This window comes from Yinghuangia soli (assembly GCF_021502675.1).
In the GTDB taxonomy this organism is placed as follows: domain Bacteria; phylum Actinomycetota; class Actinomycetes; order Streptomycetales; family Streptomycetaceae; genus Yinghuangia; species Yinghuangia soli.
This window is the reverse complement of record NZ_JAKFHA010000045.1, coordinates 1-57,671: the sequence shown is the minus strand read 5'-3', so window position 1 is coordinate 57,671 and position 57,671 is coordinate 1. Positions and strand designations below refer to the sequence as shown.

The 57,671-nt window shown below is 71.7% G+C and carries 47 protein-coding genes, 1 other RNA gene and 1 riboswitch; of the genes, 34 read left to right on the top strand and 14 right to left on the bottom strand.

What is annotated here, in order from left to right; genetic code table 11:
* Window positions 1–138 precede the first annotated feature (138 nt).
* Window positions 139–1,770 carry an ABC transporter substrate-binding protein gene (locus LZ495_RS39215; RefSeq protein ID WP_235057991.1) on the bottom strand — a complete coding sequence of 544 codons (1,632 nt, stop codon included), beginning with the start codon at window positions 1,768–1,770 and terminating at the stop codon, window positions 139–141.
* Window positions 1,771–2,088: 318 nt separating this feature from the next.
* Between LZ495_RS39215 and LZ495_RS39210 the strand changes: the two genes are divergently transcribed.
* The 6 genes from LZ495_RS39210 to LZ495_RS39185 all read left to right on the top strand — a co-directional run bounded on the left by LZ495_RS39210 (window position 2,089) and on the right by LZ495_RS39185 (window position 7,921).
* Window positions 2,089–3,789 carry a CocE/NonD family hydrolase gene (locus LZ495_RS39210; protein ID WP_235057990.1) on the top strand — a complete coding sequence of 567 codons (1,701 nt, stop codon included), beginning with the start codon at window positions 2,089–2,091 and terminating at the stop codon, window positions 3,787–3,789.
* The gene (locus tag LZ495_RS39205; protein WP_235057989.1) at window positions 3,786–4,736 is read left to right on the top strand and encodes an ABC transporter permease; all 951 of its coding nucleotides are present in this window, start codon (window positions 3,786–3,788) and stop codon (window positions 4,734–4,736) included. The genes LZ495_RS39210 and LZ495_RS39205 overlap by 4 nt, the downstream gene beginning before the upstream one ends.
* A complete protein-coding gene (locus LZ495_RS39200; RefSeq protein WP_235057988.1) occupies window positions 4,733–5,602 on the top strand; it encodes an ABC transporter permease in 870 nt (289 codons plus the stop codon). Before LZ495_RS39205 ends, LZ495_RS39200 begins: the two co-directional genes overlap by 4 nt.
* Window positions 5,599–6,591 (top strand): ABC transporter ATP-binding protein, encoded by a 993-nt coding sequence (locus tag LZ495_RS39195; RefSeq protein ID WP_235057987.1) that lies wholly within the window; start codon window positions 5,599–5,601, stop codon window positions 6,589–6,591. The genes LZ495_RS39200 and LZ495_RS39195 overlap by 4 nt, the downstream gene beginning before the upstream one ends.
* Entirely contained in the window at window positions 6,584–7,372 is a 789-nt protein-coding gene (locus LZ495_RS39190; RefSeq protein WP_308268782.1) for an ABC transporter ATP-binding protein, read from the top strand. The genes LZ495_RS39195 and LZ495_RS39190 overlap by 8 nt, the downstream gene beginning before the upstream one ends.
* An 87-nt stretch (window positions 7,373–7,459) precedes the next feature.
* Complete coding sequence (locus LZ495_RS39185) at window positions 7,460–7,921, top strand: DUF3237 domain-containing protein (RefSeq protein ID WP_235057986.1); 462 nt, start codon at window positions 7,460–7,462, stop codon at window positions 7,919–7,921.
* A gap of 156 nt (window positions 7,922–8,077) precedes the next feature.
* On the opposite strand, the gene LZ495_RS39180 is transcribed toward LZ495_RS39185, so the two are convergent.
* A complete protein-coding gene (locus LZ495_RS39180) occupies window positions 8,078–9,574 on the bottom strand; it encodes an amidase (protein WP_235057985.1) in 1,497 nt (498 codons plus the stop codon).
* Window positions 9,575–9,847: 273 nt separating this feature from the next.
* On the opposite strand from LZ495_RS39180, the gene LZ495_RS39175 reads away from it, so the two are divergent.
* Genes LZ495_RS39175 through LZ495_RS39160 form a run of 4 tightly spaced genes read left to right on the top strand, consistent with a single transcriptional unit; the run spans window position 9,848 to window position 15,459 of the window.
* Window positions 9,848–10,267, top strand: coding sequence for an SseB family protein (locus tag LZ495_RS39175; RefSeq protein WP_235057984.1), 420 nt, complete (start codon window positions 9,848–9,850; stop codon window positions 10,265–10,267).
* A complete protein-coding gene (locus LZ495_RS39170) occupies window positions 10,260–10,676 on the top strand; it encodes a hypothetical protein (RefSeq protein WP_235057983.1) in 417 nt (138 codons plus the stop codon). Before LZ495_RS39175 ends, LZ495_RS39170 begins: the two co-directional genes overlap by 8 nt.
* Window positions 10,673–15,220, top strand: coding sequence for a DUF6531 domain-containing protein (locus LZ495_RS39165; protein ID WP_235057982.1), 4,548 nt, complete (start codon window positions 10,673–10,675; stop codon window positions 15,218–15,220). The genes LZ495_RS39170 and LZ495_RS39165 overlap by 4 nt, the downstream gene beginning before the upstream one ends.
* The gene (locus LZ495_RS39160; protein ID WP_235057981.1) at window positions 15,220–15,459 is read left to right on the top strand and encodes a DUF8617 domain-containing protein; all 240 of its coding nucleotides are present in this window, start codon (window positions 15,220–15,222) and stop codon (window positions 15,457–15,459) included. The genes LZ495_RS39165 and LZ495_RS39160 overlap by 1 nt, the downstream gene beginning before the upstream one ends.
* Before the next feature lie 166 nt (window positions 15,460–15,625).
* Here the strand turns inward: LZ495_RS39160 and rnpB are convergent.
* Window positions 15,626–16,025, bottom strand: an RNA gene (gene rnpB / locus LZ495_RS39155) — RNase P RNA component class A.
* 24 nt (window positions 16,026–16,049) lie between these two features.
* Window positions 16,050–17,492, bottom strand: coding sequence for an RNB domain-containing ribonuclease (locus LZ495_RS39150; RefSeq protein WP_235057980.1), 1,443 nt, complete (start codon window positions 17,490–17,492; stop codon window positions 16,050–16,052).
* Window positions 17,493–17,609: 117 nt separating this feature from the next.
* Here LZ495_RS39150 and yaaA point away from each other — a divergent pair, with 117 nt between their 5' ends.
* The gene (gene yaaA / locus LZ495_RS39145; protein WP_235057979.1) at window positions 17,610–18,407 is read left to right on the top strand and encodes a peroxide stress protein YaaA; all 798 of its coding nucleotides are present in this window, start codon (window positions 17,610–17,612) and stop codon (window positions 18,405–18,407) included.
* 118 nt (window positions 18,408–18,525) lie between these two features.
* Here yaaA and LZ495_RS39140 read toward each other — a convergent pair whose 3' ends face one another.
* From LZ495_RS39140 to LZ495_RS39130, 3 genes are all read right to left on the bottom strand, one after another.
* Entirely contained in the window at window positions 18,526–19,698 is a 1,173-nt protein-coding gene (locus tag LZ495_RS39140; RefSeq protein WP_235057978.1) for a bifunctional RNase H/acid phosphatase, read from the bottom strand.
* A complete protein-coding gene (locus LZ495_RS39135) occupies window positions 19,695–20,438 on the bottom strand; it encodes a zinc ribbon domain-containing protein (protein WP_235058001.1) in 744 nt (247 codons plus the stop codon). The genes LZ495_RS39140 and LZ495_RS39135 overlap by 4 nt, the downstream gene beginning before the upstream one ends.
* 114 nt (window positions 20,439–20,552) lie before the next feature.
* Window positions 20,553–21,383, bottom strand: a complete 831-nt coding sequence (locus LZ495_RS39130; RefSeq protein WP_235057977.1) for a Nif3-like dinuclear metal center hexameric protein — start codon at window positions 21,381–21,383, stop codon at window positions 20,553–20,555.
* A 369-nt stretch (window positions 21,384–21,752) separates the two neighbouring features.
* Here LZ495_RS39130 and LZ495_RS39125 point away from each other — a divergent pair, with 369 nt between their 5' ends.
* Entirely contained in the window at window positions 21,753–22,916 is a 1,164-nt protein-coding gene (locus tag LZ495_RS39125) for a PASTA domain-containing protein (RefSeq protein ID WP_235057976.1), read from the top strand.
* Window positions 22,917–22,965: 49 nt separating this feature from the next.
* Here the strand turns inward: LZ495_RS39125 and LZ495_RS39120 are convergent, their stop codons facing one another.
* Window positions 22,966–23,352: a hypothetical protein gene (locus LZ495_RS39120; protein WP_235057975.1), complete on the bottom strand. Its 387-nt coding sequence runs from the start codon at window positions 23,350–23,352 to the stop codon at window positions 22,966–22,968.
* A gap of 161 nt (window positions 23,353–23,513) precedes the next feature.
* Between LZ495_RS39120 and LZ495_RS39115 the strand changes: the two genes are divergently transcribed.
* Entirely contained in the window at window positions 23,514–24,278 is a 765-nt protein-coding gene (locus tag LZ495_RS39115) for an SDR family NAD(P)-dependent oxidoreductase (protein ID WP_235057974.1), read from the top strand.
* 96 nt (window positions 24,279–24,374) lie between these two features.
* On the opposite strand, the gene LZ495_RS39110 is transcribed toward LZ495_RS39115, so the two are convergent.
* Window positions 24,375–24,989 (bottom strand): hypothetical protein, encoded by a 615-nt coding sequence (locus LZ495_RS39110; protein ID WP_235057973.1) that lies wholly within the window; start codon window positions 24,987–24,989, stop codon window positions 24,375–24,377.
* A gap of 378 nt (window positions 24,990–25,367) precedes the next feature.
* Here LZ495_RS39110 and lanL point away from each other — a divergent pair, with 378 nt between their 5' ends.
* The 5 genes from lanL to LZ495_RS39085 all read left to right on the top strand — a co-directional run bounded on the left by lanL (window position 25,368) and on the right by LZ495_RS39085 (window position 35,688).
* A complete protein-coding gene (gene lanL, locus LZ495_RS39105) occupies window positions 25,368–28,640 on the top strand; it encodes a class IV lanthionine synthetase LanL (RefSeq protein WP_235057972.1) in 3,273 nt (1,090 codons plus the stop codon).
* Window positions 28,637–30,775, top strand: a complete 2,139-nt coding sequence (locus LZ495_RS39100) for an alpha/beta hydrolase family protein (RefSeq protein ID WP_235057971.1) — start codon at window positions 28,637–28,639, stop codon at window positions 30,773–30,775. Before lanL ends, LZ495_RS39100 begins: the two co-directional genes overlap by 4 nt.
* Window positions 30,776–30,868: 93 nt before the next feature.
* Window positions 30,869–31,039 carry a VenA family class IV lanthipeptide gene (locus tag LZ495_RS39095; RefSeq protein ID WP_235057970.1) on the top strand — a complete coding sequence of 57 codons (171 nt, stop codon included), beginning with the start codon at window positions 30,869–30,871 and terminating at the stop codon, window positions 31,037–31,039.
* A gap of 168 nt (window positions 31,040–31,207) precedes the next feature.
* Entirely contained in the window at window positions 31,208–33,850 is a 2,643-nt protein-coding gene (locus LZ495_RS39090) for an ABC transporter ATP-binding protein (RefSeq protein WP_235057969.1), read from the top strand.
* Window positions 33,851–33,870: 20 nt separating this feature from the next.
* Entirely contained in the window at window positions 33,871–35,688 is a 1,818-nt protein-coding gene (locus LZ495_RS39085; protein ID WP_235057968.1) for an ATP-binding cassette domain-containing protein, read from the top strand.
* A 27-nt stretch (window positions 35,689–35,715) separates the two neighbouring features.
* Here the strand turns inward: LZ495_RS39085 and LZ495_RS39080 are convergent, their stop codons facing one another.
* Complete coding sequence (locus tag LZ495_RS39080; protein WP_235057967.1) at window positions 35,716–35,994, bottom strand: hypothetical protein; 279 nt, start codon at window positions 35,992–35,994, stop codon at window positions 35,716–35,718.
* A gap of 311 nt (window positions 35,995–36,305) precedes the next feature.
* On the opposite strand from LZ495_RS39080, the gene LZ495_RS39075 reads away from it, so the two are divergent.
* The 5 genes from LZ495_RS39075 to LZ495_RS39055 all read left to right on the top strand — a co-directional run bounded on the left by LZ495_RS39075 (window position 36,306) and on the right by LZ495_RS39055 (window position 39,968).
* Window positions 36,306–37,718 (top strand): PQQ-binding-like beta-propeller repeat protein, encoded by a 1,413-nt coding sequence (locus tag LZ495_RS39075; RefSeq protein ID WP_235057966.1) that lies wholly within the window; start codon window positions 36,306–36,308, stop codon window positions 37,716–37,718.
* A 9-nt stretch (window positions 37,719–37,727) separates the two neighbouring features.
* A complete protein-coding gene (locus LZ495_RS39070) occupies window positions 37,728–37,964 on the top strand; it encodes a hypothetical protein (RefSeq protein ID WP_235057965.1) in 237 nt (78 codons plus the stop codon).
* Window positions 37,909–38,595: a hypothetical protein gene (locus LZ495_RS39065; protein WP_235057964.1), complete on the top strand. Its 687-nt coding sequence runs from the start codon at window positions 37,909–37,911 to the stop codon at window positions 38,593–38,595. Before LZ495_RS39070 ends, LZ495_RS39065 begins: the two co-directional genes overlap by 56 nt.
* A 38-nt stretch (window positions 38,596–38,633) precedes the next feature.
* A riboswitch (SAM riboswitch) is annotated at window positions 38,634–38,730 on the top strand.
* Window positions 38,712–39,383 (top strand): GNAT family N-acetyltransferase, encoded by a 672-nt coding sequence (locus LZ495_RS39060; RefSeq protein ID WP_308268776.1) that lies wholly within the window; start codon window positions 38,712–38,714, stop codon window positions 39,381–39,383. (Overlaps the previous riboswitch by 19 nt.)
* A gap of 144 nt (window positions 39,384–39,527) precedes the next feature.
* Entirely contained in the window at window positions 39,528–39,968 is a 441-nt protein-coding gene (locus LZ495_RS39055) for a hypothetical protein (protein ID WP_235057963.1), read from the top strand.
* A 48-nt stretch (window positions 39,969–40,016) separates the two neighbouring features.
* Here the strand turns inward: LZ495_RS39055 and LZ495_RS39050 are convergent, their stop codons facing one another.
* Window positions 40,017–40,949 (bottom strand): YceI family protein, encoded by a 933-nt coding sequence (locus LZ495_RS39050; protein WP_235057962.1) that lies wholly within the window; start codon window positions 40,947–40,949, stop codon window positions 40,017–40,019.
* Between the two features lie 140 nt (window positions 40,950–41,089).
* On the opposite strand from LZ495_RS39050, the gene LZ495_RS39045 reads away from it, so the two are divergent.
* Window positions 41,090–43,924: an ATP-binding protein gene (locus LZ495_RS39045; RefSeq protein ID WP_235057961.1), complete on the top strand. Its 2,835-nt coding sequence runs from the start codon at window positions 41,090–41,092 to the stop codon at window positions 43,922–43,924.
* Window positions 43,925–44,051: 127 nt separating this feature from the next.
* Here the strand turns inward: LZ495_RS39045 and LZ495_RS39040 are convergent, their stop codons facing one another.
* Window positions 44,052–44,564, bottom strand: coding sequence for a hypothetical protein (locus LZ495_RS39040; protein WP_235057960.1), 513 nt, complete (start codon window positions 44,562–44,564; stop codon window positions 44,052–44,054).
* A 100-nt stretch (window positions 44,565–44,664) separates the two neighbouring features.
* Complete coding sequence (locus tag LZ495_RS39035; protein ID WP_235057959.1) at window positions 44,665–45,198, bottom strand: hypothetical protein; 534 nt, start codon at window positions 45,196–45,198, stop codon at window positions 44,665–44,667.
* Between the two features lie 168 nt (window positions 45,199–45,366).
* Between LZ495_RS39035 and LZ495_RS39030 the strand changes: the two genes are divergently transcribed.
* From LZ495_RS39030 to LZ495_RS39005, 6 genes are all read left to right on the top strand, one after another.
* On the top strand, window positions 45,367–45,726 hold the full coding sequence (locus tag LZ495_RS39030; protein ID WP_235057958.1) for a trypco2 family protein: 360 nt from the start codon (window positions 45,367–45,369) through the stop codon (window positions 45,724–45,726).
* Window positions 45,727–45,753: 27 nt separating this feature from the next.
* Window positions 45,754–48,948 (top strand): tetratricopeptide repeat protein, encoded by a 3,195-nt coding sequence (locus tag LZ495_RS39025; protein WP_235057957.1) that lies wholly within the window; start codon window positions 45,754–45,756, stop codon window positions 48,946–48,948.
* On the top strand, window positions 48,939–49,814 hold the full coding sequence (locus LZ495_RS39020; protein ID WP_235057956.1) for a hypothetical protein: 876 nt from the start codon (window positions 48,939–48,941) through the stop codon (window positions 49,812–49,814). The genes LZ495_RS39025 and LZ495_RS39020 overlap by 10 nt, the downstream gene beginning before the upstream one ends.
* A gap of 851 nt (window positions 49,815–50,665) precedes the next feature.
* Window positions 50,666–51,106: a hypothetical protein gene (locus tag LZ495_RS39015; protein ID WP_235057955.1), complete on the top strand. Its 441-nt coding sequence runs from the start codon at window positions 50,666–50,668 to the stop codon at window positions 51,104–51,106.
* 261 nt (window positions 51,107–51,367) lie between these two features.
* On the top strand, window positions 51,368–51,673 hold the full coding sequence (locus tag LZ495_RS39010; protein WP_235057954.1) for a transposase: 306 nt from the start codon (window positions 51,368–51,370) through the stop codon (window positions 51,671–51,673).
* Between the two features lie 693 nt (window positions 51,674–52,366).
* Entirely contained in the window at window positions 52,367–53,221 is an 855-nt protein-coding gene (locus LZ495_RS39005; protein ID WP_235057953.1) for a hypothetical protein, read from the top strand.
* Between the two features lie 13 nt (window positions 53,222–53,234).
* Here the strand turns inward: LZ495_RS39005 and LZ495_RS39000 are convergent, their stop codons facing one another.
* Window positions 53,235–53,648: an ATP-binding protein gene (locus LZ495_RS39000; protein ID WP_235057952.1), complete on the bottom strand. Its 414-nt coding sequence runs from the start codon at window positions 53,646–53,648 to the stop codon at window positions 53,235–53,237.
* 139 nt (window positions 53,649–53,787) lie between these two features.
* Here LZ495_RS39000 and LZ495_RS38995 point away from each other — a divergent pair, with 139 nt between their 5' ends.
* From LZ495_RS38995 to LZ495_RS38980, 4 genes are all read left to right on the top strand, one after another.
* On the top strand, window positions 53,788–54,741 hold the full coding sequence (locus tag LZ495_RS38995) for a helix-turn-helix domain-containing protein (RefSeq protein WP_308268771.1): 954 nt from the start codon (window positions 53,788–53,790) through the stop codon (window positions 54,739–54,741).
* A complete protein-coding gene (locus LZ495_RS38990; RefSeq protein WP_235057950.1) occupies window positions 54,738–54,923 on the top strand; it encodes a DUF397 domain-containing protein in 186 nt (61 codons plus the stop codon). The genes LZ495_RS38995 and LZ495_RS38990 overlap by 4 nt, the downstream gene beginning before the upstream one ends.
* A 106-nt stretch (window positions 54,924–55,029) precedes the next feature.
* Window positions 55,030–56,031, top strand: a complete 1,002-nt coding sequence (locus LZ495_RS45145) for a protein-glutamine glutaminase family protein (protein ID WP_235057949.1) — start codon at window positions 55,030–55,032, stop codon at window positions 56,029–56,031.
* A gap of 151 nt (window positions 56,032–56,182) precedes the next feature.
* Complete coding sequence (locus tag LZ495_RS38980; RefSeq protein WP_235057948.1) at window positions 56,183–57,427, top strand: PASTA domain-containing protein; 1,245 nt, start codon at window positions 56,183–56,185, stop codon at window positions 57,425–57,427.
* Window positions 57,428–57,671 lie beyond the last annotated feature (244 nt).

Below are 57,671 nucleotides of genomic sequence, written 5' to 3'. Positions count from 1 at the left end.
CCTATATGGGAATGCGGCGGCCCGGTGAACCCCCGTGGGACAACATTGTTATATCACGCGGGCGAGCCGCTCCCGCGGGTGCCGAGCGCGGCGGGATCGGCCCGTACCAACGGGACCGGCCCCGCCGCGCGGCAGTCGTCAGCCTCCGCTGCCCGTCGCGCCCAGGTAGGCCGCCCAGGGCATGCCCATGTACGCGAACGACGCCGGGGCGCCGCTGATCCGCTTGTTCAGGTACATGCGCTCGTACGGCGCGACGAGGTACACGACGGGGAGCGTCGGCGTGAACGACGCCATCGCGTCGGCGTACGCCTGCGCGGCCGCCACCGGGTCCGCGGCGGTCCGGGCCTTCGCCAGCAGCTGCGTCGCGGTGGGGTTGTCGTAGCCCATCCAGTTGAACAGCGCCCCGGGGTTGACCATGTCGGCCACGTACGCGGCCGCGTCGGGCGCGCCCACGTAGCCGAAGGTGACCACCAGGTCGAGGCTCTGCCGGATGGCGGGGTCGTAGAACAGCGAGGACATCTCGGTCGGTTGGAGCTGCCGGATCTCCAGGTCCACGCCGATCTGCTTCGCCGCACCCTGGAAGAACGTGGCGATCTGCAGGCTCCGCTGGTCGCCGGCCGGTATCGCGGTGACCAGGGGCCGGGCCGGGGCGCCGACCTGGGCGAGTACCTTCTTGGCCTGCTCCAGGTCCGGCTCGGGCACGCCGGGCAGGGCCGCATAGGCGGTGTTGAGCTGGATGCCGGCCGGGTCGCCGGCCCAAGTGCTCGGGGGTGCCAGTGACTTCAGCTCGTCGGCGGCGCCGCCGAACGAGTTCTTGATCAGCGCCTTGCGGTCCACTGCCAGCGACAGCGCGTCCAGCAGCCGCCGGTCGGCGGCGGGCGACTGGGCGTTCGCCGGGACCACGAGCACGTTCTGCGTGGACGGCCCGAGGTACACCGAACCGCCGCCCCCGCCCAGCGCCTTCGCGCTGCTCGGCGGCAGTTCGTAGGTGCCGTCGACGTCGCCGGAGAGAAGCGCACTGGTGAGCGTGTTGCTGTTGGTGATGAAGCGGAAGACCACGCGGCCGATCTTCGGCTTGGCCGTCGCATCCCAGTAGCCGTCGTTGCGCTCGATGGTGATGCTGTCGCCGGACTTCCACGAACTCAGCTTGTAGGGACCGGTGCACATCACGCCGCCGGCCGATGTCCCGTACGCCGCCCCCGCCTTCTTGGCGTACGCCTCCTGGACCACCGCGCCGAACGGGGTGGCCAGTGCCTTCAGCAGCGACTGGTTGGGACCGTCGGTGCGGATGGTCACCTGGTCGGCACCGGTTGCCTCGATACCGGTGACGCCGACCAGGGCCGCACCGTAGATGCCCTGCGTCGCCGGGTCCATCTGGCGCCGCAGGCTGTAGGCGACGTCCTCGGCGCGCATCGGCGCGCCGTCCCAGAACGCGACTCCCTGACGCAGCGTCAGCACCAGGGACCGCTCGTCGGCCCAGACCGCCTTCGCGGCCAGCCCCTGCCCCACCGAGAAGTCCGCATTCAGGCGCATGAGCGGTTCGCAGAGGTTCGCGCCGACGGTCTGCGGGGAGTAGTCGCCGGACTTGGCCGGGTCGAGCGTCGTCGGCTCGCCGAAGGGCAGCGCCCAGGCGATCTCGTCGAGCGTCCCGGTGCCCGCGGGGGTCATGGTGACCAGCTGCCCTGCGGCGTCGCCGGTACCGGCCTCGCCCCCGCCGCCGGAACAGGCGGCGGTGCCGGCGAGGGCTACGGCCAGCACCCCGCCGAGCACGCGTCTACGGAGGGGTCTGTTGCTTGTGCGCAGGGCTCTTTTGCCGGTCATGACGAAGCTCCTTGGCGGGGAAGGAACGGCGGTCGGAGGCCGGGACATCGGGTCCGATCCCGGTCCGCAGGCACGCCAGCCGTGAAAAACGAACGTCATATAACGTCGTTTCATCATCCAGGCTTCCATCCCGTGAACAAACCCGTCAAGCCCTCCGCGGCGACGACTCCCGCACGCGGCGTGAGGTATTGACGCCGGGCGAAGCGTTCTGAAACGCTGTTATATGACGTAGTTGTTTCTTCTCGTCCTTCTCCTCAGTAGGTGCCTATGAGCCTCGCCTTCGAGCGCGTCCCCGCGCAGCCCGTGCCCGAGCACGCCCGGCAACACATGGTCCGGATGCGCGACGGGCTGAGGCTCGCCACCGACGTGTACGGGCACGACCGCGGCCCGGGGCCGGCCGTCCTGGTCCGGCTGCCGTACGACAAGAACAGCCGGTACGTGTTCTTCGACCGGGTCGCCGAGCGCTTCACCGCCCGCGGCTACGTCCTGGTCGTCCAGGACGTCCGGGGGAAGTTCCGTTCGGAAGGCGCCACCCTCGGCTGGACCGGCGAGGTCGACGACGGCTACGACACGATCGAGTGGGTCACCCGGCAGCCGTGGTCGAACGGCGCGGTCGGCATGTTCGGCGACTCGTACTACGGATTCACCCAGTGGTCCGCGGTGTCCAGCCAGCACCCGGCCCTGCGCGCCATCGTCCCCCGCGTCACGACGACCGGCGTGCGCCCCGGCCTCGCCACGTACGACGCCTCGGTCGCACAGCCCTGCTGGCTCGAAGGGGTCGACTACCAGGCGCACATCTGGATCGACAACGAGACCTACGAGTACGAGGCCGACCTCACCAAGCGCCCGCTGGTCGCCGCGTACGAAGAGGCCTTCGCGGCCATCGGCAAGCGGTCGGACGGCTTCGACCTGGCCGTCCACGGCATCGAACTCACCGCGTACAACGGGCCGCACCCCTACGACGCCCGGCCGGTCCCGGTCCTGCACTGCGTGGGGTGGTTCGACAACCTCGGCATCGCGCACATGCGCGACTACACCGAGCTCGCGAAGCGCCCGGCCTGGGCCGCCGTCCAGTACCTGTACGCCGACACGATCGACCACGAGAACTACTTCCTCGAACAGGCCCCGGTACAGCCCGAGAACGACCACATGGCCGACGACGCGGCGCTGAGCACGATGCTCGACGCCTACTGCGGACCGGCCCTGGAGTTCTTCGGCGTCTTCCTCAAGGACGAGGCCGCTCCTGCCTCGCTGCCGCGCGTCCGCTGGAAACTCGGGCACGCGGGGTGGCGGACGTCGCCGGCCTGGCCGCCGCCCGGCGCCGTGCCGCTCGACCTCGAACTCGGCGCCGCACACGCCGCCTTGGGCCCCCTGCCCGGCGGCACGCTGAGCCCTGCCGCCGACGATGCGGCGGACCGGTCCGAGGAGGCCGTCTCCTGGCGGTACGACCCGGACGACCTGGTGCCGTCGGCGGTGGCGAACACCTTCATGCAGCTCCACGGCCACCCCGACGAAAGCGCCACCGCGGCCCGCGACGACGTACTGGTCTTCACCACCGCGGCCGCCGAGGAGCCTCTCGACCTGGCCGGACCGGTCAGCGCGGTGCTGCACGTCGAGAGCACCGCACCGACGTACGACCTCTTCGTCCGGCTCCTGGACGTCGCCCCGGACGGCGCCGCCCGGCTCGTCCTGCGCGGCTGCGTGCAGGCCGACGCACCCGGCCCGTGGCAGGTCGGCCTCGGGCACACCGGGTACCGATTGCGGCCCGGCCACCGCCTCGCGCTGATGGTGGCGAGCAGCGACTTCCCCAACCACGTGCCCAACTCCGGGACCGCGGAGAACCCGTGGTTCACCACGGCGCCCAAGGCGAGCCTGCAGAAGCTCACGACCGGCGGCGCCCGCCCGTCCCGGCTCCGCCTCACCGTCCTCGCCGCGCCGGCGGGCCCCGAAGGAGGCGAGCGGCCATGACCGCCTCCTTCCTCGCGACCCGGCTGACGATGCTGGTCGTGACCGTCTTGGTCGCGAGCCTCGGCATCTACGGGGCGTTCATGCTGGCCCCCGGCGACCCCGCGACCCTGCTGGTGGGCGGCGCACGCAAGCCCGACCCGGCGGTCCTTGACCGGATACGCGCCGAATACCACCTGGACGACCCGTTCTTCGCGGGCTGGTGGCATTGGTTCAGCGGCTGCCTGCACGGCGACTTCGGGAGGTCGCTCGTCTACCGCGACAGCGTCGGCCACCTCATCGGCGAGCGGGCCGGCGACACGTTCGCCCTGGTCGCGTACGCCGCCGTGCTCGTCCTGGTGCTCGGCACCGCGATCGGGACGGTCGCGGCCCTGCGCGGCGGCCGTACCGAAGCGCTCCTGACCGCGGCGACCTCCGGCGTGATGGCCGTACCGACGTTCATCATGTCGGTGCTGCTGATCTGGGTCTTCGCGGTCGAACTGCCCTGGTTCCCGGTCTACGGCTCGGGCACGGGCTTCGGCGGGACGCTCTCGCATCTCACCCTGCCCGCGGTCGCGCTGGCCGTGTCGTGGGTGGGCTACGTCGCGCAGGTGACCCGGACATCCGTCCGGACCGAACTGCGCGGCGAGCACGTCGAGACCGCCCGCAGCCGCGGCGTGCCCGAGTCCGTCGTCATCCGGCGGCATGTGCTGCGGAACGCCTCGGGACCGATCTTCGCGGTCTCCGGGGTGGGCATCGCCGGGCTGATCGCCACCACTGCGGTGGCCGAGCAGGCCTTCGGGATCGGCGGGCTCGGCGCCCTCATGATCGACGCCGCACTGAAGCAGGACCTGGCGGTCGTCCAGGCCGTATCGCTCCTGTTCGTCGTCCTCTTCGTCGCCGTGAACACCGTCGTCGACCTGGTGAGCGCGGCACTCGACCCCCGCACCGCGCAAGGAGGCAGCAGATGAGCACCGCACCGGCACCCGTGCTCCCCTCCGCCGGCCGCACCCCGCCGGTACGCCGCCGGCGCCTCGACACGGCGACCCTCGCCGCGGCCGCCGTGGTGGGCGTGTTCGTCCTGCTCGCGCTGTTCGGGCCGCTGCTCGCCCCGCACGACCCGAACGCGGTCGACCCGCTGGGCGTGAACGCCGGCTCTTCGGCCGGGCACCTCCTGGGGACCGACGACACCGGCCGGGACATCCTGTCGCGGATCCTCTGCGGCGCCCGCGCGAGCATGGCCGCCCCCGCACTGGTCGTCCTCGTGTCGACCGCCGCGGGCACCGCACTCGCGCTGTGCGCCGCGTGGTTCGGCGGTTGGACGGACCGGCTGGTGTCCGGCGCGCTGGACGTCGTCTTCGGCTTCCCGGGGCTGATCATGGCGGTGCTGGCGGCAGCCGTCTTCGGCCCGGGGCTCGCGGCGCCGGTGATCGCCCTGTCGATCGCGTACCTGCCGCTGGTGACCCGCGTCGTCCGCGCCGCCGCCCTCAAGGAGCGCTCGCTGCCGTACGTGTCGGCGCTCGGCCTCCTCGGCGCGTCCACACCGCGGATCTGGCTGCGGCATCTGCTGCCCAACCTGGCACCGCTGATCCTCGTGCAGGCCACGATCGGCTTCGGCTACGCCCTGCTGGACGTCGCAGCCGTCTCGTTCATCGGCCTCGGCAGCCAACCGCCCGCTCCGGAATGGGGATTGATGGTGTCCAACGGCGCGCCCGGGATTCTCACCGGCCAGCCCCAGCAGTCCCTCTACGCGGGCCTGATGATCGTCGTCCTGGTGATCGCGGTGAACCTGCTGGGCTCCGGGCTGTCCCGACGCCTGCCGGGAGGGGCCGCATGAGCGCCGCCGCGCCGCTGCTCGACATCCGCGGCCTGCGCATCGACCTGCCGACCGGCGCGGGTTCCGCGACCGCGGTACACCGCGTCGACCTGGCCCTCGCCGCGGGCGAAGCGGCCGCCCTGGTAGGCGAGTCGGGGTCGGGCAAGTCGCTGACCGCCCGCTCTGTGCTGCGGCTGCTGCCGCCCGGCGCCGAGGTGCACGGCGAACTCCGTTTCGCCGGCGAGTCCGTCCCCGGTATGTCCCGCACCCGGCTCCGGGAGTTCCGGGCGGGCGAGGTCGCGATGGTCTTCCAGGATCCGCGTGCGCACATCAACCCGGCCCGCAGCGTCGGGGACTTCCTGGTCGAAGGGCTCACCGCCGCCCGCGGCGTCCCGGTCCGCGAGGCCCGCCGACGCGTCGAGGCGGTGCTGCAGGAAGTCGGGATCCCGGACGCCGAGCGCCGCATGCGCCAGCGGCCCGGGGAGCTGTCCGGCGGCCTGCTGCAGCGCGTCATGATCGCCGCGGCGCTCGCCGCCGAGCCCAAGCTGCTCCTCGCCGACGAACCGACCACCGCCCTGGACGTGACCACCCAGGAAGAGGTCATGGCCATCGTCACCGAGGCCCGCGAAGCGCGCGGACTGGCCATGCTCTTCATCACCCACGACCTCGAACTCGCCGCGGCCGTCTGCGACCGCGTCGTCGTCATGTACGCCGGGTCCACGGTCGAGGAACTGCCGTCCGGCGCACTGCACCACGGCGCCGCACACCCGTACACGCGGGCCCTGCTGGCGTCGCGTCCCAGCGTCGGCGACACCGCGTCGGGGCTCCGGGCCATCGCGGGCCGCCCGCTGTCCGGCTTCGAGGTGCCGGCCGGCTGCAGCTTCGCCCCGCGCTGCCCGCGCGCCCGCGACGCCTGCCGCACCGACACCCCGCTGCTCCGGGCCGCGGGCACCGGGACCAGCGCCTGCCACTACCCGCACATCACCGAGGAGGCGGAGCAGCGTGCTTGAGGTCCGCAACCTGCGCAAGACGTTCGGCGACTTCGTCGCGGTCGACGACGTGGCCTTCCGGTTGGAGGTGGGCGGGTCGCTCGCGGTCGTCGGGGAATCCGGCTCCGGCAAGACCACGACGGCCCGCATGATCGCCGGGCTGGAGCAGCCCACCGCCGGGAGCATCGCGGTCGCCGGGAAGGAGCGCGGCCCCGGGCGCCCGCGCGGCGCCGGCCGCCGGGCCCGCGCGCGGGAGATCCAGATGGTCTTCCAGGACCCGTACTCCTCGCTCGACCGCCGCCAGCGCGTCCGCGACGCGGTCGCCGAGGCCGTACGGCTGCACCGGCCGCTCCGCGGCCCGGCCCTCGCCGCGCGCGTCGACGAACTGCTGGACCTGGTGGGCGTGGACGAACGCCAGGCCGGTTCGCTCCCCCGGGCGCTGTCCGGCGGCCAGCGGCAGCGCGTCGCCATCGCCCGCGCGCTCGCGGCGGAACCGCAGGTCCTGATCCTGGACGAGGCGGTCGCGGCACTCGACGTGTCCATCCAGGCCCAGATCCTCAACCTGCTGGCGCACATCCGCACGACCACCGGGACCACCCTGCTGTTCATCACCCACGACCTGGGTGTCGTCCCGCACATCTGCGACGAGGTCCTCGTGATGCGCTCCGGACAGGTCGTGGAGAGCGGCCCGGTGCCGTCGGTGCTCCGGGAGCCGCAGCACGACTACACGCGGCGCCTCGTCGCGTCCGTCCCGAAGCCGGGCTGGAAGCCCCGGCGCCGCGCGCAGCCGCCCGCGGCCTGAACAGGCTTTCCGGCGGGCGGCCTGCCGAAGGCCGCCCGCCCCCCTTCGCTCCAACGCTCTTTCGCTCTTCGCCCCTTGGGAGTCTTCGTGAGTTTCACCCCCGCCCTGGAATACGTCTTCGAGATCCGGGCGCACATCGCCCCGACGCTGCATGTCGGCAACGGCGACGGCGAGAAGACCGAGTTCACCCCCATCACCGGCGGGACCGTGGACGGCCCCCGGCTGCGCGGAAAGGTCCTGGCCGGCGGGGGCGACTGGAGCAGCACCCGCGGGGAGATCTGCGAACTCGACGCGCGCTACCTGCTCCAGGCGGACGACGGTGCGGTCATCGACATCGTCAACCGCGGCTACTACCACCCGGATCCGTCCGCCCCCGACCAGTTCGACGGCGGTCTGCAGGTCACCGAGACCGGCCACTACTACCGCACGTCGCCGGTGTTCCGGACCGACGCTCCGGCCCACCGGTGGCTGGCCGAGAGCGTCTTCGTGGGCCTGGCCCGCCCGGACGGCGAGGACGTCGTGGTGATCCGGATGTACCGGCTGCGCTGACCGCACCTGCAAAGGACCCGGCCCCGGGGCGACTTCGGTCGCCCCGGGGCCGTTCTCGTCCCGGATGCCCGGCATGGCGGTAGCAGGAGAACGCGGGAAGGCCCGGCGCGATCGATCGCGCCGGGCCTTGTGTCCGTGCCGGACAACCGTGCCGGACTACCGTGCGGGGAAGGGCGGTGCGAAGAGCGGGGTGCGGTCCTCGACGGCCTGGGCGGCGTCCAGGATCAGCTCCTCCTCGAAGCGGCCGCCAATGAGCTGCACGCTGACCGGCAGCCCGTCGGCGAGCAGCGCCGGCACGGTGACCGCCGGGAACCCGAGTGCCGGGACCGCGGCCATCGGCCATTGCGCGGCGATGAGTTCGGCGCCGCGCTCGAGGCTCGCCGCGTCCGCGTCGTGCTCGAAGGGCAGTTCGGCACTGACCGGGGTCAGCAGCACGGTGTCGGAGCCGAGGAGTTCCTGGAGCCGCGTGATGAGCGTGCCGCGCCGGGCCCAGCCGTGGATGTAGGCCTGCAGCGACGGGGTTTCGCCCCACACCCGGGCCGCCGCCGCGAACGAGTACTCCAGCGACGTCTTGAACGCCTCGTCGCCGACCTGCCGGGCCAGCGGCAGCGTGGGCCGGAAGTCCTCGAAGATGAGCAGCTGCCAGATGCGCGCCGCCTCGGCGAGCACGTCCGCAGCCGCCGGGTCGTCGTCCTCCTCGACCCGGTATCCGGCGTCGGCAAGGTGGGCCGCGGCCAGTTCCACCGCGCGCTCGACGGCCGGGTGCGAGGCCACGGTGCCGATGCCGCGGACCACCTTGACGGTGACCGGGCCGCTCGGTGCGGGCCGGTCCGGCAGCGCGGGGACACCGAACGGGACGCGCAGGTCCGCCCGGGACATCGCGTGCAGGGCGAGGCGGGTGTCGGCGACGTCGCGGCCCAACGGCCCTTCGACGGCCCAGCCTTGCACGGTCAGCGGGAAGTCGAGCTGCTCGAGCGTCCCGTCCGGCCCCGGCACCATCGCGGGCGGCGCCCAGTCCGACACGCGGCCGACCGTGGGCCGGATGCCCACGACGCCGCAGCACGCAGCCGGGTAGCGGATCGAGCCGCCGATGTCGTTGCCCTGCGCCAGCGCGGTCATGCCGACAGCCAGCGAACTGGCCGCGCCGCCGCTCGAACCGCCGGGCGTGCGCTTGTCGTCCCACGGGTTGAGGGTGCGCCCGTGCAGGTCGTTGTCGGAGAACCAGCGGTACGAGAACGCGGGCGCGTTGCTGCGGCCCAGCAGGATCGCACCGGCCTCGCGGAGCGCGGTCACGCACGCCGCGTCCGCCTCGGCGGGCGCGTGCGCCAGGGCGGCGATGCCGTGGCTGGTGATCCGGCCGCGCTGGTCCGTGTTGATCTTCGTGGACACCGGGACGCCGTGCAGCGGCCCGAGGGGACTCCCGTCCGCCACGGCCGCATCGGCACGCCGCGCGTCGGCCAGCGCCTCGTCGGCGTGCACGTCCACGAGGGCGTTGAGGACCGGGTTCGTCTGCTCGATGCGGTCCAGGAACGAGCGCGTCACCTCCACGGCCGAGGCGGTACGCGTCCGGATCGCCTCGGCCAGCGCCGCGGCCGGCAGCTGCCAGAGTTCGGACGGCCCGGTGGACGCGGTCGGCAAGGGAGGGGTGGGCATAGGGGTCACCTCGGAGGAAGGGCGGCACGGAGCCGCGGGCGATCCGGTCGCGCAACGCACGGCCGCCGGGCAGGGCGGACCGGCACTGTGAAACTTTGTCATACAACACTGTTTGATCTCACGCCCAGCCTCGCCCGAGACCCCTCCCCTTGTCAACCCGCAGCACCCGGCCACCCGGATCGCCCGGACAGCTGCCCGCCGATGGCTCTGCTCCCGGGCTGTGTCGGCCAACCGACTGTAGGCTCGTGGGCACGTTCGTTGGACGGGGGAACGATGCGTGATGGTGACTTCGGCGTGGCGCCGGATGCGGGACCGTCTGAGACTTCCGGTCAGGCGGACGACCTGACGGAACTGCTCGAGCAGATAGCCCGGTTCGTCGAGGGCGATGGTGATCCGCCCTTGTTGGTGGCGGCTTTGCGGGCGGCGCGGTTGTACTGCGTGAAGCCGGAGCACGTCGGGTTCTCGGCAATCGGTCCTGCCGGGGCGGGGTTCGTGCCGGTGTTCACGTCGCTGGAGCAGATGGCGCTGTTCATGGCGGAGCCCTGCAACTGGTTCTCGATGCCGGGCAATGATCTGCTGCGACTGCTGCCCGAGGGGTACGACATCGCGGTGGATCTGGGCAGCCTGATGCCGGTGCGGCTGCATGCGGCACTCTGGCGTGAGGCCGCGGCGGTCAGGGGCGGGCATGGCTGACGACGGCTTCAAGGTCGACGGGCCGTATCTGCGCACGGCAGCAGAGGAGTTGGTCCAGGCGCTGACGGTGGCGCGGGCGATCGTGGCGCGGTCCACCGAGCCGTACGGGCAGTTGGATGCGGATGTGGGTTCGATCCAGTTGGGCATGCAGCTGCGCAACGTCTGGAGCACGTCCGGGGACACGATGAAGGCGCTGGTGGCCAAGGGGGAAGCCGTCGCGGTGGCGTTGATCGTCGCGGCGGACAAGTACGACCTGGCCGAGGCGAAGGCGTACGAGGCGATGAAGTACCCGGCGCCGCTGCTGCCGCCCAGCATGCGGACCACCCAACCCGGCGCCACGCCGCCGCCGTTCGACATGACCAAGCCGATCGGATCGGGCAACCCGGCCGGGCCGGGGGGTGCCGGATGAGCGGGTGGGAGCAGAATCCCCCGCAGATCGTCCGGGGCCGTTCCACCGCGGAGGACATCCCTGGGAACTGGGCTTCGGTGAAGGGGATCGCGGACCAGTTCACCGCGTTCGCGAACGAGGCCGTGCAGGCCGCGGAGAACCTGCGGCTGGTCGACAAGCCGGAGCTGTGGACCGGTTCGGCGGCCGACGGGTTCCGCGGCGACCTGCACGGGATCATCGAGGTCCTGGACCTGCACGCGACGGTGTATCCGAAGATCGCCAAGGACCTGACCGAATACTCCGACGTGATCTGGCGTGCCGAGGACGAGTGCCGCAACCAGATCGACCCGGCGGCCGAGGCCGCGTTCCGGCTCACGGCCCAGCACCAGGCCGCGCAACTGGCCTACGACGACGCCAAGCAGCGCCAGGACACCGCAAAGCTGGCGGGTGCCGACGAGTCGTGCATGCCGGCGCTACCCGACAAGCCCGGCAAGGACCCGGGGACCGCCGAGCTCCAACGGCTGCGCACCCAGCTGGGCCGCGCGATGGACCGCGCCGAGGATGCCAACGCCAAGTGCTACCTGAAGTTCCCCGGCTACGTCGACGAGCTGCACCGGATCAAGGACAGCAAGTTCCAGCAGTTCATCAAGGGCCTGCGCGACGGCACTGTGGACCTGGCGAAGTTCGCCTGGACGATCCTGCCGGTCCGGGTCGCCAAGGACGGCGACGCCGGCGCCTACTTCACCGACCTGCTCAACATCGCCAAGGGCATGACCCAGCCCCTGTATGACCCGGTCGGGTTCGCCCAGGACACCAAGGAAGCCGTCGGTCAGTCCTGGGACGACCTGTTGAAGAACCCCGCCTACACCGCCGGGAAACTCGTCCCCAACCTGGCGCTGGCCGCCGGCACCGGCGGCGCGGGCACCCCCGCCGCCGCAGCCGCCTACGCCCGCGTCATGGCCAAACGCGAAGCCATCCGCCTCGCTCGCGAACAAGCCGAAAAGGACGCCCTCGACCGGGCGGACCCCAGCAGCACCGGCCCCAACGCGCAGACCGCGGTCGGCGAACCGGTCAACGCCGCCACTGGCGAGATGATCCTCGTCCAACGCGACGTCGCCCTGCCCGGAACGCTGCCCTTGGTGCTGACGCGCCGACACCTGTCACGGTCAGCGCCGGGACGGCTGTTCGGGACCCGGTGGGCCTCCACCCTGGACCAGCACTTGCGCCTCGGCAGCACCGGCGTCGTCTTCGTCACCGAGGACGGCGTCGAACTCGAATACCCTGTCCCGTCCCCCGGTGAAGCGGTCATGCCGGTCGGCGGCGACCGTTGGCCACTGCATTGGGACGGGCTCCCCCGCGGCACGTTCACCGTCACCGACCCCCAGCGCGGCTGGACATGGTCGTTCACCCCGGTCACCGGACTCGCCGGACCTTTGCTCCCGATCCAGGCGGTAACCGACCGCAACGACAACCGCATCGACTTCCACTACGACCCCTCCGGCATGCCGTGCGAGGTCACCCACTCCGGCGGCTACCGAATAGCCGTCGACACCCGCAACGAACGCGTCACCGGACTGCGCCTGCTCGGCGCAGACCCAGCCACGCACGCACCCGCGGAGGACCCCTCCGCCTCAATCGACCTGGTCCAGTTCGGATATGACGCCCCAGGCCACGTCACCCAGGTCGTGAACTCCTCTGGTCGGCCGCTGGTGTTCGCCTACGATGACGCGGGTCGGATCACATCGTGGACCGACCGGAACAGCGTCTGGTACCGGTACACCTACGACGACGCCGGCCGCTGCCTGCACGGCGTAGGTACCGACGGCATCATGGACAACACGTTCGCCTACGACGCCGATGCACAGACCACGACGATGACCGATGCGTTGGGCGGCGTCCGCACCTACGCCTGGGACCGCCTGGGCCGAGTGACCGCCGAGACCGACCCGCTCGGCAACATCACGCGCACCGAGTGGGACGCGTTCAACCGCCGGATCGCGGTCACCGATCCCCTCGGGCACACCACCCGCTTCAGCTACGACGGACCAGGCAACCTCATCGGCATCGTCCGCCCCGATGCCACTTTCACCGTCGCCGATTTCGACCCCGTGCTGTGCCGCCCCACCCAGATCATCAACCGGGACGGCACCCGCCGCAGCTACACCTGGGACGCGCAGGGGAACCTGCTGACCGCTACCGACGAGATGGGCGCCCAAACCCGCTGCACCTACAACGACCAGGGCGTCCTCGAGCAGATCACCGACCCCCTTGGCGGCGTCACACGCATGGTCTACGACGCGGCCGGGCTGCCGCGGGCGGTCACTGATCCGCTCGGGAACACCACCCACGTGGTGCGCGATGCGTTCGGCCGTACTGCCACGACGACAGACCCGCTCGGGAACATCACGCAGCTTGCGCACACCGTCGAAGGCAAACCTGCCTGGCGCAAGCTCGCCGACGGCTCCCGCGAAGCATGGACCTGGGACGCCGAAGGCAATCTGGTCCACCACCTCAACGCGGCTGGTTTCACCACACGATACGAATCGGGCCCCTTCGACCTGCCCACCGCCAGGACCGGTCCCGACGGCCACCGATACAGCTTCGCCTACGACAACGAACTGCGACTGACCTGCGTCACCAACCCTCAGAACCTCACCTGGAATTACGCCTACGACGCAGTCGGCCGCCTCGTCTCCGAGACCGATTTCGACAACCGCACCCTCGGCTACGTCCATGACCCGGCCGGACGTCTCATTACCCGGGTCAACGGCGCCGGCGAGGAAGTCGCCTACAGCCGGGACGCGTTCGACAACGTGATCGAGGCCGTCCACACCGCAACCGGCCGCACCACCACCTACACGTACGACCCTGCCGGACGCCTGGCCCGCGCCGTGAACCCCGATGTGGATCTGGCCTTCACCCGCGACCGCTGCGGCCGCATCCTTTCCGAGACCAGCAACGGCCGCACCCTGGCAAACACCTACGACCTCCTCGGCCGCCGCACCCGCCGCGAGACCCCGTCCGGACATGTCAGCGAATGGGCGTACGACGCAGCCGGCCGACCTGTCCGGCTGACAGCCGCGGGTCACACTCTCGAATTCGCTTACGACCCAGCCGGACGTGCGATATCCCGCCAGTTCGGCGACAACGTCACTTTCACCCAGGATTGGGACCCCGTCGGCCGCCTCACTGCTCAGGCCACCATCGTCGGCGCCCGCCCCGACAAGATCACCGCTGCCCTGAGTCCTGGCTCCGGTCCCACCGAGACCCACCGCCGCACCTACCACTGGCGCCCCGACAGCTACATCACCGCCATCGACGACACCATCACTGGCACCAAGGCCTACAACCTCGACGACACGGGACGGGTTACTGCAGTCCGCGCCCAAAGCTGGACCGAACGCTACGCCTACGACTCCATCGGCAATATCATTCACGCTGAATGGCAGACCGGACCGGACGCCTCTGAAGACGACGTCCGAGGCGATCGCCGTTTTTCCGGAACCCTCATTCGGCGTGCCGGCCGCACCACCTATCATCACGACGCTCAAGGCCGGCTCATCCGCCGCAGCCGCCGGACGCTCTCCGGGAAGGTACTCGACTGGCATTTCGTCTGGGATGCGGACGACCGGCTTGTGGGATCGACAGCCCCGACGGGTGCCAGCTGGGACTACCACTTCGACCCGCTCGGCCGCCGGAGCTGCAAGAAAGGGCCCTCTGAAACCGCCCTGAGCTTCACTTGGGACGGACCGCAACTGGCAGAAGAGAATACCGGCCTATTACAGCGCACTTGGGATTACGAGCCCGGCACCTGGGAAGCAGTTCTCCAGAGTACCTGCAGCCCGTCAGGTGGCTCGGTCTATCTCATAGGCACCGACAGCGCGGCCCGCCCGATCATGCTGATCGATTCGAGCGGAGGTACTGTCCACCGCCCGGAGGCTTCGCTGTGGGGAGCTCCCGAACGCGGTGCGGCGCCCGACTTTCCATGCCCCCTGGGTGCCCCTGGGCAGTATTACGACGCCGAGAACGCAACGCAGCAGAATCGAGCGCGATCCTACGATCCGGAGACCGGCGGGTTTCTGTCAGCCGACCCACTGGGGTGGTGCGCTTCGCCCAACCCGCATGGATACGTCCCAAATCCTGCGACCTGGGTCGACCCGACGGGACTTGCGCCATATCCGGTAAATGGGCCAGGCCGTCTCACCGTTACCGCAACCCGACCCAGCGCCTCCGAGGTAAGCGCTGCGGAGTATATGGCAGGCCAGGGAAACCAAGTACTGCTCCGTGATCCAGTAGGCACCAGAGGAACCGCCACCAGCGACTTGCTCGTCAATGGCGTCCAATATGACATCTACACTCCACAGACGAGCAATATCGACAACATAGTCACCAACACCGCAAAGAAGCACTCTCAGGTTCCCAATGGAGGAGTGGTCGTCGACTTGAGCAATACCGGGCTGTCGGCCGCAGACTTTCCCAATATGCTGGCCCGCGTGAATAGAATGCTGGAGAGCTGGGGAAAGAGTGACAGGATTTCCGATGTCGTCTTCTATGGAGGGTCCTGATGGCCAAGATCAGGTGCACTTGCGGTGAGTTCATTCGCGATGACGATCCACAGCAGAGCATGCTGATGCTGGCGCGCGCGGATTTTGAGGTGAATTCCGACCCCGTCCTGCTTTTCGGAAAAGCAACTCTGGCACTGCGATGCCCTGTTTGCGGACGAATCTGGGTATTCTGGGATGATTCACCGGTGGCCACGGAGTATGTCCCGGCCGATGCGCCCTCACGAGACGTGGCCGAATAGCCGGAACGGCCGGCGGCAGGGTCTGTGTGCCTTCCTGAACCGGTCGACCGGTGCCCGCGCACCGTTGGCGCACCGACAAGGGCCGCTACCCACAGTCAATTACGGCCGAAGGCTAGGCCTCTGACCTACATTTATGTAGGTCAGAGGCCTAGCCTTCGGCTGGCGGCGGAAGAGTCGGCCTGTACGCCGGGTTTTGTCTCGCGGGGGCCTTGCGGCCCGCGCGGAGGCGGCCATCCATCTACGGCCGGCGTTGCCGCCGGCCTCTAGCGGTCTACCCGCAGGCTCGGGCGGGCCGCCCTCGATCGCCTGCGCAGGAGCCCGGAGGCTCCCTTTTGACCTTGCTCCGGGTGGGGTTTACCTAGCTGCCCGAGTCACCTCGGGCACTGGTGGTCTCTTACACCACCGTTTCACCCTTACCAGGGGTCCGAGGACTCCTGGCGGTCTGTTTTCTGTGGCACTGTCCCGTGGGTCACCCCAGGTGGGCGTTACCCACCACCCTGCCCTTCGGAGCCCGGACGTTCCTCGGCGGGACCCGTGGGTCCCGACGCGGCCGCCCGGCCGGCTCTTCCGCCGTACGGCCAGCCTATCGGTCAGGCCGGGGCGAAACGCACGCGGCGCTTCGAGGCGTCGGCCTCGACCAGGCGGACGCGCGCGGTGGAGCCGAGCTTGAGGCCGGTGCCGGTGAACTTCGCGCGGACCGCGGGGGTGCGGAGTTGGACGGTGCCGCCGGTGCCCTTGTCGTCGAGGTCGACGACCACCGCGTCGAACTCCTCGCCGAGGTGCGGCGCGAGGACGGCGGCCTCCACGAGGTCGACGGCCTCGCGTTCGACCTCGTGGGCCTTGCGGTCGCCCGCGGCCATCGTCTTCGGGAGGTCGGGGAGGCGCGACAGGACCCAGTCGGGGACCTCGGCGCCGGCCACGAGGCTGACGCAGATCTCGCCCGCGAAGCGGTCCACCAGGCGGCGCAGCGGGGCGGTGACGTGGGTGTATTCGTCGGCGACCGCGGCGTGCATGGCGAGTTCGGGGACGCCCGCGTCGAAGGCGGTGTAGCCGGCGCCGCGCAGGAGGCCGGTGGCTTCCTGGAGGAACGCGGCGTGGTGCGGCAGGGCCGGGTCGAGGGTGTGGATGACCTCGGCGTACGGCGTGCCGTCCGGCCAGGCGACGTCGAGGGCGCGGGCCACGCGGCGGAGTTGGGCGAGCGCGGTGGTCGGCGCGGCGGGGAGGGTGCGCAGGATGCCGATCCCGGCGTACGTCATGAGGTCGGCGGCGGCCATGCCGGTGAGCAGCGAGATCTGCGCGTTCCAGCCCTCGGAGGGCAGGGGTGCGCGGAATTCGAGGGCCCAGGTCTCGCTGCGTCCGCCGTTCCGGCCGCCGCGGGGGACGATCTCCTGCTCCGGGATGGGGAGGCTGACGCCGCCGCGTTCGCGTTCGATGCGCTCGCGCAGGAGGCCGATCTCGCGGAGGAGGGCCAGGGGTTCCTCGGCGGTGCCGGTGTCGATGAGGCCCTGGACTTCGGTGTAGTCGAAGCGGCGGCGGCTGCGCACCGTGGCGCGCTGCACGTCGGTGCCGACCAGTTCGCCGTCGGCGTCGAGGTCGAGGATCCACAGGAGCGCGGGGCAGTCCTGGCCGGGCAGCAGGCTCGCGGCATGCTCGGAGAGTGCGGGCGGGTGCAGCGGGATGCGCCCGTCGGGGAGGTAGAGGGTCTCGACGCGCTTCATCGCCTCGGTGTCGATCGCACCGCCCGGCACCACCCAGGACGCGACGTCGGCGATGGCGTAGTGGACGCGGTAGCCGGTGCCGGTGCGTTCCAGGTGCATGGCCTGGTCCAGGTCCATGGAATCGGCCGGGTCGACGGTGAGGAACGGCAGGTCCGTCGCGTCGCGTCCGGTCAGGCGCGGGGTGGCCTGCTCGGCTTCGGCGACGGCCGCGCGCGGGAAGGCGTCCGGCAGGTTGAGGTCGGCTCGCAGGGCGGCGAATCCGGCGCGGAGCCGCGCACCGTCGGCGGCCTGCAGATGCATATTGCGTCGGGGCACATGGCCGAGCTTAGGGGCGTTGGTCATCAAATGGCCGAATTTGCCTGCGTTTACCGGGCCCGGGCGCGTCATAAGGTAGGGGCGCACTCGTCCGCGTCGTCCCTGGGAGTCCCGTCCGTGCTCGTCCTGCTGCCGCCCTCGGAAGGCAAGGCCGCCGAGGGCTCCGGCCCGGCCCTCGACCTTGCCGGGCTCTCCCTGCCGGAGCTGACCGCGACGCGGGAGCTCGTGATCGATTCGCTGATCACGCTGTGCGAGGGCGACGAGTTGAAGGTCCTGGAGGCGCTCGGCCTCGGGCCGAAGCTGCGCGGCGAGGTGCTGCGCAATCTGGAGCTGCGGGAGGCGTCCGCGCTGCCCGTCTCCGAGCTGTACACGGGTGTCCTGTACGACGCGCTCGGGCTCGGGACGCTGAAGGGCGCGGCGGCGCAGCGGGCGAACCGCAGCGTGCTGGTCTTCTCGGGGCTGTGGGGCGCGCTGCGGCCGGCCGACCGGATCCCGCCGTACCGCCTGTCGATGGGCGTACGGCTGCCGGGGCTGGGCGGGCTGCCCGCGATGTGGCGTACCGCGATGGACAAGCCGCTGACCGAACTCGCGGGCGACCGGCTGGTCCTGGACCTGCGGTCGTCGGCCTACACGCCTGCCTGGCGGCCCGCGGGGGCGGTCGCGGCGCGGACCGCGACGGTACGCGTGCTGCACGAGCGCACCGTGGACGGCGTCGTGCGGCGGTCGGTGGTCAGCCACTTCAACAAGGCCACCAAGGGGCGCCTGACCCGGCAGCTGCTCGAGGCGGGCGCCGACCCGGCGACGCCGGCCGAACTCGCCGACGCGCTGCGCGATCTGGGCTGGACGGTCGAGACCGCGCCGCCCGCGAAGCGCAATGCGGCGTGGGGGCTGGACGTGGTGGTCTCGGAGATCTGAGCCCGGGCCGGTACCGGCCCGGTGGCGATTTCGGCCCGGGCCACAAGGGCGGGCACGCATGCGGGGCACGGCCGGACGGCCGTGCCCCGCATCGCGTCTGCTCGAAAAACCCGGGGGCTTACTGCTCGCGCAGATGCGACGTGTCGTTGAAGACGCGCAGCGACGCGTTGCCGTCCGCCCACCAGTTGATCGCGGTGATCGCGGCCGCGGACAGCTCCATGCGGAACATCGACTGCGCCGGGGCGTCGAGGGCGAGGCGGACCAGCGTCTTGATCGGCGTCACGTGGGTGACCACCAGGACGGTCTTGGCCGGGTAGCGGGCCAGGACCTTCTCGCGCGCCAGGACGACGCGGCGGGCCACCTCGGTGAAGCTCTCGCCGCCCGGCGGCGCGGCGTCCGGGGACACCAGCCACGCGGACAGCTCGTCCGGCCAGCGCTCCCGCACCTCGCCGAAGGTCAGGCCTTCCCAGGCACCGAAGTCGGTTTCCCGGAAGCCCTCTTCGACCCGCACCTGGAGTCCGAGCCGGCGGGCCGCGGCCTCCGCGGTCTGCCGGCAGCGGGCCAGCGGCGACGTCACGACCGCCTGGATCGTGCCGCGCGCGGCCAGCAGGTCCGCGGCGCGCTCGGCCTGCCAGCGGCCGCGCTCGGACAGGTCCGGGTCGTGGCCCTCGCCGGATCCGGAGAAGCGCTTCTGCGGGGTCAGCGCGGTCTCGCCGTGCCGGAGCAGGACGAGGGTGGTCGGGGTGCCGAGGTCGGGGCCCCAGCCGGCGGGCGGCGGGACGGCCGGCGCGGCGGTCTCGCCCTCCGCGTCGCCGACTATGCCGGCGGCGTCCTCGGGCACTGCGGCCGCCGGCGTCTTCGGCGTCCACTCCAGGCCCTTGGCGGCAAGGTCCATGGCTTCGTTGGCGAGCCGGTCCGCGTGCTTGTTCTTCTCGCGCGGCACCCAGGTGTACTTGACCTGCCCCGGCGGGTAGACCGCGCGGGCCTCCTCGGCGAGGTCGCGCATGTCCGGGTGCTTGATCTTCCAGCGTCCGGACATCTGCTCGACCACGAGCTTGGAGTCGGCGCGCACCTCGACCGGCGCCGCGGGGTCCAGCGCGAACGCGGCGCGCAGCCCGGCCAGGACGCCCTCGTACTCGGCGACGTTGTTGGTCGCCTTGCCGATGGACTTGCCCGCCTCCCACAGGACCTCGCCGGTCGCCGCATCGCGGACGAGCGCGCCGTACGCCGCAGGGCCGGGGTTGCCGCGCGAGCCGCCGTCCGCCTCGACGATGAACCCGCGGGTGCTCAAAGGCCCGACTCTGCGGTGCGGACGAGGATCCGGCGGCAGTTGTCGCAGCGCACGATCGCGTCGGGCGCGGCCGCGCGGATCGCGTTCAGGTCGGTGATGCCCAGCTCCAGGCGGCAGCCCTCGCAGCGGCGCTGGTACAGCGCGGCCGCGCCGACGCCGTGCTGCTGGCCGCGGATCTTCTCGTACAGCGCCAGCAGGTCGCCGGGCACCGCGGCGGCGACCACGTCGCGCTGCTTGGTGTCGCCCGCGCTCTCCGCGTCGATCTCGGTGATCGCGGCGTCCCGGCGCTCGGCGGCGGCGTTGCGCTCGGCCTCGGCGGCGTCGCGCTCCTCGACCAGCCCGGCGAGCCGACCCTGGATCTCCTCGCGGCGCTCCATGACCTCCAGGACGACCTCTTCGAGGTCGCCCTGCCGCTTGGCCAGCGAGGTGATCTCGCGCTGCAGGTTCTCCAGCTCCTTGGGCGAGTTGACCTGCCCGGAGTCGAGGCGCTGCTGGTCGCGGGCGGCGCGGGTGCGGACCTGGTCGACGTCCTGCTCGGCCTTGGTCTGCTCGCGCGCCGCGTCGCTGTCCTCGGTCTGCGCCGCGACGACGAGGTCGCGCAGGGTGTTGAGGCGGCCGCCGAGGCGGTCGATCTCCTCGTGCTCGGGAAGCGTCCGGCGGCGGTGGGCCAGCCGGTCCAGACGCGAGTCGAGGGCCTGCAGGTCGAGCAGGCGGTGCTGGTCGGCGGGCGCGGCGTTCAGCGGGATCTCCTTATGCACGGAAGGTTCTTCGCGAGGTCCGGATCCGGTCCGGGCCCCTCCGGACGGACCGGGGTGGGGCGGCCGGGCGGGCTCGCGGGGCGGTCGAGGGGGCGCTCAGGTGGTGCTCGGCACGTGGAAGGCCCACGGGTCGGTGGCCAGTCGTGAGACGTACGTCTCCACCGTAGCCCCGGATGCGGCCAGTGCGGCCGCCAGTTCCCGGGCGGCCTGGTCGAGCCACGGCCACTCGGTGGCCCAGTGGGCCGCGTCGACCAGCGCGGGGCTGCCGGCTTCGAGGGCCTCGGATGCCGGGTGGTGGCGCAGGTCCGCGGTGAGGTAGACGTCGGCGCCGCTGCGGCGGGCCGCGGCGAAGAGGCTGTCGCCGGCGCCCCCGCAGACCGCGACGGTACGCACCGGCCGGTCCGGGTCGCCGGCCACCCGCAGCCCGGCCGCGGTGGCGGGCAGCGCTTTGGCGGCCCGGGCGGCGAAGGCGGCGAGGGTCTCGGTCTCGGGCAGCGTGCCGATGCGCCCGATGCCGCGGCAGCCCGCGGGGTCGGCGGCGCTGGGGTCGAGCGGCCCGGTGACGGTCAGGCCGAGCGCGGCGGCCAGGGCGTCCGAGACGCCGGGGTCGGCGGAGTCGGCGTTGGTGTGCGCGACGGCGAGCGCGCAGTCGCCCTTGATGAGGCTGTGCACGACGCGGCCCTTGAAGCCGGTGGCCGCGACCGAGTGCACGCCGCGCAGGAAGAGCGGGTGGTGGGTGACCAGCAGGTCGGCCCCCCAGGCGAGGGCCTCGTCGGCGACCGCCTGCACGGGGTCGACGGCGAACATCACCTTGCGGACCTCGGCGTCCGGATCTCCGCAGACCAGGCCGACCGCGTCCCAGGACTCCGCCCACTGGGGGTCGTAGAGCCGGTGCAGCGTGGCGAGGACGTCGGAGAGCTTGGGCACGGGGTCGAGGTTACCGTGATCCGCCCCACGGGCCGGACGGACGGGATCGGCCGGTACGGATCTTGGGACGGTCTTCGGACAGGCCCGGGCATCCCGGATGAATCACCGGAAAGCCCAAGTGATTCCGGTCACGACTGCGCCAAAAGCCCCCAACCATCCGGTCGAAGCGGTAGGACCGGCCACGCAGCGCGTGGCCCGGCCCCGGGTACGGCAGGCACCGGAACCGTCGATCCTTCCGGTGCCCGGCGGCGGGGGCGTCCCACCGGGGCGCGGTGCGATCGCGGACAAAGGCGTCCGACCCGAAGTAGCCGTGGGGGCGTCCGGGCCGACCGGTCCGGGTGGGGTCATTCCGTCAGGGGGCGGGAAGAAATGGTGCACTGCATACTCTGCGGCACCGGCAACGACATGGCGGCCCAGTACTGCGCGGGCCCCGGATGCGGAGCCGATCTGGCGGGACTGCGCGAGGGAAGCCCCGAGCGCGCCGTGCAGGTCGAGTGCGAGCCCGCGGATGTCGTCGCCCGTGCCGGGGACCTCGTCGAGGTGCAGCTGAGCGTTCGCAACGCGGGCAGCGTGCCGGACAAATACGTACTCGAACTCCGCCGCGACATCGGCGACCGCGTCACCGTCGAACGGCACGGCGCCCCGGGCGAGGTCCAGCCCGGGCACCTGTGCCTGTGGACGGTCCGGTACGCGGTCCCCCAGGACTGGGACCCGGCCGGCCACCTGGTCGGCGCGGGCGGCCTGTTCGGCGCCCCGGGGGCGGCCGACAAGCTGCTCGACGTGGACCCGGACGACGTCCTGGAAGTCCCGCTGCGGGTGGTCTCGACGCACGACCGCCTGGTCGCGGGCGGCGTCACCCTCGTCATCCGGCCGGTCACCGACCACCTCGACGACACGGACCGGTACGCGGGGGCCTCGCGGCGCCCGTCGCGCGGGCCCCAGTTCATGGCCGCGGGGGCCGTCGCCGCGGTGGCCATCGTGGTGGCGCTGATCGTCGGCATGGCCGCGGCAGGCTCGGGCGGCGGCGACAAGGCCGACCCGACCAAGAAGGCCGCGGCCACGAGCACCGCCCCGGCCCCGGACTTCACCGGCTCGGACTCGACACTGCCGCCGGGAGTCCTCCCCTTCGAGACAGGCTCGACGGCAAAACCGAGCTTCCTGTCCCCAAGCGCGACCCGCACGAGCAAGGCCCCGAGCAGCAAACCCCCGACAAGCGCAGCACCGCCCGCGACACAGCCCGGCCCGGTCGACCCGCCCACGATCGCCCCGCCGTCCTCGGAACCGCCGCCTTCGTCCACGCCTCCCACCCTGGTCAGCGTCCCGGACGTGACAGGCGAGACGGAGGCCCGCGCCATCCGCGAGCTGCGAGCCGCCGGCTTCGAGCCGACTGTCGTCCGCAGAGCCGCCAACGGCGCCAAGGCGGGCACGGTATGGAGCCAGAACCCGAAGGGCTCGACGATGGCCCCCAAGGGCAGCCAGGTAACCATCTACGTCGCCCCCGTACTGACGGTGGCGCCGCCGATCCCCGGCTGAGAGTTGCACACCCCTGCGCAGGCGGCACGCTCCGACGGCCCGCGGCCCGTCAGCGGATCACGGTGATGTCCGGCAGCGGCAACCGCCACTCGCCATTGATCCGCACGAGGACCGCTCGGGCGATTCCGCGCGCCCGAGCCCAGCCGTCATCGACCGAAAACGCCTCCGGGCACCAGCAAGCCGTGTCCCGCGCAGCGCTCATTTCAGCGAACACCGAGTCGACCAGCCGCAGCTCGGCCATGGTGTCCTCGTCCAGGCGGCCCTCCCGGGCCAAGACTTGGGCCAAGCCCAAGGCGTGGTCGAAATCCAGCGCCGGCTCCTCGGCCGACACGCCATGCCTGCGCACCCACTCCTGCTGGTCCGCCGCTTCCGCCGCAAGCACAGCGAGCGCCTCGATCAGCAGCCGCCAACGGAGCGACCGGTCGGGATTCTCCACAGGCCGATCCTCGCATCGGTGACGCCGCTGCGCTGTCGGTGCGATCAGGACCACACCGCCCTGCTCCTCCCCCGGAGGGGCTTCCGTGCGATGCTCCCTGACGTCGATTCAGCTTGCTTCGGTCAAGCATTTGCCGCGGCAACGTCAGGGAGGGTCCACCCATGCTCGATCTCGCAGGTGCGTCGGCCGTCGTCACCGGTGGTGCGTCCGGACTCGGCGAGGCCACCGCGCGGCGGCTCGCGGCCGGCGGGGCCACCGTCGTCGTCGCGGACAAGAACGAGGAGCGCGGCGCGCAGGTCGCGGCCGACATCAAGGGCATCTTCGTGGCGACCGACGTCACCGACGAGGCCCAGGTCCAGGCCGCCGTCGACGCGGCCGCCGCGGCCGCGCCGCTGCGTGCCCTCGTCGCCTGCGCCGGCACCGGGTACGCCGCCCGCACCGTGGGCCGCGACGGCACCCCGCACCCGCTGGCCCCCTTCGAGTTCATCGTCAAGCTCAACCTGATCGGCACCTTCAACGCGGTCCGCATCGCCGCCGCGGCGATGGCCAAGAACGACCCGCAGAACGACAACGAGCGCGGCGCGATCGTCTGCACCGCCTCGGTCGCCGCATTCGACGGCCAGATCGGGCAGGCCGCGTACGGCGCCTCCAAGGCCGCGGTCGCCGGCATGACGCTGCCGATCGCGCGCGACCTCTCCGCGGTCGGCGTGCGCGTCAACACGATCGCGCCGGGCACCATGGACACCGCGCTGTTCGACATGGCCCCGCAGGCCGTCAAGGACACCCTCGGCGCGGCCGTACTGTTCCCCAAGCGCATGGGCGTCCCGGAGGAGTTCGCGAGCCTGGCGTACGAACTGCTCACCAACAGCTACATGAACGCCGAGGTGATCCGCCTCGACGGCGGCATCCGATTCCAGCCGAAGTAGCCGCCGAGCGATCTCCGGAACCGCAGAACGCCAGGGCCCGCCGCGGAAGACCGACCCGCGGCGGGCCTTCTGCTGCCCGGCGCGGCCGAGCCGCTGCTACGGCGCGGGGGACAGGACCGGAGTGGAATTCCCGCCGGCCGGCTCGCCGTTCCCGACGACCCGCGTGGCGTTCGCAGCCTGGGCCGACTCCTCCCGGCTCGACACATGCGGCTGGAAGGCCCCCGGCTCCGGACGCGGGTTTTCGACGTTGAGGGCCTCCCACATGGGGCCGAACCGGAGGCGCAGCATGTCCGACTGGCAGCCCATCGAGTAGAAGTCCGCCACGCAGTTCGGGATCTCCTTGGCGCGGTCCCAGTACTTCAGGACGACCGGGTCGTTCGACGGCGGCAGAATGTCCGTCGAGACCGGCGCCGGCGTCTCCTCGGGCGTCGGGGAGGCCTCCTGCGCCGGAGTCTCGGTCGCCGTTGCACTCGCATCGGTTGCCGCATCCGTCGGCGCTTCGGACGCTGTCTCGGATGCCGTGGCAGATGCCGTCGCGGAGGCCGGAGGGGCGGGCGTCGCCGCCACCGCGGGCGATTCCCCCCCCGCTTGCGGCGCCCCCTGGCCGACCGGCCGCCGCTCCTCGTCCACACGCGTGCAGGCGCCCAGCGCGAACACCGCGGCGACCGCAGCCCCCACCGATATGCCCGACACCCACTTGCGCGACATCATCTGCTCGCCCCCGGAATTCGTCCGACCGGTTGATCGCGGACGGGACCGCATTCTGTTGACGATCACCCGAACCTTCAAGAGGTTCCCGCAGGTCCGCACGCGTGTCCGACCCGAGCCTTACCGGCTCGACCCGCAAGATTCCGGGCGTTCCTGGGTTACTTCACCCATGCGGGTGAACCGGGCCGTAACTCGTTGAGCTGCCCCGAACACGAAACGTACGGTCTTCTCGTCCCGGCCGGTGCGGTGCAACACCCGCCAGCCATCGGGCAGTTCACCCCGGCGTCGCCAAACGGGCGGTCGTCGGCAGCAGGATTCCGGGCGCCGGCCCGCCGGGCGGCTCAATGGCCCGCCGGTCCGGACGCGAGGGGGGTATCAGGGTTGGCCGCAACACGAGTTCGTGGGCACCGCGCCGCACACGGCGCTGCCCGCGACCTGCCGGGGGGAACCCTGGTCGAGCGCGTCCGAGCGGCGCTCGACCGGCACGAGGCCGGCGTCCGGAAGTCCACCGAGGCCGTCGCCGGGGACGACGCCGCAACCGCAGAAGCACCGGGCAGCACCCGTCCGGAGGCTGCGACAGGCAATCCGGCCGGCACCGCAGGAACCGCAGGCAGCGCCGCGTCCGACTGGGAGGTGCGCGTCGACGACCTGTGGTGCACCGCCACCCTGCGCGGCCGCATGCTCCCCGCGCAGGGCTGGAAGATCCACGTCAGCTCCGCGACGGCCAGTGCCGCCGAGGTCCTGGACCGGGTCTGCGACGTGCTCGTCCCGCGCGGCGTCGCCTTCAAGTGCGCGGCCGACAGCGAGTTCCTCAACATGCTGAACTCGCGTGAGGCGGAACGTAGTTCCTCGGGCAAGTTCATCACCGTCTACCCGCGCGACGACATCGAGTTCGTCGAGTTGGTCGACGCCCTCGACCTGGCGACGCGCGGCATGGTCGGCCCCGGTGTGATGTCCGACCGCGCCTGCCGGCCGGGCAGCATCGTGCACTACCGGTACGGCGGCTTCACCAGCCGTGCGCGGCTCGGCAACGACGGCGCGTACCGCCCGGTCCTCACCGCCCCCGACGGCACGCAGGTCGACGACTCGCGCGAGGCGTGGTTCGCGCCGCCGCCGTGGGCCCCCGACCCGCTCGCCGCCCGGCACACCCAGCAGGGCAAGGACGGCAAGGGCGGGGTCCTGGTGGCCGGCCGCTTCGCGGTCACCGCGGCGATCCGGCACTCCGCCAAGGGCGGCGTCTTCGTCGGCACCGACACGCTCACCGGTGCCGACGTGGTGGTCAAGCAGGCCCGGGCGTTCGTCGAGGTGGACCACTCCGGACGCGACGCCCGCGCCGCACTGCGCCACGAATCGGCTTTGCTGGAACGTCTCGCCGCGACCGGCATCACCCCCCGCCAGGTCGCGCTGGTGGAGCAGGAAGGCACGCTGTTCCTCGCCCAGGAGCGCATATCCGGAACCTCCCTGCGCGCCTGGGTGATGCGGCACGCCGGCACCGAGCCGCGCGACGCGGGCGGTTCGCCCGACGTCCCGTGGTCGCTGGCCGGCGGCGTGGTCGCCGAACTCCTGCGCGTCGTCGGGGGAATGCACGCCGAGGGCTTGGTGATCCGGGACCTCGCGCCGACCAATGTCATGGTCACCCCGAACGGCGAGCTCCGCCTCATCGACCTCGAACTGGCCGCCGACATCGGCAGCTTCGCGGGTGCCGCCGGAACTCCCGGCTACCGCGCCCCCGAGCAGCGGGCCGGCTCCCGCTCCAAGCACGCCCGCGGCCGCGGCACCCACCCTGTGTCCCCCGAGGCCGACTTGTACAGCCTCGGCGGCCTGCTCTTCCTGCTGGCCACCGGCACCGACCCCGGTCTGCCGGACGACGTGCAGGAGCCCGGGCTCTCCCCGCGCTCCACCGTCGACCGCATCGCCGCGTGGCTCGACCTCGCGGCCCGGCACGGGCGCACCGCACGTCTGCTGGCCCCCGCGATCCGCGGCCTGCTGCGCGACGAGCCGGGCCTGCGCTGGGACTTGGACCGGGTACGCGCCCACCTGGACGCGGTCGAGCGGCGCGGCGGAGCCCCCGTCCCCGCGCCCGGACGGTCCCGCGACGCGGCCCGCCCGCACCCCTGGCACAACCCCGCCGGGCGGGCCGACGAACCCTCAGGCCCGGCACTCGTCGACCGGGTGCTCTCCGACGGCCTACTGCACCTGGCCGCCACCATGACCCCCGAACGCCGGGACCACCTCTGGCCGGTGACCGCGGGCGGCGCCGCGATGGACCCATGCAGCGTTCAGTACGGCGGCGCCGGCGTGCTCGGCGTGCTGGTCCGGGCCGCGCAGACGCCGACCCTCGGCCCCGCGCTGCGCGACCTGCTGCGCGAACGCATCCGCACCGCCGCCGACTGGCTGCGCGAGCGGGCCGAGCGCGAGCCCGTGGCACTGCCCGGCCTGCACTTCGGCCGGTCCGGCACGGCCTGGTCGCTGCTGGAGGCCGCGGACGTCCTGGACGACCGCGAACTGGCCCGGCAGGCCGCCGAGATGGCGCTCAAGGTGCCGGTCCGCTGGCCGAACCCCGACGTCTGCCATGGTGCGGCCGGGGCCGGCTTCACGCAGCTGCGCTTCTGGGACGCCACCGGCGACGACCGGTTCCGGCAGCGCGTGGTGGCCTGCGCCGACGGCCTGCTGGCCGCGGCGCGCGAGCACGGCGACCTGATGTTGTGGCAGGTCCCGAAGGACTTCGACTCGCAGCTCGCCGGTGCCGCGCACCTCGGGTATGCGCACGGCGTCGCCGGCATCGGCGCGTTCCTGCTGGCCGCGGGCCGGGCCACCGGGCGCGGCGCGTACCTGGACGCGGCGATGGCCGCCGGCCGCACGCTGTCCCGCACGGTACGCGGCGACGACGGCGCGGCGTGGTGGGCGCAGGGACCGGCCGACCCGCCGGGCGTACGCCTGGTGCACTGGTGCAGCGGCTCGTCCGGGGCAGGCACGTTCCTGATCCGGCTGTGGCACGCGACCGGGGACCCGCTGCCGCGGGACCTCGCCGAGCAGGCCGCCCTCGCGGTGCGCCGCGCCCGCTGGCACTGCGGCACCACCGCGTGCCACGGGCTGGCCGGCAACGGCGAATTCCTGCTCGACCTGGCCGAACTCGCGGACCCGGGTGCGGAGGACACGTACCGCCGCTACGCCGAGGAGTGCGCCGAGCTGATCGCGTCGCGCAGCGCGCTGCTGTCCGGGCGGCTGGTGCCGTGCGACGAGACCGCGGTGGGCACGTCCGCGTCGTACGGGACGGGCCTGGCCGGCGTGGCGGGCTTCCTGCTGCGGCTGCGGCACGGCGGCCCGCGCCTGTGGATCGACCCCGTGGACGCGGGGACGCGGCTGAGCGGAATGGAGCCGATCGACCTGGACCGGGCCGAGGCGGAAGAGGCCGGGGACGCGGCCGAGGACGCCTCGGCCGACGAGGCGCACCGGCCCGAACGCCCCGCTGCCGCGGTCACCATGACCACTGCCGCGACCCCCGTGACCCCCGTAGCCCCCGTGACCAATGCCGTGACTGCCGTGACCGCTGCCGTACCCGACGCCGCTCCGTCGGCGCCGGCCCCTGCCGTACCGCCGTCCGCTGCCTCGGCCGGCACCTCGGGCACCACCGAAGGGGGACACGCCGCATGAGCACGACCCTCTCCGCCCCTCCCCTCCGCCGCGTCAGCTACTCGTTCTCGCTCGACGCCGGCTACGCCGCCTGCCTGGCCACCGCCGGCGACGGTGCCTGGCACGTCGAGTCGTGGTCACTGCGCCCCGACGAGTCGGGCACGCTGCCCGCACCCGAACACCCGCTCCTGGCCCGCTCCGAGCACCTGCACACGCAACTGCTGGCGCTGTCCGACGGCGCCGTGCTGGCCTGCCGCCACGAACCCGGTCGCCATGACCTGGTGCTGCTCGGCGGGCCCGGCGACGGCGGCGAGCAGCACATCGCCACACTGCGCAGCCCCGGCCTGCGGCTGCTCCCCTACCCCGGGGCCGACGGCCTCGCGCTCGCGCTGGGCACCGACACGACGCCGACCACCACGGTGTGGCGCGTCCCGGTGGACGGCGGTGCGCTGGAGAAGCTCGTGGAGCTGCCCGGGCTGTTCGGCGGCGGCGTCTGGCTCGACCCGCTCGGCCGCCGGCTGGCCCTGGACGCGGTGCGCGACGGGCGCGTCAAGAGCGCGGTCCTGGACCTGGCCGACGGCAGCCTCGACCCGCTCCTGGAGATGACCGAGCGCAGCAACGACCGGCTGCAGCTCTGCGACCCGGTCGGCGGCCTGCTGGTGATCTCCAGCGACGCCCCGGGGCAGGACCGGCTCGGCTGGATCCGGCTTCCGGAGGACCGCGGCGAGGCGCCCGGCAGGGTGCGGTTCCCGGAGATGGTCCACCTGCCCAACACCACGGTCCGCCCGGTGGCCATCGCCCCGGACGGCAACCGGGTGGCGCTCCAGCTCGACCGCGGCGCGACCTCGCGCCTGGCGGTGTGGGGTCCGGAGGACGGCACGCTCCTGGACGTCACGATGCCGGAAGGCTGCCTGGGCGGTGTGGGGCGCTGGACCGAATCGGGGCTGCACATCCCGTTCTCGGCGCCGGACCGGCCCGGCGGGCTGGCCACGGTGCGCCCGGACCGGCCGGTGCGCTGGACGCTCACCGGGCTGGCGGCGCCGACCGGCGGCGCGTACCGGATGCTGATCGAGGGTGCGGGGATTCCCGCGCCGTCGCCGGCCCCGGACGCGGCGCAGAGCGGGCGGCTCCGCTCCGCGATGGACGTCTTCGGGGACTTCGCCGAGAAGGACGGCGAGGCCGGCGGCGGAGTGGGCACTGCCGGCCTCGACGCCCGGTCCCCCGAGAGGTCCGAGCCTGCCAACTCCCCCGAGTCCGCCGAGCCCTCGAAGCCTTCCGAGTCCTTCGGGTCCCCCGAGCCCGCCGCGCTTTCCGGCGGCCCGGACGGTGCCGCGGCCACCGACTCCGAGTCGGCCTCCGACACCCCCGAATCACCCTGGAAGCCCGCGCACTTGGAGCTTCTCGTCGGCGAGGTGGGGCCCGTCGAGTCGGTCGTCTACGGCGGTCTCGACTGGCGTACCGCGGAGCATGTCGTCGTCGCGCTGCACGGCGGTCCGGCCGCCGCGTGGCGGTTCGAGTTCTCGCCGGTGCTGCAGCACCTCGCCGCGAACGGCGTCGCGGTCGTGGCACCGAACCAGCGCGGCAGCATCGGGTACGGCGAGTCGTACGCCTCGTGCCTGCACGGCGCGTGGGGCGGTCCCGACCTGGAGGACATCGCCGCGATCGCCCGCACCCTGGGCAGCGAACGCGCGGCCGCCGGGCTGCCGTTGCCCGCGCTCTTCGGCACCAGCTACGGCGCGTACCTCGCCCTGCTGTCGGCCTGCACGTCGCCCGACGCATGGTCGTGCGTGCTCGCCATCGCGCCGTTCCTCTCCGGCCCGCGGCTGATCGCCGAGGCCTCGCTCCCGGTCCGCGCGCTGATGACGCGGCTGGGCGGCGACATCGAACTGGACGACGCGCTCGGCCCGCGCGATGTCGCGCGGCTGTGCGAAGGCGTGCGCGCGCCGCTGCTGTTCGTGCACGGCGACCGGGACGACGTGATCCCGGTCGGCCAGTCCCGCACGCTGCGCCACCGGCTGCTGCAGCTCGGACGGGGCGAGGGCACGGACTTCCGCTATCTGGAGCTTCCCGGCCAGGGCCACGAGGTCTTCGCCGGGGACGGGGCTCCCGAGCTGTACACCCGGCTGACCTCGTTCCTGAGGACCGGCCAGGTGTGACCCTGCCGGCTGCTCGAGCCCCGGCACCACCCGCGCACGGGACCACACCTTGGCGCGGCCCACATACCGCGGACACCCATTGGGGGGCGGTCCGTGACACGAAAGGACACCATCATGCAGAACCTGGAGACGGACCTCGCGGCACTGCAGCGCCTGCCGGAGACCGAGTCGGTCGAGCTGGGCGGCGGCCACGGCGGAGGTGGCGGCGGTTGCCAGTTCACCTGCCTGATCGTCACCTGCCTGATCTTCACGATCGGCTGCTGACGCCGCCGCGGCGCAGTGCCGCGGCAGCTGCCGCGAGGCAGCAGGTGAAGTGGATCAAGTGAACGAGGTGAACCGGGAGTTCCTGCCGGAATCAGGAACTCCCGGTTTCACCGCCATCTTGCCAGTCGAGACAGATCCCCGAAATACCCGCTTCGAAAGGACTTTCCCGTGGCCAGGTCCGGAATACGGTTCGCCGACTCCGGAACCGGGTTCCGGGCCGCGTGGCGGCACGCCCCGTGGGCGATGACCGCCCTGCTGGTCTCGGTGCCGGCCGCGTCCGCCGCCGCCCTGCTGCTGCCTGCGGCAGCCTCCCGGGCGGTCGACACGGTCCTCGACGGGGGCGGCGCGAGTACGGCGCTGCTGCCCCTCGCCGCGGTGCTGGCGCTCGGCCTCGCCGCGGCCCTGCTCGGCGAGTTGGCGGGTCCGACGCTGACGGCCGCGCTGACCGCGCGGCTGCGCCGCCGGCTCGCCGGGCACGTGGTGGCGCTGGGCACCGCGGGGCGCAATCCGTACCCCGCGGGCGATGTGACCGGTCGCCTGGTCGGCGGCGCGCCGGATGCCGCCCGCCTGGTGCCCGCCCTGATCGGCACGCTCGGCGCGCTGCTGACCTCGCTCGGCGGGATCGTGGCGCTGGGCGTCCTGGACCCCTGGCTGGCCGCGGCGTTCGTGGTCGGGCTGGTGCCGGGGCTGGTCGTGGTGCGGACCTTCATGGTCCACGCGACCCACTTGTTCGAGCGTTACCAGGAGGTCCAGGGACGGATCTCCGCACGGCTTTCGGACGCCCTCGGCGGCGTCCGGACCATCCGGGCCTGCGGCACGCGCGACCGCGAGGAGACGCGCGTCCTGCAGCCCCTCGGTGAACTTTCCGCCGTCGGATACGGCCTGTGGCGCGCACAACGACGTGCCGTCGCCCAGGTCTTGCTGCTCGCACCGGTGGTGGAACTCGCGGTGCTGTCGGTCGCCGGTTGGGCTCTGTCGGAGGGGCGGATCCCCCCCGGCGGCCTGGTGGCAGCCGCGGGATACGCGGCACTCGGACTCGGCTTCCTGGAGCAGCTGGAAAGCCTGGTCGGGGTGGCGCACGCGCGTGCGGGGCGGCGGCGTACGGACGAACTCCTGTCCGTGCCCGCCGCCCCGCACGGGCCCAAGAGGGTCCTGCCCGCGGGGCAGGGCGAGTTGAGCTTCCACAACGTCACGGTGCGGGCCGCGGACCGGACGCTGCTGTCCGGCGTCGAGCTGACCGTGGCCGCCGGGACGTGCCTGGCGCTGGTCGGCGCCAGCGGCTCCGGCAAGTCCGTGCTGGCCGCGCTGCCCGGCCGCCTACACGATCCGGACGTCGGCGAAGTGCGCGTGGACGGCATGCCGGTGACCGCGCTCGCCCGCGGCGAACTGCGCCGGGCCGTGGCGTACGCGTTCCCCGACCCGGCCCTGCTGGGCACCGACCTGCGCGACGCGCTGGGGTACGGGCGGCCCGGCGCGGGGGCCGGCGACATCGGCCGGGCGGCGGCAATCGCGCAGGCCGACGACTTCGTCCTGCGGCTTCCCGAGGGGTACGCCACCCCGGTGGACGGGCTCGGCCTGTCCGGCGGCGAGGTGCAGCGCCTCGGGCTTGCGCGGGCGGTGGCCCAGGATGCCCGGGTGCTGGTCCTGGACGATGCGACGTCCGGTCTGGACATGGTGACCGAGCACCAGGTGATGGACGCGTTCCGGCGGCGGCTGGCGGGCCGTACCCGGATCGTGGTCGCGCACCGGGCCACCGCCGCAGCGCAGGCCGACCGGGTCGCGTGGCTGGACGGCGGCCGGGTGCGGGCGGTCGGGACGCACGAGGAACTGTGGAGCGATGCGGCGTACCGCGCGGTGTTCGCCGGTGATTCCGCTGCGGCCCGGGACGAACCGGCCGACCAGTTCCGCCCGATGGGCAAGTTCGAGGCGGCGGCACCCTTCAGCGCGCTGGACGCGCTCGTCGCGCGCCGCGGTGATGCTGCGGAGCGACGGGGGTCGGACATGGAGAAGAACCGCCCGGCGAGCACCGGCGACCGCACGAAGTCCGCGGAACCGGCGGCTCCGGCACCGGCTCCGGCTCCGGCTCCGAGGAAATCCACGGCACCGGTCCCGCCCGGCCGGAAGCCCCCCGGCCCCCGCGAATCGGGCAGGCCGGCCGGCGACACCCGGACCCGCGGCGTACTGCTGTCGGGCAAGAGCGCCACACCCCCGCGGTCCCCTGCCGATCCCGGCACGCCGTCCGCGCCGCACGACCGCACCGAACGTCGATCTTCCGAGGCCACCGGCGCATCTGCCGCAGAATCGGCCAGGCGCGCCGAAGCCACCAAGCACGCCGGTTCCGTCCCCCCGCCCCGGCAGGGCGAGACCCACGCCCGGGAGACGGACTCCGGCAACGCGCAGTCCGCGCACGGTCGATCGACGTCCCCGAACGAGCCCGCCGCGGACCTCACCCACCGCACCCACCCCGCGGACCAGCCGAGCGACGCCGCGGCTCCGCAGGCCCCTCAGGCCCCTCAGGCCGCGCGTGGATCCGCCCCTCGGACTCCGCTCCGGGACGACCACGGCAGCGCCCGTACCGCGCTTCCGCCGCTCGGCGACCCGGCCGGTCCATCCGCTTTCCCGAATCCGCCGCGCGGGGCGCGCCCTCCTCGTCCCCCGCGCGCGACCCGTCCGGCGCCGGGCGCGGGCACCGACCACGATCCGGCGCCGAACCCCACCACCCCTCCCCCGTCCCGTAGCCCCTCCGCGGTCCCCTCCCCGACCCCCTCCTCGGACGCGGATGCGGATGCGGCACAGGACGACAAGACTTGAAAGACTCGAGGTACTCCGGCATGACCAAGCCGCGCCACGCGGGCCCGAACGACCCGGGCGGCATACGCGCCGGCCGGAACCTCATCCAGGGCGAACTCCGCCACCGCAAGGGCCCCTTGCTCCGCGTCCTCGCCTGGTCCGCACTCGAAGGCGCGCCGGCCCTGCTCTCCGGCGCACTCGTCGCGGCCTCCCTCGACCAGGGCTTCCTGGCCGGCCGCAACGGCGTCGGCTTCGCACTCCTCGCCGTCCTGGGCCTGGCGATGCTCATCCGCGTCGCCGCCACCTACGCGATGTTCCCGCACCTCGCGGCGGTCGTCGAACCGCTCCGCGATGCCCTCGTACGCCGGGTCGTGGGCGGCGCGCTCGACACCGCGGTGTCCGGCGACCGGGCGTCCACCGACCCCACCGCGGCCGTCGCCCGGCTCACCGAGCAAGTCGAGAGCTGCCGCAACCTCACCGCGTCCCTGATCCGGACGCTCCGCCAACTAGTCGTCACGATCATTGCCGCACTAGTAGGCCTGGCCGTCCTGGCCCCGATCATCCTGCCCCTGGTCCTCCTCCCCCTCCTCCCCGCGGCCTGGCTGTTCGTCCGCCTCCTCGGCCCCCTCGCCGCCCGCCGCCGCGCCCTCGTCCTCGCCGACGAACGCATCGCGACCGACACCGGCCGCATCGTCGACGGCCTGCGCGACGTGATCGCGCTGGGCGCCCAGGACCGCGTCACCGCCGAACTCTCCACCGCCATCGAAGCCCAGGCCAAGGCCGCCCGCGCCCTGGCCCGTGCGTCCGCCCTCCGGCTCCTCATCGTCGGCCTGGGCGGGCAACTCCCGCTGCTGATCCTCCTGCTCGCCGCACCGCGCCTCCTCCGCGAAGGCACCCTCTCCCCGGGCGAGGTGGCCGGCGCCGTCCTCTACCTCGTCAAAGAGCTCTCCCCGGCCCTCCGCACCCTGACCGCGACCGTCGGCGACTGGATCCTCGAACTGGGCGTCGTGGCAGGCCGCCTGGCCGAATCCGGCGCGCCGCCCGCGACCCCGCCCTCGCACACGCCCACCGACGCCCCGTCCGCCGCCTCACTCCTCGACGCCAACGGCCGCCCGGCCCGCCCGGCAGCCCTCGCCGTCCGCGACGTCACCTTCGCCTACGGCCCGCACGCAGCCCCGGTCGTCCAGAACCTGTCCCTGTCCGTCCCCGAACGCGGCCACCTGGCCATCGTCGGCCCCAGCGGCATCGGCAAATCCACCCTCGCCGCCCTCCTCGCCGGGCTCCTCCGCCCCCTCCACGGCACGATCCTGCTGCGCGGCGCACCCATCTCCGCGCTGGACGAGGAACGCCTCCGCCGCGAGATCGCGGTCGTCCCGCAAGAGGCCTACGTATTCGCTGGCACCGTCCGCGAGAACATCGCGTACCTCCAGCCCGCCGCCACCGACGCCGAACTCGACCGCGCCGTACGCCTCGTCGGCTGCCGCGACCTCGTGGCTCGCCTGGGCGGCTACGAAGCCGACATCCCCGACCCCGCCGCACTCTCCGCGGGCGAACGCCAACTCATCGCCCTCGCCCGCACCTTCGTCTCCCCGGCCCGCCTCGTCATCCTCGACGAGGCAACCTGCCACCTGGACCCCGGCACCGAAGCCCTGGCCGAAACCGCCTTCGCCGCCCGCCCCGGTGCCCTCATCGTCATCGCCCACCGCATGGACAGCGCCCGGAGAGCCGACCAAATCCTCCTCATGGACGGCCACCTCCCCACGGTAGGCACCCACGAGGACCTCCTGACCCGAAGTCCCCTCTACACCGACCTCATCGGCCACTGGTCCCAACCGGCCACACCCCCGGCCCGCACCTGATCACGGCCCGGCGCCCTCGGCTCGCACTCAGCGGACGAGCTGTTCCCACCAGACCGTGAACTCGTCCCGCCCGTCCGGCGTCGCGACTCCGTGCGGCGAGGTCGAGACGGTCACCGTGCCGCCGTCCGGCGACTCGCTTCCCTCGCACACCACGCAGGCGATGGAGGCCGCGACCGGATAGGACGAATCCGGGCCCAGATCGGCCGCTGCCCGGAAGATCGGCGGCTTGTCGAACACCGCCCAGCGCCGCCCCGCCGCGTCCGTGAACTGCACCTCGACCCAGCCGGGGAACGGCTCGTCGTCCACCCAGCGAACCACTTCACACCGCAGTTCGACCACGTCGCTCCACCGCCTGCCGCTCTGCCTGTCGGTCGTCCCGTGACCGTACCGGTTGTCCAGGCTGCCGGGATGTCCCGCCCGCCGCCGTCTCCGCTCGCCAACACGCGCTCGGCGCCCACCCACGTCCGTGGCTCCGGAATCCGCCTCAGCCCCGAATTCCGCTTCCCCGCTTACCGGCGGGTGTCCTGCCCGCCTCGGCCGGGGCCTGGCACCGCCCGCTTCGCGCTGCGTGGATATTCCGCACAGCGCGGAGGCGCTGTTGCACGAGCCTGTTGCGTATGACAGTGATCTCCGGGGCGCGTCGGCGTCGTCCCCTGCACATGCTCGTCGTCGGCGTGCTCGCCCTGGCGCTGGTCGGCTGCAGCAATGCGAAGGACGCAAAGGACGACAGCCCGGCGCAGTCGGCGAACACCCCCGCGCCGGTCGTGCCCAGCGAGGTTCCGCCGGCGGGCGATCTCACGGTGAAGTGGAGTGTGCCGGCAAACGACAGCCCGCGGAACGCGGTGTTCGGGCGCTGGATCACCAAAGACGCGCTCTACGTCGGTACCTGGACCGACGGCCTGGTCCGCTACTCGGCCTCGGACGGCAAGGCCGAAGCCGTCCCGCTGCCGGGGCCGGAGCCTCGGATCTGCGGCATGAGCACCTCGGCCTCCGAGACCCTGGCCGCTGTCGCCTGGGGCGCCGGGGACACCTGCTCTAACGTCGGCCTCGTCGACCTCACGACCGGGAAGCTGCGCTTCACCGTGCCGTTCACGCTCCTGTGGAACGATGGTCGGCCCGGCCGAACCCTGAGGTACGGCACGACCATGCAACTGGTCGTCACCGACCACATGGTCGTCGCTGCCGGGGACGGTGACGTCCACACGTACGACATCGCCGACGGCAAGTTGCGGTGGTCGTGGTCGGCCAAGGCCATCGGTTTGGAACAGGCGTTCACGACCGGCGCACTCGCCGACAATTCGACTGTCCTCGTCAGCGTGTGGCCGATGGACGCCCAACGGGCGGGCTGGGGGGCTTCGTTGGACGCGGCCACCGGCGCGATGCGCTGGGGAGGCCCCGTTGTGCCGCGCGGCGCCGAGCGGATCTCCGCCGTCAGCCTCGACCCGCCGGCGTTCTCTGTGCTGCACACGAAGGGGCTCGCCCGTTCGATCGTCGTCGTCGACGACAAGGGCCGCCCGAAGCGCACGATCGAGGTCAACAAGCCCGACGACCCTGACGCGTCCCCGGAGACCTTCAGGCTCGGCAGGTCGCAGGAAGAGTCCCTTCTGCATGTCGCCGCGGGCGTGTTCTACACCCGTACAGAAATCGGGCGCGGGAAGGACGAGCGCGTCGGTGTCAAGGCCGTGGACCTGAAGACAGGCGCCACCAAGTGGACCACGCCCCTGCCCGGCAAGGAGGACGACTACCACTCCCTCCTGGATCTCCGCGTGATCGATGCCGGTCCTGCCGGCGTCCACGTCCTGCAGATCGGCGACAGCTACGACAAGGAGCCGTTCACCGTGTGGTGGCTATCGCCTCAGGACGGCACCTGGCGGAAGTGGGCCTCGGGGCCGTCCCCGGACAAAGTGTTCGAGGGCTATTCCCTCTGGTACGCATGGTTCGACGGCGGCATTTACCTGACGTCGACGAGCATCAGCCCCGGACAGCCGATCGCGGTCCGGATCGCCGACGCTGCTCGACCACCCGTCTAGGCTGCGGGAATGTCCCGTACGCCGTCGTCACCGCTCACCCTGGAAGCTGCCCGGGGTCTCCAACGCATGCTCGGTGCCGCGATCGAGCCCGGGCTCACTGCCGAGGAGTTGGACGACGTCGAGGCGCGGTTCGGGTTCCGGTTCGCGGCGGACCACCGCGTGTTTCTGTCCGCCGGGCTGCCGCTGGGCGATGGCTGGCCGGACTGGCGGCACGGCAGCGACGAGGACCTGCGGGGACGGCTCTGAATTCACCGGCCGGTCCGACGCACCGTTCGAGCCCCGCTCGACCGTCGACTTCTGGACGTACATCGTCGAGGGCGAGACCGTAACCGCGTTCACCACGCCGCACCTCCCCGACGCGACCACCGCCGAGGAAGCCGTCCACTACCTCCGGATGCTCGCCCTCGAGCGCATCCTCGGACGCCGGGTCGACGACGAGCAGCTCGTGCAGGCCGGGCTGGTCGCGCTCGTCCTCGATGTGGAAGCCCCGACGCTGCCGACGCTGGCAGGTCTGCGCGTGCGGGAGCAGCGGCAGGCGGTCGGGCTGTTCGAGCAGGTGCTCGACGAGTTGGGCATCACCCCGGAACTGCCCGCCGACCACACCGAGATCCGCTGGGAACTGGTGCGCTGGTGGCTCCGGCTGATCGCGAACGGCAGCATGGCGCCGCTCGCCGGCGGCGAGGTGATGGCGTACGACGGATGGGCCGCTCTGGGTGAAGTCGTGGCGCTGGGGCCGCTGGCAGAGCTCGTACGCGATCCCGCGTATGTGCCCGCGGACAAGCGGCTCCCGCCCGCCGAGCGCAACCGGGCGATCATCGCGGAGGCCGAGCGGCTGCTCGCCGGCGCATGGCCGCCGAGCGAGCCGTATTCCGGTTGACCGGGCTGCTCGCGTCCGACCAGGATCTGCGGCACCGAGTTTCATCAAGAGGATCCGAGGGACCTGGCCCTGCGACGATCCGGCAACCTGCCTGCGCGCCCGCGGGGAAGGTGCCAATGCCGGGAACGATGAGGAGGCGTGCGATGGCTTTGCCTGTTGATGTGCCGGTGCTGTGCGGGGAATTCGTCCGATTGGAGCGTTTGTCGCAGGCGCACGTACCGGATCTGGTTCGGGCTGCGGAAGAGGACCGCACGAACTACGGCTACACGCTGGTGCCGCGAGCCACGGATGTCGCGGAGTACGTGGAGACCACGCTCGGACGGGCGCAGTACGGATGGACACCGCTCGCGCAGATCCGGGTGAGCGATGGCGCTGCGGTCGGGAGCACCAGCTTTCTGGAGCCGCGTGCGCTTCCGGGGCAGTCGGCTTTGTACGCGGTCGAGATCGGTGGCACCTGGCTCGCCGCGTCGGCGCAGGGTACGGCGATCAATGCAGAGGCGAAGTATCTGCTCTTCGCCCATGCCTTCGAGACGTTGGGGCTGGCCCGCGTCGACCTGAAAACCGATGCCCGCAACGAGCGATCGCGGGCCGCAATCGCGCGGCTCGGTGCCCGCTTCGAAGGGGTGCTGCGCAGTTGGAGCGCCTCGTGGGCGCCCGGCGAGGAGGGCCTCCTGCGCGACTCCGCGATGTTCTCGGTGGTCGCGGACGAGTGGCCGGAAGTACGGGCAGCGCTGCGCGAGCGCGTGGCGGCCAAGGCGGAGCAGGCCGGGCGCAGCGGCCGCCGTTGAGGCGTCGCGTCGCCTGCCCGGGCATCTGCCTGGGTTACGTACCCGAGTTACCTATAGACGACTGATTCCGGGCGTCTGCGTCGCTTCTAGCGTTCATGTCACCGCACAAGAGCGACTGAATGCAGACGAAAGGACGTGACGGTCATGTCGACCAACGCCATCGGAATGACCATCGGCGGGCTGCGCACCTACCGGGCCGACCGCCCCCGCTTCACGAGGTCGGTCCTGTGGCTGGACGCGGCCGTCACCGGTGCCAACGCCGTCGCGTACCTCGGTCTCGCGCAGGTCCTCGACTCGGTGCTGGGCATACCGGCGAGCACGCTGTACGCGATCGGCGCCTTCCTGCTCGTGTACTCGGTCGGCGTGGCCGCCGTGGCCCGGCAGGGTGTCGTCAACCGGACCGCGGTCGGCGTCATTGCCGCGGGCAACCTCGCGTGGGTGGCCGCCAGCATCGCGATGGCGGTGACCGGGACGTTCAGCCCGACCACGGTCGGCACCACGTGGGCGATCATGCAGGCCGTGGTCGTCGCCGCGTTCGCCGACCTGCAGTTCATGGCGCTGCGCGGCAAGCCCGCCGGACGCTGACTCCCGCACTCCCGCACTCCCGCACTCCCGACGATCCGGCGGGCCCGCCTACGCGGCCCGCCGGTGACCGTGCAGGTTCCGGTGGCGGTGCCCCGCGGCCGGGTGGAGTGCCCGGTCGAGGAAGGCGTTCGCCAAGCGTTCCGTAGGGTCATGGCGCAGCAGGGCGATGTCGAGGGTGATGCGTACCCGGTCGCCGGCCTGGAGGATCGGCAAGCCGAGCAGCCCGGGAAGGCCCGGCAGGCCAGGCAGCCCGGCCGCGTCGTCCGGCCGGATCCCGAAGTCCCCGAGCGCGACTGTGGTGTGCGCGGTGAAGCCGGCGGACGGGGTGCCCTGGGCGGACACGTCCGACTCGGGCCCGGGCTCGTGCCACCCCACCTGCATCACGACGGGGTTGAGTGCCCCGTGCAGCATCAGCTCGCCGACGAGGACGCCCTCGTCGGCGCTGCTGTGCGTGAGCCCGTCCTGCACGGGATCCAAGTAGTCGATCTCGTCCCCGTCGAGCTCGTCCCCGTCGTGCTCGACGCCATCGGGCCCGGGGCCGGACGGGCGCGTCCCGGGCGGGCCCGGGAACAGCCGCCGGACGGTGCCCAACGTGACGCCGGCCCCCGCGAGCGAGAGCCACACTGTGTTGTCACGGTGGTCGGCCGAGACCTCGACCAGGCCGGAGACGCGGCGGAAGCGTCCGCGTATGCCGCCCGCGGTCCCGTCCGCCGTGGTGAATGCGGCGCTGCTGGCCGCGGGGTCGATGTACCAGGTCCCGGCGGGCGGGAGGTTGGCGTCGGGGGCCCCGAGGACGGTCGGGGGAACGGTCGCGGGTACCGCCGCAAGGATCGGCGTACGAGCGGTCGGATGGGCAGGCGAAACCGTGGTCGGCCCGCCCGTCGAGGGCGGCACCGCGGTCGGGCGCCCCGCGGAGCGGGCTCTGGAACCGGCCGTCGGACGGGAGATCGGGAAAGCTGCGGCACTGGCATGCGTCGTCATGCCATGAGCTTCCGCCGCGGGACCCTGCCCAGGCATCACGTGATCACGTGATCTGCAAGCCGCACGTACGTGAGGTTCACGTGCCATCCCGGGAATACCTGCCGCCGGGGGCGACTACGGGGTCGTCTACGCTCCCCCTGATGCACGTGTTCTCCTTCGACCCGGCGACCACGCCCCTGGTCGGACGCGAAGCCGCCGTCGACCGGCTGCGCGGGCTGGTCCGTGCCACCACGGCCGGTGCGTCCGGTTGCCTGATCGTGTCCGGTGAAGCGGGCATCGGCAAGTCCCGGCTGCTGGACGAGACCGCCCGGATCGCGGGCCGCGAAGGTATCGGCGTCATCGGCGCGACCGCCACCGAACTCGACCGCGTCACCCCGCTGGCCACCCTCGCGGGTGCACTCAGCCAGTGCGACCCGCCCGTGCTCGACGACGGAATGCGGGCCGAGCTCGCCGAGCATGCGGCGTTCCCGTACCGGCAGCGCGAGCTCCTGGTCGGTGCGCTGCGCGACTACGCCGCCGCCCGTCCCGTGCTGGTGGCCCTGGACGACATCCAGTGGGCGGACGAGGCCACCGCGGGCGCGGTACGCGCGATGGTCCCGGCGCTCGCCGGCCTCCCGGTCGGCTGGCTGCTCGTGGGCCGTCCGATGACCGGCGGCACTCCTATGTACGCAGCCGTCGAAGGGCTGCTGGAATGCGGCGCCGGGCATCTCGCGCTCGACGCCCTGCCCGACGACGCGGTGCACCACCTGGCAGCGCAGCTCCTCGGCGGACGTCCCGACGCGTGCATACGCAACTTCGCGGACCGTGCCGGAGGCAACCCTTTCCTGCTGCGCGAGTTGTGCACGTCGCTGGCCGAGGCAGGCCGCGTGCGGGTCGCGGACGGTGTCGCGACGGTCGGCGAGGACGCCCTCCCGGAGAGCTTCCGGGCCCGCACCGCACGGCGTTTGCGGCACCTGTCGCCCCCGGCCCGCCGGCTTCTGGAGGCAGGCGCGGTCCTGGGCCGCCCGTTCCAACTGCGCGAGGCCGCCGCCATGGTCGGTACGCCGGTCCCGGAACTTGCCCGCGCCGCCGAGGAAGCACTCGTCCAGGGCAACCTCATCGACACCGGGACCGCGCTGGCGTTCCGGCACGACCTGATCCGGCAGGCGGTGTACGACGGGCTGGCCGGCCCCGTCAAGCAGGCTCTGCACTACGAGGCGGGCAGCGTCCTCCGGGCCGCCGGGCATCCGGCCGCGGAGACCGCCCGGCATCTCGTGTGGGGTGCGCGGCCCGGCGACCCGGAGGCCATCGCGGTGCTGCGCAGTGCGTCCGACGAGACGCTGCGTACCTCGCCGGGCCTGTCCGCGGACCTGCTGCTGCAGATGCTGGGCCTCATGCCGGCCCACCACCCGGACCGGCCGGACGCGGTCGGCCAGGCGGTGCGCCGCCTCACGCTGGCCGGACGCATCGGCGAATCGCTGGCGTTGGGCGAGGAGACGCTGCGCGAGCGGATGCCGGCCGCGGGCGAGGCGGCGATCCGGCTCGCGCTGATCGCGAGCTTGCGGCTCCAGGGCCGGGACCGGCAGGTGTTCGAGCATGCCCGGCTCGCCCTGGCCACCGGGGCGGTGACGGACCGCCAGCGGGCCGTGCTGCTCGCCCAGCAGGCGGTCGCCATCATGTTCTGGGGGCTCGGCGACGGAGCCGACCCGGCGCGGCTGCGTGCCGAGGAGTTCGCACTGGAGGCCGTCGACATCGGGGAGCGCACCGGCGACCATGCGGCCATGCTGCACGGCAGTTGCGCGCGGAGCTGGGCGCTGATCGCACGCGGACGCATCGGCGACGGCGTCCTGCTGGCCGAACAGGCCATGGAACTGGGCAGGTTCGCGGACCGCGGACAGGAGTGGTTCCCGCCGCACCTGTGGCTGGCGAACGCGCTGACCGCCGCGGAGCGGTTCGACGAGGCATGCACGGTCATCGATGCCGGCCTGCGCGAGGCGGAGCGGCACGAAACCACGTGGGCTATCCCGGTGTTGCGCTATTACCGCGCGGTGCTGTGGCGCACGGCCGGCCGGACCGAGGAGGCGCTCGCCGAGGCCGAAGCCGCGCTGGTCGCTGCCGAGGAACTCACCGTGTTCATCGTCGCCGACGCCCTCCTGGTCACCCTTGCCCTCCTCGAACTCCAGCGCGGCGACCTCCCCGCGGCGCGCGTCCACCTCGCACGGGCCAGGCGGTACGTGGACCGCGGGGTCATCACGGCGATCGAGGACATGCGGATCGCCGCCGCGCTCCTCCAGGCCGCCGAAGGCGACCCGCACGCCGCGCTGAAGACCGCAGAGCCGGTCTACGACGCGTTCCCGAAGCGGCTGTGGACGCTCGCGTACGACCCGTGGCTGGGCCCGGAGCTGGTACGCATCGCGCTGCGCGCAGGCGCTCCCGACCGCGCCGCTGCGGCCGCGACCGCATCGCGCCGACTTGCCGACCTCAACCCGCAGTTGCGCACCGCGGAGGCGGCCGCGCTGCATGCGGAGGGTCTGCTGGGCGGGGACCACAAGCTGCTTCTCGCGGCTGTGGATGCGTACCGCGGTGCCCCGCGCCGGCTGGCGCTGGCTGCGGCGCTGCAGGATGCGGCGGCGGTCGAGCCGGACCGGGCGCAGGCGATCGGACTGTGGGACGAGGCGCTGCAGATCTACACGGACGCCGACCTCCCGCGCCTGGCCGCGCCTGTGCTGAGCGCACTGCGGGCACTCGGCGTACGGCGGCGCTCTCCGCGCGCGAACTCCCGCCCCACCGAAGGATGGGAGGCGATCACACCGGCCGAGCTGCGCGTCGTACGGCTGGTCGCGGAGGGACGTACCAACCGCGACATCGCACAGCAGCTGCACTTGTCGCCGCATACGGTCGACGCGCATCTGCGGCACGCCTTCGCGAAGTTGGGGGTGTCGAACCGAATCGCGCTGACTCGGGTGGCGGCGGAGCACCTACCGCCGGGCGCGTGACGCGCGAGCGACTCCACGTCCTTTCCCACTTAGCGCACGCTTGGGGCCCGACGCCCGACACGAGGCGCCCGACGCGAGGCGTACTCACGCCGTCTCCACGCCGTCTCCAAGCCGTACGCAATTCCCCTCAGCTCGTATCCGACGTCGGCTGCGGCAACCCGGCCGCACCCCGCCAGTACGACGGATCGCGGGGGCCGCCCGCCCACGCGAGCAGCTGGGCTGTAGCCGCGTCGAAGGCTTCCGCGATGGACGTCCCGTCGTCGGCGTCGAGGTCCATCGGGTCGAGGTAGTGCGTCCCGTGGTTGTCCGACTCGCACCAGCAGGCGACACCAAGGACCGCGCCGACCCGCAGGCCGCGCTGCATCCAGGCGACTTCCAGCTCCAGTTCGAGCCAGTCGGAGTCGCTCTCGTACAGGCCGACCGTGGTCTGGAGGACGACGGAAGCACCGACCGCGGGGAGCGGCACCGGTGCCTGCGCGTGCTCGGCGAACCACTCCCACTCCGCGTCCTGATCGGCCGGGCGGGCCGCATCCAGTGCCGTGACTGCGAGGCGCATGCGCTCCAACTCGACAGGGCCCGCCTTGCCGAACAGCTCACCCAGCGGCACCTCGTCACCCGTACCGCTCTCCGACCTCGCCATACTCGGAACCCTGCCACGGCCGCACCGCCAAACGAGGTAACGGCATGCCGGGTCGCGACCGTGTCCCCGAGCGCAGGGCAGCGCTCGCGTTGCGCCTGGTCTAGTAGTCGTCCACAGGTCCCCGTCTGCGGGCTCTGGCAAGCACGGCGTACACGGCAGCTGCCACGCACAACTCCGGCACCGGGAAGATGAAGGCCCCGTACCACTCGCCGTCGCCCATCGAGTCCATCGCCAGCGAGACCCGGTCTTCCCAGAACGGCCAGCAGGCCAGGAAGCAGCCCGCCCCGGCGAACGCGGCCGGTACTGCAGGCCACCCCAGCAGCGCCGTGGGCAGCGCCGCGGCGATGCCACCCCCGAGCAGGCCTGCCCAGAGTCCGAAGAGACCGGCGCCTACATAGACCCCGGCCGCGTCACCCCCGCCGATGCTCGCTTTGTCACCGTACGCAGCAAGCAGGATCACCGACGCCAGCAGCAGGCCGGCGACCAGTCCCCCCAGCGCACCCATGCCGAAGACCCAGGGGCGCGTGCGGTCCGGCGCTCCTTCGTGCCGACGCTCGTCATCGTGCCCAGGCGCGCGGCCGCGCTCGCGCTCGTACTCATGATCGTGCGCCTGCCCATGCTCGTGCTCACCCACCAAACCCACCATCCCCCCAGACGATGTACCGTTCCGGCGCCCTCCCCCCAGAGCCGCGCCACACAACTGGTCTGACGAACCCGTCCACCTGACCGGTTCCCCGACGCGACCCGACATCGACCCCTACCGTTGATGGTCCTGATGGTTGGACGGACGGGGCATCGCACGGTGGACATCGAACTGGCGGACGCAGTTGCGGCTTTGCGCGACGAGCTCTTGGACGCTGCGGCCCGGGCAACGGCCGCACGGACCGCCGCAGCCGGAGCCCCGGACCTGGAGTTCGCCGTCGGCCCGATCGAGATGGAATTCGAGGTCGAACTCCGCCGCGACGCGAGTGCCAAGGCGGGCTTCAAGGCGTGGGTCCTGTCCGGCGAGACCTCGGCCGGCATCGCCCAGACGCGCACGCACCGGATCTCCGTCTCCCTGACACCGCGCGCCCGCGGGGGCGGCGACCTGTTGATCTCGGCCGAGGTCGCCCCTCCCCCGCCAGGCGCGGCCGGAACGGACGCCGACGAAGACCTGCACTGAGACGCGTACTCGGGGGGATGAAGGCCCATGGACCGCGCACGGGTTGTGGCCCTGGAAGCCGCCGGCCGCCGGGTCTCGGGGTACGAGGTGGCCCCGCGCCTCACCCTGACATGTGCCCATGACGTACCTGCTCTGGGCGGCAAGGTCGAGGCGTTCAACCTGGCATCACGTACCCGCCGCAACGGTCGCGTCGTATGGCGAGGGACGCCAGGAGGCGTCGACGACGTCGCCCTGGTCGAGATCACGGATCCAGCCTGGCAATCACGCGCCCGGCGTCCCGTGCGCTGGGGCCGGATCGTCACCGACCGCCCCGGGACGGTCTGCGAGACGTGGGGTTTCCCGCAGGCGCTCAGTCGCGCGGATGGAACAGCCGACACTGGCCACCTGACCGGACGCATCAACATCGGCAACTCCTACAGGGGCAACCGATATGTGATGGATATCGACCAGTTCCCACCCGACCAGAGCTGGTCGGGCATGTCAGGCGCAGCCCTCTTCTGCGGAGACCTCCTCACCGGCGTCGTCTTCGAGGAACCCGGCCACTCCCAACACGCCCAACTCCGGGCCGTCCCCTTGACCGCCCCCCTCCGCACCCCGGAGTTCCGCACGATCCTCCAGGCCCACGGAGTCGACTCCGACACCCGCGCAGTCGAGTTCCACCACCTCGCCGAGCCGGACGAACCCGAAATCCGCACCCCTGCTGCCCTGCTCCGCGCCCACCGCGAAGTGGTCGCCTTCCGCGGACGCACCGAAATCCTGGCCGAGTTGGGGTCCTGGTGCCGCTCCGACTGGCCGTTCGACGTACGCCTGATCCACGGCCCGGGCGGCCAGGGCAAGACCCGGCTGGCCCACGAACTCGGCAACCGACTCCGCAACGACCGCTGGGAGTCCGTCTGGCTGCGCAAAACCGACGGCGCGGAGGACCTGTCCGTCCTCGCGGCGGCGGCGGTGCCCCTGCTGGTCGTGGTCGACTACGCCGAGACCCGACTCGACCTCGTCGCGGAGACGATCGAGATCTGCGAACGCACCGACCGGCAAACCCCGATCCGGCTCCTGCTCCTCGCTCGGACCGCGGGCGAATGGTGCAGGCACCTGGCCTCCCGGTCCCCCGTCGCCGCCGAGGTGCTGTCCGGGATGGCGCGGACCGTGCTGCCCGCTCTGGAACCCGGGTCGGACGATCGGGCCACGGCGTACCGGTCCGCCCGATCGGCGTTGGCGGCCCGGCTCGGCGCGGTACCGGCGCGCCGCGGACGCGCCGCGCCGGACTGGGCGGATCTCGATGCCGCACTGCCCGTCCCGCCGCTCGCAGCGGCTCCGTTCGCCGGCGCGCTGACCCTGCACACCACGGCGCTGGCCGACCTCCTCGATGCCGCGTACCCCGACCCGGCCCCGGACGGACCCCGGGCCGGACCCAGCGTCGAAGACCGTCTCCTGGACCACGAACGCTCGTACTGGCGCGACGCCGCGGTCGCCACCGGACTGGCTCCGCTGCTCGGTTTCGAGGCCTTGGAGGACGCACTCGCCGCCGCGTTCCTCACCGGTGCCGCGACGCTCGCCGAGGCGGACGCCCTGCTGGCCCGGCTGCCTCGGCTCGCTGAGGAGTCGTCCGAGCGGCGGGCACGTGTCCGCGACTGGATCGCCGGTGTCTACCCTCCGGCGCGACCGCCGCTCCCGTGGGACACCTTGCAGCCGGACCGCATCGCCGAACGCCTGGTCGGGATCCGGCTGGCCGCCGACCCCGGCCTCGCCGAACAGTGCGTCGCCGACACCTCCGCGGAGCAACTCGACCGCACGTTGGCGGTGTATGCGCGGGCGGCGGCCCAACCTGCGTTCGCCGGATGCCTGGACGCATCGCTCACCGCACTGGTGGTGTCCCACGAAAGCACCTTGGCCGAAGTCGCCGTCGACACCGCGACCCATGTCGAACGCCCGGCCCCGCTGCTCCATGCACTGAACCGCATCGCGGGCGCCCCGGATACGACGGACGAACGCCTGCGCAGGCTCTCCGCGCGCACCCCCCAGAGCAGTCACGCACTCGCCGAGTGGGCGGAACTCGTGACGACCCGCTTGGTGGCGAACGCACGCAGCGCACAACACTCACCCGACCTGGCCACCGCGCTGGGCCGGATGTCCATCCGGCTGGCGAATCTCGGGCGGACCGAGGACGCGCTCGCCGCCCTGGAAGAGGCCGTGGGCATCCAGCGGGACCTGGCCGCGGAACGCCCGGACCTCCACCTGCCCGGTCTCGCCGCCTCCCTCAACAACATGTCCGTACGGCTCGGGGAACTGGGGCGGGTCGAGGAGGCCCTGGCCACCGTCGAGGAAGCCGCCGACGCGTACCGGCGGCTGGCCGGGGAAGATCCCGATACCCACCTGTCGGCTCTCTCTTCGGCCTTGAGCAACACGGCCAACCGGCTCTCGAGCCTGGGCCGGGCCGAGGAAGCCCTCGCCCCGGCCCAGGAAGCGCTGGCCATCCAAAGGCGCCTCGCCGAGGAGCAGCCGGCCGCCCACCTGCCCGGTCTCGCCGCGTCCCTGAACACCGTGTCCATCGTGCTGGCGAGCGTGGACCGTGCCGAGGAAGGCCTCGCTGCTGTCGAGGAAGCCGCGGACATCTCCCGGCGATTGGCCGAGGCGCGCCCGGACCTCTACTTGCCCGACCTGGCTGGGTCCTTGAACAACATGTCCATCGACCTCGCGGGCATGGGACGCACCGAGGAGGCCTTGACCGCCATCGAGGAGGCCGCGCAGGCGTACCGGCGCTTGGCAGCTGTACGCCCCGACGCCTACCTGCCCGACCTCGCCATGGCCCTGAACAATATGTCCAACCGGCTCGCGGCCCTGGGCCGGGCCGCGGAGGGCCTCGCCGCGATCGAGGAAGCCGTCGCCCTCCGGCGCGAGTTTGACCGCGAAACGCCCGGACGCCTACCTGACCAATCTCGTCACGTCCCTGGAGAACTTGGCTCTGCGGCTCCAGCGCGTGGGCCGTGTCGAGGATGCCGTCGTCGCCATCGAGGAGGCCATCGACCTCCTCACACCGCAGGCGACCCGCGTACCGTCGCGCTCCGCGGCAAAACTCGAACTCCTGCAGGAGCTCCGGGCGTCCTTCACGGAGTAGAGCCGGTGAGGCGTTCGACGGTGCTCTCGACCGCAGATTCGTCGAGTTCGCCGTCATCGACGAGCACGTGTCCGGACCAGGCGCTTCACTTGCGCGCATGGACCTGACTGCGCACATGGCCGCGCTGGACGATCTCCTCGCCATGCCGATCCCCGGCGACAGCCCCCGCCGAACCCACGTGCTCCGCCTCGCCGCGGCAACGCCGACGGACGACCCGGACGCGATGCGCGCACATGTCGCCGAGATCCTCCGCACGCTGGCCCGACGCATCGGCCACTCCCGGACCATTGCCCTGGCCGGCTTTGTCGAGCCGTCGTTCCGCAGCGCCGCCGCGCAACTGCTGGACTCGTCCGGCTGCGCATCGATCGTCGAGCTGTACGGCTGGGTGGACGGGCCGACCCTGTGGTTCGGCCTCGGCATACTCACGGACGTCGACGGCACTGTGCAGCTGGTCGCGGTCTTCCGGCCCGGCGCCGTGCCTTGGCCTACGCTCCGCGGCCGGGACTGGTCCGTTGCCCACTGCGTCGAGCAGTTGGCCGCACTGACCGGCTTGCCGCCCGGCCACTCTCCCCCGCCCGTCGACTGGCTCGCCGTCGAAGCCGGGCTCAGACGGCGCCTCCCCCAGGACTACAAACTCCTGGTCGACACGTTCGGCCCGGGTTCGTTCGACGACATTCTCGGTCTCCACGTCCCTGGCCCGTGGAACGACTGGTACCACCAGGACTTGGTGGCTACGCCGGTCGGTCCGGCCCCGCGTCTCGTCCACTGGGCGAGCACCGAAGACGAGCGCTTCTTCTGGGCGGCCACCGGAGACGACCCCGACACTTGGCCCATCGTGGTCTTGGAGATCGGCTGCGACGAAGAACACCACAACGTCCGTACCGTCGAGTTCGTCCATCACATGCTGGCCGACCGGCATCACCCGTACTCCATCGCGCGGTACGTCGAATCCCACTCGTTCCACCCGGAGTGAACCCACCTGATCCCCCTGACGACGGGCCGCGCGGCAACCCCATTGCCCCGCGGTACGCCGAAGCGGTTGGATCTGGCCGTGCACAGCGGACCGCACTGCCCCCGTTGGAATCCGAGTCCGCTGACCGAGCTGCCGCCTACCGATCGGCTCGGAGCGCGCTTGCCGATCGACTCGTCGCAGTGCCGCTGCGCCGCGACTCGATGGTGTGAGGACGCGTCCACCTACGGGTCCGTTCGCGGTAGATGGTCACGCCGCCACCGTCCACACGCAGCCGCGTCTTCGGGCCATGCGCGGGCCAGGTGCCAGCTAGTCATCGTCTGCAATGGTGCGGTCAACCGGATCAATCACGGGCCGGAACTCTGGTAGGCGGGTCTGACGTACCTCCGAGGAACGCCTGCACGGCCGTCCCTCAAACCTCGGCGGTCAAACGGCAAGCTCAGAGCGCAGCTTTCCACGCCGGCCCGGCTGAATCGCGCAGAGGATTCTAGTGCCGTCCGCGGGTCAGGGATACGGCGCCGATGCACCACTTCCGACGGTCCGAGGGGCGCGAACGCACTCCAGGCCCCGTGCAGGGGCCACCGTGCGCCACTCTGGAGCGCCGCCCGGTGGCGCGGTGCACTCCCGCCCCGTCGATGTCGCACCTGACAACCCACGTGAGCTGCGGAAATGCCGTGCCGATCATCCAAATTGCGTCGGCGATCCATACGTTCCCTGGTTAGTGATTTCACCCCCATGACTGAAGACTCCCGGGCGTACCCGTCCCCGGAAGCGAACACGCCCCCGGGCGCGCTCCGGAAGAAGCTGCGGGTCTACCGCGGCCCTAATGGGCCGACACACTGAGAAGGACACGAATGCCTCGCACCAACACACCCCCCACCACCAAGCGCTCCCGCCGCGCTCGTCGCGTCGTCGGTGCCCTGTTCGGGGCGGCGGCCCTGGCGGCGCTGAGCGCCGTTGCCGCACCGACCGCCTCGGCCGCCACCGACCCGGTCCCCACGTCGTGGGACCACAAGTACACAGCCCCCGGCGTCACGGTCTACGTCACGGAATACGGGGACGTCGTCTCCGTATGCGATACGGCCGCAAACGGCCAGCCGGCCATCGTCGGTGTCTCGGACTCCAGGGGGTTCCGGTACTCGATCCAGAATTACAGGGGCTACCGTTCGTGCAAGACGTACCGTGCCGGCAATGCCGGCAGCACAACCGACCTGCGGGAAGGCGACTGGATCAACCTCGCCTACGTCGGCGACGGCGGCCGTGCCTGGTACGCGGACTACCTCAACGACCACTGACGGACGCCCCGGCACCATGACCACCAGGTGAGACGCGTCGGCGTGCCGCCCACCCGGCTCCTGTCCTGGCACCGTCCCGCAGTCCTGCCGGAGCTGGGCGCTCCGGCAGGACTGCGGTGGATGTCCACCTTGCTCGAGTGAACACCGACCTCGACGAAATCCCCGCCTCTGCACGAGAACGCCGCCCGAACGGGCACATCAACCGGTTTCAAGCCTTACCTGCAGGCCCGCTTCCGTGCCGGCGCGACCAACGCCGCCGCCTTGTTCAGTGAGATCCGCGAGCGCGGTTATCGGGGCAGCCGCGTCATGGTCACCCAGTACGTCGCGACGCTGCGCGAGGCTCGCGAACGCCGTGGCCAGGACCTGCCCGGCTGGATGACCCGGGCATGCGACGAAGGACCACCGCCGATCCAGGGATTCGCCGCCACCCTGCAGAACGACTGGGACGCCGTCGTCAACGACTGCACCCTGTCGTGGAGTTCAGGCGCGGTCGAAGGCCAAGTCACCCGCATCAAGCGGCCAACTCGGCGACGTAGGCGCCGTGCTCCCACTCCCAGTCGCCGATGATCGGCAGCCGCCGCAATGGCCACATGCCACGGTGGGCTCGCCCGCCCGCTGCCAGGAGCGCAGCAGTTCCCAGTAGTACTCCAGGTCCAGTGAGGCTGCTGCAACCAGGGCATCGGGACGACTCGAGCAGCTCCATCGCGCTATAGGCGTCACGCCTGCACAGGATGTCCGCCTCGTAGTCACCACTCAGCCATTCGTCCGCCGCCCGACCCCCAGCGCTGGGACCCGTAACGAATTCTCCGGGGTCGCGGCGTCGTACGTGTCTTGGGTTGGGGGTGAGCACCCCTCGTCAGTCAGCCACTGCTCGATCTGTGGCCGGCGCACCCGTGCCTCGTCGGCGGACAGATCCAAAGCGCGGATGTACACGATCGTGTCACTCAAGCGCTGGATCGTAGGCGCTACCGCCGACAGCATGTTCGACCATCCGACCTGCGAGGCCCAGCACCCTTCACGAAATTGAGCCCGCAGCCAGATTCATCCGGCCTCATCAACCCGAGGCATCACCAGCCGAGCCTTGGGCGGCGACCTCGTCGAGGTCGCCGCCCAAGCAAGCGAACCACTCGCAGCACTCGTTGCGTACACCGTCGCCCAGGGGCCGTCCGGCATCGAGTGCGTGGACGATCTTGCCGCGCTGACCCATTGCTCCCGGCGCGGCGAAACGGTTGGATCGGCGCCGTGCGTACAGAACGAGATGTGGCGGCGCTGGACGTTGTGTTGCGGGATGCGCGGCGGGTTCATGTATCCGAGGCCCTGCCGCACGGCGACGGGTACTCGCTGGACTTCTCGGATCCTGCGGAGCTGGGGCCGCTGCGGGCGGCGATGGCGGTGGTGTCGGTTTCGGACGTGGTGTGCGCGTGCCTTGGCGACGTACGGTTCGACTTCTCGGACGCGCTGGGCAACAACATCGCCTCGGTCTTCCTGCACCACGGACAGTCTCTGCAGTGGGACCACTGGCAAGGCCACGCAGATCTGATCGACGGGGCCCTGCTGCTGCACTGGCTCGAACGCCAAGGTGTACCCGCCCCTTTGCGTACGGACGAGGGTGAGGAGACTCAGCGCAGACGGTCCCTCATGCGTGCGCAGCAGGACGAGTGGCTCGCGGCCGCCCCGGAGTTCCTGTGGGATCAGCGCGAGCGGATGCTCGCGCTGTCGCGGACGGGCCGGCTTCCGTCACAGGAGCTCCTGGTCAGGTTCGCGAGGCGATTGAAGGCCTGGATCAAGGATCCGGTGAAGCGAACCCAGGCCCTCCTGCACTGGTACGGGGCGGGCAGCGGACGGTGCTCCGGCTTCCCGATGCACGAGTGCATTCCCGCGATTCTGCTCAGGGATGTCCCTATTGCGGACATCATCGCCGCACTCCAGGCTCCGGACGCCGACGCATCGCATTTCGCCGGGGCCGTACGGCATCTCGTCGGGTGGAAGTCGCGTCCTGCACAGGACGAGGACATCGCCGCGTTGCCGGCCGCACTGAGGGCTGAACTCCTGCGTATGGCACGCGAGTCCGGCGACAAGGACAAGATCGCCCGCGCGGAGCGGCTGCTCGGCTGATGGCACTGCCGGCTCACCGTGCGCTCGGTGGGGCGAGGACAGGGAACTTCGCCTCGACGATCGTGCGGTGGGGTTCGGTGTGCAAGCGAAGCCCCTCACTGCACTTGGCGATGAGGAACAGGCCGCGTCCCGTGGGGTTTTCGCTGTGCGGTTCCCAGGGCCGGGCCAGGTCGGCCTGTTCGGTGCAGGTGTTTTCGACGGCCACCCAGAGGTGGGCGTCGTAGCGCGTGACGCGCAAGGTGACGGGGGCGCCGTCGCCGTGCTTCACGGCGTTCGTGACGAGTTCGGAGACGACGAGCAGGATGTCGTCGATGTCGGCGACGAGGCCGGCGCAGATCTCGCGGACGTGGACGCGGGCGAGCCGGGCGGCAACGGGAGCGGACTCCAGCTGTACGCAGAGGAGTTGGTCCGGGTCGATGGTGTGCACAGGCACCCCCTCGGACAGCGCGATACGTGACGCGCATCGCGGCCTTGATCGCTTCACGCACTCGAACGAACACAGTGAGTAAAGCCTTCGATGGGCTCAAAATAGCCTACGAGCACTGGTGCTAGTTGCAGTTCCAGCAATGTGGCTGGCCCTGAGTCCAGTTGGCACATCATGGTCACCCGGTGACCAGTCTTGGGAGAGGATGTCGACGTACCTGAACTTGAGGGGGCCGAGGTCAATGCCGACGTTGCCGACGCAGGCCAGGAAGCGGCTCGGAGCGGGTCTGAGGAGACTGCGGACCGATGCGGATCTCACGGTGGACAACGTCGTGGGCGAACTCGGCTGGGGACGCACGAAGCTCATCCGCATCGAGTCGGCCAAGGTCCGATTGAGCGCCGCCGACCTGCGCAAGCTCGGCAAGCTGTACGGCGCGGACGCGAACGACCTCGCGCGACTTCATGAACTGATGGACGCGGCAGGCTCGACGCCGTGGTTCGCGGCGTACACCGACCTGCTGACCGCGGCGCTCATGGAGTACATCGAGCTCGAAGCGATGGCCGCACAGATCCATATGGCGAACACGGGTGTGCTGCCGGGCTTGTTGCAGTCACGCAGCTACGCCACCGCGGTCTACGAGTCGCAACCCCACATCCCCGATCCCGACCAGGCCGCCCGGCTGGTCGAGGTGCGCATGAAGCGCCAACGGGTCATCACCGAAGACGGCGTTCCGCTTCGCGCCATCATCGGACAGGCCTTACTACACGTCGCGACTGGTGGGCGCGACGTGCTGAAAGAGCAACTCGGCCTGCTCGCCGAGATGTCCGAGCTTGCCAACGTGGAGCTTCGCGTCGTTCCCTTCTCTGCCGAACGGGCGATTCTGACGAGCGGCATCTCGGTCTTCGACTTCGACGCCGAGCCCGGAGGAGACCAGGAACCCAGCGTGGCGTTCACCGAGCACGAGGGCAGCATGCTGCTCCGTGACGCGGAACTCGACGTCCGCCGGTTCAGGAGGCTGCTGGACCACCTGGCCACCCAGTCGCTGGATCCGGATGAGTCCAGGCACATGATCACCAAGAGGATGGAAGAACTGTGAGCATCGAGAAGGCCGTGTGGCGCAAGTCCTCGTATTCGGGTGGGGCGGCCAATGAGTGTGTCGAGGTGGCGGGGCTGGGGAATGGCGCGGGGGTGCGGGACAGCAAGGATCCCGGTCGGGGACATCTGCAACTGACTGCTGCTGCCTGGCGCGCTTTGGCTATGGAGCTCAAGGTCTGCTGATCGCCGATGTGGCCTGCTGCGTAGGGCTGTTGCTGTCCCATTCGAGGCGCCTACGCTCGTCGCCGGGAGGTGCGTGGGGCCCTCCCGGGCGTGAGGGGGACTTGCCGTGAAGCGCAACCAGCAAGGGACCGGCGGGCCGCCTGGGAAGAAGCCCAAGGCGACACCTTACGTACCGCCGCCCGCACAGAACCAGGATCAGGAGCGGGAGTCGGACGAGGAGTCCGGGAACGGCAACGAAGATGGCGACGGGGACGGCCAGGGATCGCTGTCCGGGTCCGGCTCCGGGTCCGGCTCCGGGTCCGGCTCCGGCTCGGAAGGGGACGACGACGGCGGCTACGGTTTGCCGGCGGCGCTCACGCCCGTGCAGATCGGGGCACTGACCGAGCAGCAGATCCTGGCGCTCTGGGGGCAACGGGACGACGACTTCGCGGAGCGCGGCGACGAACGGCTCATCCGGTTGCGACAGAGTGCGCTGGAGCTGATCTCGTCCGGGCAGGCCGCGAAGATCTTCAGCCTGACGTACACGAACTGCATCCTGGGCTGGCTCAACACCGCGCCCCTCGTCACGCACGAGGCAGTGGCGCAAGTGACGTTGACGCTCACCGCACTTCAGCAGCAGCCCGCGCCGCCGGTCCTGGACCTTGCGCACCTCGACACGGTATGGAATGCGGTGCAGCTGAACTGCAAGGTGCCCGTACGCAAGCAGCAGGACGGGTGCGAGTACCTGGCGCAGGCGATCTGCCTGTTCATCCACCAGGCCTACCCGCCGTGCGCGCAGTTCCAGTTGAAGAAGGCGTGGATCGTCGCGAATCCGCCCAGGCTCCTGCACGGGACGTACAAGTGGAAGCACCACGTCGCGCCCGCGCTGGAGCTCGTCGACGGCAGCGTGTACGTCTTCGACCTGCTCCTCTCGCCCGACAAGCCGATCCTCCTCGCGGACTGGCACACCATGGTCGGCGGGAACCTGAACGCCAACCACGTCTTCACGTGCACGCAGCCGTGGGAGGTGCTCGGCGCGCCGATCTTCGGGGTCACCGCCTTCGATCCGGACGCGATCGTCTTCATCGACGATGACGACGAGAAGATCAAGGCCTGCCGCAAGCAATAGCACTGCTCCGAACGGGTGACGCGGGGGATCGAGGGGGTTCCCTCGATCCCCCGCGGGCACGGGAACCGCAGGTGCAGCCGGGGGCGTCTCCCAGTCATCCCGCCGGAAGGGGCCGACGGGCAGCGGGGGCCTGTTCCAGGGGGGATCCATCGTGAGACTGTTCTGCCGCCTGTGCGGCACCCGCACCGACGGGCAGGAACGCCTGGGCACCTATTGCCCGGGCGACCGCTGCGGGACCGACCTGCGGATGGCCAACGACACCGGCGTACAGGCCTGGTGCGAGCCGGCGCGGCAGCGCGGGGAACCCGGGCGGCCGGCGACGGTACGCCTGATCGTGCGCAACGGCGGCTCGCGTCCGGACACGTTCCGCGTCGAGCCGGTGGAACGCGTCGAAGGGCGCCTGGACTTCGACGCGTCGATCCTCAACGCCCCGCTCGCCCCGGACCAGACCCGCATCGTGGAGATCCGCTACACGCTCCCCCGCGACGCCGCGGGGCTCGGCATCGACGTCGCGTCCCGCTTCGGGATCCCCGGCGCGGACGCGGCCGGGCAAGTGAACAACGGGCGCAGCGACCGGTTCGGGGTCGCGCTGCGCGTGGTGTCGACGTCCGCGAACCAGGGCGCGGCGTGTGCGGCGTTCGCCGTCGACGTGCCCGCGCGGTTCCGGCACGACGGGAACAACTCAGGCCCTGGGTCGTCGCGTTCGTGGCGGAGCATGAAGTTCCTGGGGAAGGTCGCCGCCGCGGTGGTCCCCGTGGTCGCGGGCGGTGCGCTGGCGATCAACCTGACCATCAACACGGGCGGCGGCAACGCGGACAACGCGGCCGGCCCGGCCACCACGCCTGCGAGCGCCGCTCCCCAGGCGGGCACGGGCGGCGGCGACGCCGGTGCGGAGATCGTCGCGACGAAGACGTCGACCGGCAAGAGCGGCAACAGCGGCAACGGGACCAGCAGCGGCGGCGGCACGAAGACGACCAAGGCCCCCACTCCCGAGACGGTCATGCCGGACGTCATCGGCCTCCAGCAGGCCGAGGCGGAGCAGAAGCTCGAGGACCGGCAGTTCGTGGTCCGGGTCGAGATCGTCCCCAACAGCAACAGCCCCAAGGGGACGGTCACTTCCGCAAGCGTCCGGGCCGGCGAGGTCCGCCCGGTGGGCTCGACCGTGACGATCCGGGTGCAGGACGGCAAGGTGCAGGTGCCGGACGTGACCGGCATGGACGAGGAGCGCGCCCGCAACACCCTGGCGAATGCGGGCCTGGACGCGTCCTTCACCACGCAGCGGACGTCCGACTCGAACCAGTACAAGAAGGTCATCCGCACCGACCCGTCGGCGGGGACCTCGACGAGCACCGAGACCCTCGTGACGGTCTACTTGGGCACTCCCGACATTCGCTGAGCGGAGCGGCGGACTCGATGCCGTCAGCACCGAGTCCGCCATCTGCCGCTTGCCTGCCGCTGCCTGCGGGCGGCCCGTCAGGCCGGGCCGGGCTCTAGGACGAGCCCTAGGCCGAGCCCTAGTGCTGTGACCGGAAAGGTTCGCCGGGTTGCCGGTTGGTTAGGCGGCTTGGGTGAGGGGGCGTCCGCCGTAGCGGACGCCCTTTTCGCTGCGGACGCGGGCGCGTTCGCGGCGTTGTGCGGCG

Bases quoted from the DNA above. Each gene is read 5' to 3' on its own strand.
- LZ495_RS39050 (WP_235057962.1), bottom strand. From the start codon at position 40,949: ATGACGACGCATGCCAGTGCCGCAGCTTTCCCGATCTCCCGTCCGACG.
- LZ495_RS39165 (WP_235057982.1), top strand. From the start codon at position 10,673: ATGAGCGGGTGGGAGCAGAATCCCCCGCAGATCGTCCGGGGCCGTTCC.
- LZ495_RS39170 (WP_235057983.1), top strand. From the start codon at position 10,260: ATGGCTGACGACGGCTTCAAGGTCGACGGGCCGTATCTGCGCACGGCA.
- LZ495_RS39195 (WP_235057987.1), top strand. From the start codon at position 5,599: ATGAGCGCCGCCGCGCCGCTGCTCGACATCCGCGGCCTGCGCATCGAC.
- LZ495_RS38995 (WP_308268771.1), top strand. From the start codon at position 53,788: ATGTGGCTGGCCCTGAGTCCAGTTGGCACATCATGGTCACCCGGTGAC.
- LZ495_RS39160 (WP_235057981.1), top strand. From the start codon at position 15,220: ATGGCCAAGATCAGGTGCACTTGCGGTGAGTTCATTCGCGATGACGAT.
- LZ495_RS39060 (WP_308268776.1), top strand. From the start codon at position 38,712: ATGCCGGGAACGATGAGGAGGCGTGCGATGGCTTTGCCTGTTGATGTG.
- LZ495_RS39175 (WP_235057984.1), top strand. From the start codon at position 9,848: ATGCGTGATGGTGACTTCGGCGTGGCGCCGGATGCGGGACCGTCTGAG.
- LZ495_RS39125 (WP_235057976.1), top strand. From the start codon at position 21,753: ATGGTGCACTGCATACTCTGCGGCACCGGCAACGACATGGCGGCCCAG.
- LZ495_RS39100 (WP_235057971.1), top strand. From the start codon at position 28,637: ATGAGCACGACCCTCTCCGCCCCTCCCCTCCGCCGCGTCAGCTACTCG.
- LZ495_RS39205 (WP_235057989.1), top strand. From the start codon at position 3,786: ATGACCGCCTCCTTCCTCGCGACCCGGCTGACGATGCTGGTCGTGACC.
- LZ495_RS39085 (WP_235057968.1), top strand. From the start codon at position 33,871: ATGACCAAGCCGCGCCACGCGGGCCCGAACGACCCGGGCGGCATACGC.
- LZ495_RS39040 (WP_235057960.1), bottom strand. From the start codon at position 44,564: ATGGCGAGGTCGGAGAGCGGTACGGGTGACGAGGTGCCGCTGGGTGAG.
- LZ495_RS39045 (WP_235057961.1), top strand. From the start codon at position 41,090: ATGCACGTGTTCTCCTTCGACCCGGCGACCACGCCCCTGGTCGGACGC.
- LZ495_RS39200 (WP_235057988.1), top strand. From the start codon at position 4,733: ATGAGCACCGCACCGGCACCCGTGCTCCCCTCCGCCGGCCGCACCCCG.
- LZ495_RS39075 (WP_235057966.1), top strand. From the start codon at position 36,306: ATGACAGTGATCTCCGGGGCGCGTCGGCGTCGTCCCCTGCACATGCTC.
- LZ495_RS39115 (WP_235057974.1), top strand. From the start codon at position 23,514: ATGCTCGATCTCGCAGGTGCGTCGGCCGTCGTCACCGGTGGTGCGTCC.
- LZ495_RS39070 (WP_235057965.1), top strand. From the start codon at position 37,728: ATGTCCCGTACGCCGTCGTCACCGCTCACCCTGGAAGCTGCCCGGGGT.
- LZ495_RS39055 (WP_235057963.1), top strand. From the start codon at position 39,528: ATGTCGACCAACGCCATCGGAATGACCATCGGCGGGCTGCGCACCTAC.
- LZ495_RS39210 (WP_235057990.1), top strand. From the start codon at position 2,089: ATGAGCCTCGCCTTCGAGCGCGTCCCCGCGCAGCCCGTGCCCGAGCAC.
- LZ495_RS39180 (WP_235057985.1), bottom strand. From the start codon at position 9,574: ATGCCCACCCCTCCCTTGCCGACCGCGTCCACCGGGCCGTCCGAACTC.
- LZ495_RS39025 (WP_235057957.1), top strand. From the start codon at position 45,754: ATGGACCGCGCACGGGTTGTGGCCCTGGAAGCCGCCGGCCGCCGGGTC.
- LZ495_RS39065 (WP_235057964.1), top strand. From the start codon at position 37,909: ATGGCTGGCCGGACTGGCGGCACGGCAGCGACGAGGACCTGCGGGGAC.
- LZ495_RS39020 (WP_235057956.1), top strand. From the start codon at position 48,939: ATGGACCTGACTGCGCACATGGCCGCGCTGGACGATCTCCTCGCCATG.
- LZ495_RS39015 (WP_235057955.1), top strand. From the start codon at position 50,666: ATGCCTCGCACCAACACACCCCCCACCACCAAGCGCTCCCGCCGCGCT.
- LZ495_RS39110 (WP_235057973.1), bottom strand. From the start codon at position 24,989: ATGATGTCGCGCAAGTGGGTGTCGGGCATATCGGTGGGGGCTGCGGTC.